General features: G+C 60.2%; 54 protein-coding genes and 2 pseudogenes. 24 read left to right on the top strand and 32 right to left on the bottom strand.

The window, feature by feature from the left end:
• Nucleotides 1–201: 201 nt before the first annotated feature.
• Together ACIPY9_RS12565 and ACIPY9_RS12560 are read right to left on the bottom strand one after the other, a co-directional pair.
• A complete protein-coding gene (locus ACIPY9_RS12565; RefSeq protein WP_400701148.1) occupies nucleotides 202–693 on the bottom strand; it encodes a DUF2269 family protein in 492 nt (163 codons plus the stop codon).
• Nucleotides 694–696: 3 nt separating this feature from the next.
• Nucleotides 697–1,824: a saccharopine dehydrogenase family protein gene (locus tag ACIPY9_RS12560; RefSeq protein ID WP_400701145.1), complete on the bottom strand. Its 1,128-nt coding sequence runs from the start codon at nucleotides 1,822–1,824 to the stop codon at nucleotides 697–699.
• A gap of 407 nt (nucleotides 1,825–2,231) precedes the next feature.
• Here ACIPY9_RS12560 and ACIPY9_RS12555 point away from each other — a divergent pair, with 407 nt between their 5' ends.
• Entirely contained in the window at nucleotides 2,232–2,459 is a 228-nt protein-coding gene (locus ACIPY9_RS12555) for a DUF6124 family protein (protein ID WP_400701142.1), read from the top strand.
• Nucleotides 2,460–2,608: 149 nt separating this feature from the next.
• On the opposite strand, the gene ACIPY9_RS12550 is transcribed toward ACIPY9_RS12555, so the two are convergent.
• Nucleotides 2,609–3,499 (bottom strand): LysR family transcriptional regulator, encoded by an 891-nt coding sequence (locus ACIPY9_RS12550; protein WP_400701139.1) that lies wholly within the window; start codon nucleotides 3,497–3,499, stop codon nucleotides 2,609–2,611.
• A gap of 128 nt (nucleotides 3,500–3,627) precedes the next feature.
• Here ACIPY9_RS12550 and ACIPY9_RS12545 point away from each other — a divergent pair, with 128 nt between their 5' ends.
• Both ACIPY9_RS12545 and ACIPY9_RS12540 read left to right on the top strand, forming a co-directional pair.
• Complete coding sequence (locus ACIPY9_RS12545; protein ID WP_400701136.1) at nucleotides 3,628–4,566, top strand: 2-hydroxyacid dehydrogenase; 939 nt, start codon at nucleotides 3,628–3,630, stop codon at nucleotides 4,564–4,566.
• Nucleotides 4,567–4,623: 57 nt separating this feature from the next.
• The gene (locus ACIPY9_RS12540) at nucleotides 4,624–6,009 is read left to right on the top strand and encodes an MFS transporter (protein ID WP_400701133.1); all 1,386 of its coding nucleotides are present in this window, start codon (nucleotides 4,624–4,626) and stop codon (nucleotides 6,007–6,009) included.
• A gap of 302 nt (nucleotides 6,010–6,311) precedes the next feature.
• Here ACIPY9_RS12540 and ACIPY9_RS12535 read toward each other — a convergent pair whose 3' ends face one another.
• Nucleotides 6,312–7,193, bottom strand: coding sequence for a LysR family transcriptional regulator (locus ACIPY9_RS12535; RefSeq protein WP_400701130.1), 882 nt, complete (start codon nucleotides 7,191–7,193; stop codon nucleotides 6,312–6,314).
• Nucleotides 7,194–7,293: 100 nt separating this feature from the next.
• On the opposite strand from ACIPY9_RS12535, the gene ACIPY9_RS12530 reads away from it, so the two are divergent.
• Both ACIPY9_RS12530 and ACIPY9_RS12525 read left to right on the top strand, forming a co-directional pair.
• Nucleotides 7,294–7,785 (top strand): multidrug/biocide efflux PACE transporter, encoded by a 492-nt coding sequence (locus ACIPY9_RS12530; protein WP_400701127.1) that lies wholly within the window; start codon nucleotides 7,294–7,296, stop codon nucleotides 7,783–7,785.
• 57 nt (nucleotides 7,786–7,842) lie between these two features.
• Nucleotides 7,843–8,676, top strand: a complete 834-nt coding sequence (locus ACIPY9_RS12525; RefSeq protein ID WP_400701124.1) for a PhzF family phenazine biosynthesis protein — start codon at nucleotides 7,843–7,845, stop codon at nucleotides 8,674–8,676.
• Nucleotides 8,677–8,682: 6 nt separating this feature from the next.
• Here the strand turns inward: ACIPY9_RS12525 and ACIPY9_RS12520 are convergent, their stop codons facing one another.
• The gene (locus ACIPY9_RS12520; protein WP_400701121.1) at nucleotides 8,683–9,834 is read right to left on the bottom strand and encodes an MFS transporter; all 1,152 of its coding nucleotides are present in this window, start codon (nucleotides 9,832–9,834) and stop codon (nucleotides 8,683–8,685) included.
• Between the two features lie 201 nt (nucleotides 9,835–10,035).
• On the opposite strand from ACIPY9_RS12520, the gene rarD reads away from it, so the two are divergent.
• Nucleotides 10,036–10,920 carry an EamA family transporter RarD gene (gene rarD, locus ACIPY9_RS12515; RefSeq protein ID WP_400701118.1) on the top strand — a complete coding sequence of 295 codons (885 nt, stop codon included), beginning with the start codon at nucleotides 10,036–10,038 and terminating at the stop codon, nucleotides 10,918–10,920.
• A 12-nt stretch (nucleotides 10,921–10,932) separates the two neighbouring features.
• Here rarD and zapE read toward each other — a convergent pair whose 3' ends face one another.
• Nucleotides 10,933–12,048, bottom strand: a complete 1,116-nt coding sequence (gene zapE, locus ACIPY9_RS12510; protein ID WP_400701576.1) for a cell division protein ZapE — start codon at nucleotides 12,046–12,048, stop codon at nucleotides 10,933–10,935.
• 177 nt (nucleotides 12,049–12,225) lie between these two features.
• Between zapE and ACIPY9_RS12505 the strand changes: the two genes are divergently transcribed.
• The 6 genes from ACIPY9_RS12505 to efeO (ACIPY9_RS12480) all read left to right on the top strand — a co-directional run bounded on the left by ACIPY9_RS12505 (nucleotide 12,226) and on the right by efeO (ACIPY9_RS12480) (nucleotide 19,341).
• On the top strand, nucleotides 12,226–13,668 hold the full coding sequence (locus tag ACIPY9_RS12505) for a SulP family inorganic anion transporter (RefSeq protein ID WP_400701115.1): 1,443 nt from the start codon (nucleotides 12,226–12,228) through the stop codon (nucleotides 13,666–13,668).
• A gap of 103 nt (nucleotides 13,669–13,771) precedes the next feature.
• Complete coding sequence (gene ampC / locus ACIPY9_RS12500) at nucleotides 13,772–14,926, top strand: class C beta-lactamase (protein WP_400701112.1); 1,155 nt, start codon at nucleotides 13,772–13,774, stop codon at nucleotides 14,924–14,926.
• A 168-nt stretch (nucleotides 14,927–15,094) separates the two neighbouring features.
• Nucleotides 15,095–15,937 (top strand): iron uptake transporter permease EfeU, encoded by an 843-nt coding sequence (gene efeU, locus ACIPY9_RS12495; RefSeq protein ID WP_400701109.1) that lies wholly within the window; start codon nucleotides 15,095–15,097, stop codon nucleotides 15,935–15,937.
• A gap of 8 nt (nucleotides 15,938–15,945) precedes the next feature.
• Nucleotides 15,946–17,154: an iron uptake system protein EfeO gene (efeO, locus tag ACIPY9_RS12490; protein WP_400701106.1), complete on the top strand. Its 1,209-nt coding sequence runs from the start codon at nucleotides 15,946–15,948 to the stop codon at nucleotides 17,152–17,154.
• A gap of 22 nt (nucleotides 17,155–17,176) precedes the next feature.
• Nucleotides 17,177–18,487 carry an iron uptake transporter deferrochelatase/peroxidase subunit gene (gene efeB, locus ACIPY9_RS12485; protein ID WP_400701103.1) on the top strand — a complete coding sequence of 437 codons (1,311 nt, stop codon included), beginning with the start codon at nucleotides 17,177–17,179 and terminating at the stop codon, nucleotides 18,485–18,487.
• A 29-nt stretch (nucleotides 18,488–18,516) separates the two neighbouring features.
• The gene (gene efeO, locus ACIPY9_RS12480) at nucleotides 18,517–19,341 is read left to right on the top strand and encodes an iron uptake system protein EfeO (RefSeq protein WP_400701100.1); all 825 of its coding nucleotides are present in this window, start codon (nucleotides 18,517–18,519) and stop codon (nucleotides 19,339–19,341) included.
• Nucleotides 19,342–19,407: 66 nt separating this feature from the next.
• Here efeO (ACIPY9_RS12480) and ACIPY9_RS12475 read toward each other — a convergent pair whose 3' ends face one another.
• Nucleotides 19,408–20,076: a polysaccharide lyase family 7 protein gene (locus ACIPY9_RS12475; RefSeq protein ID WP_400701097.1), complete on the bottom strand. Its 669-nt coding sequence runs from the start codon at nucleotides 20,074–20,076 to the stop codon at nucleotides 19,408–19,410.
• Nucleotides 20,077–20,516: 440 nt separating this feature from the next.
• Nucleotides 20,517–21,863: an HD domain-containing phosphohydrolase gene (locus ACIPY9_RS12470; protein WP_400701094.1), complete on the bottom strand. Its 1,347-nt coding sequence runs from the start codon at nucleotides 21,861–21,863 to the stop codon at nucleotides 20,517–20,519.
• Nucleotides 21,864–22,060: 197 nt separating this feature from the next.
• Between ACIPY9_RS12470 and ACIPY9_RS12465 the strand changes: the two genes are divergently transcribed.
• The 8 genes from ACIPY9_RS12465 to ACIPY9_RS12430 all read left to right on the top strand — a co-directional run bounded on the left by ACIPY9_RS12465 (nucleotide 22,061) and on the right by ACIPY9_RS12430 (nucleotide 30,705).
• Nucleotides 22,061–23,473 carry an ATP-binding protein gene (locus tag ACIPY9_RS12465; protein WP_400701091.1) on the top strand — a complete coding sequence of 471 codons (1,413 nt, stop codon included), beginning with the start codon at nucleotides 22,061–22,063 and terminating at the stop codon, nucleotides 23,471–23,473.
• A gap of 110 nt (nucleotides 23,474–23,583) precedes the next feature.
• Nucleotides 23,584–24,036, top strand: coding sequence for a MarR family winged helix-turn-helix transcriptional regulator (locus ACIPY9_RS12460; RefSeq protein WP_400701089.1), 453 nt, complete (start codon nucleotides 23,584–23,586; stop codon nucleotides 24,034–24,036).
• Nucleotides 24,033–26,120, top strand: coding sequence for an FUSC family protein (locus ACIPY9_RS12455; protein ID WP_400701086.1), 2,088 nt, complete (start codon nucleotides 24,033–24,035; stop codon nucleotides 26,118–26,120). The genes ACIPY9_RS12460 and ACIPY9_RS12455 overlap by 4 nt, the downstream gene beginning before the upstream one ends.
• The gene (locus ACIPY9_RS12450; RefSeq protein ID WP_400701083.1) at nucleotides 26,117–26,326 is read left to right on the top strand and encodes a DUF1656 domain-containing protein; all 210 of its coding nucleotides are present in this window, start codon (nucleotides 26,117–26,119) and stop codon (nucleotides 26,324–26,326) included. The genes ACIPY9_RS12455 and ACIPY9_RS12450 overlap by 4 nt, the downstream gene beginning before the upstream one ends.
• Nucleotides 26,323–27,207: an efflux RND transporter periplasmic adaptor subunit gene (locus ACIPY9_RS12445; protein WP_400701080.1), complete on the top strand. Its 885-nt coding sequence runs from the start codon at nucleotides 26,323–26,325 to the stop codon at nucleotides 27,205–27,207. The genes ACIPY9_RS12450 and ACIPY9_RS12445 overlap by 4 nt, the downstream gene beginning before the upstream one ends.
• Nucleotides 27,204–28,616 (top strand): efflux transporter outer membrane subunit, encoded by a 1,413-nt coding sequence (locus ACIPY9_RS12440; RefSeq protein WP_400701077.1) that lies wholly within the window; start codon nucleotides 27,204–27,206, stop codon nucleotides 28,614–28,616. Before ACIPY9_RS12445 ends, ACIPY9_RS12440 begins: the two co-directional genes overlap by 4 nt.
• Before the next feature lie 153 nt (nucleotides 28,617–28,769).
• Entirely contained in the window at nucleotides 28,770–29,603 is an 834-nt protein-coding gene (locus ACIPY9_RS12435; protein WP_400701074.1) for an ion transporter, read from the top strand.
• Between the two features lie 103 nt (nucleotides 29,604–29,706).
• Complete coding sequence (locus ACIPY9_RS12430) at nucleotides 29,707–30,705, top strand: sulfate ABC transporter substrate-binding protein (RefSeq protein ID WP_400701071.1); 999 nt, start codon at nucleotides 29,707–29,709, stop codon at nucleotides 30,703–30,705.
• Between the two features lie 92 nt (nucleotides 30,706–30,797).
• On the opposite strand, the gene ACIPY9_RS12425 is transcribed toward ACIPY9_RS12430, so the two are convergent.
• The 10 genes from ACIPY9_RS12425 to ccmA are packed head-to-tail and all read right to left on the bottom strand — an operon-like array spanning nucleotide 30,798 to nucleotide 38,202.
• The gene (locus tag ACIPY9_RS12425; RefSeq protein WP_400701068.1) at nucleotides 30,798–31,199 is read right to left on the bottom strand and encodes a hypothetical protein; all 402 of its coding nucleotides are present in this window, start codon (nucleotides 31,197–31,199) and stop codon (nucleotides 30,798–30,800) included.
• Nucleotides 31,200–31,209: 10 nt separating this feature from the next.
• Nucleotides 31,210–32,406 carry a c-type cytochrome biogenesis protein CcmI gene (gene ccmI / locus ACIPY9_RS12420; RefSeq protein WP_400701065.1) on the bottom strand — a complete coding sequence of 399 codons (1,197 nt, stop codon included), beginning with the start codon at nucleotides 32,404–32,406 and terminating at the stop codon, nucleotides 31,210–31,212.
• A complete protein-coding gene (locus tag ACIPY9_RS12415) occupies nucleotides 32,403–32,873 on the bottom strand; it encodes a cytochrome c-type biogenesis protein CcmH (protein WP_400701062.1) in 471 nt (156 codons plus the stop codon). The genes ccmI and ACIPY9_RS12415 overlap by 4 nt, the downstream gene beginning before the upstream one ends.
• Nucleotides 32,870–33,406, bottom strand: a complete 537-nt coding sequence (locus ACIPY9_RS12410) for a DsbE family thiol:disulfide interchange protein (protein WP_400701059.1) — start codon at nucleotides 33,404–33,406, stop codon at nucleotides 32,870–32,872. Before ACIPY9_RS12410 ends, ACIPY9_RS12415 begins: the two co-directional genes overlap by 4 nt.
• Nucleotides 33,403–35,376, bottom strand: coding sequence for a heme lyase CcmF/NrfE family subunit (locus ACIPY9_RS12405; RefSeq protein WP_400701056.1), 1,974 nt, complete (start codon nucleotides 35,374–35,376; stop codon nucleotides 33,403–33,405). Before ACIPY9_RS12405 ends, ACIPY9_RS12410 begins: the two co-directional genes overlap by 4 nt.
• Nucleotides 35,377–35,379: 3 nt before the next feature.
• Nucleotides 35,380–35,847, bottom strand: a complete 468-nt coding sequence (ccmE, locus tag ACIPY9_RS12400) for a cytochrome c maturation protein CcmE (RefSeq protein WP_400701053.1) — start codon at nucleotides 35,845–35,847, stop codon at nucleotides 35,380–35,382.
• Complete coding sequence (ccmD, locus tag ACIPY9_RS12395; protein WP_400701050.1) at nucleotides 35,844–36,020, bottom strand: heme exporter protein CcmD; 177 nt, start codon at nucleotides 36,018–36,020, stop codon at nucleotides 35,844–35,846. Before ccmD ends, ccmE begins: the two co-directional genes overlap by 4 nt.
• Complete coding sequence (locus ACIPY9_RS12390) at nucleotides 36,017–36,835, bottom strand: heme ABC transporter permease (protein ID WP_400701047.1); 819 nt, start codon at nucleotides 36,833–36,835, stop codon at nucleotides 36,017–36,019. Before ACIPY9_RS12390 ends, ccmD begins: the two co-directional genes overlap by 4 nt.
• Before the next feature lie 57 nt (nucleotides 36,836–36,892).
• A complete protein-coding gene (gene ccmB / locus ACIPY9_RS12385) occupies nucleotides 36,893–37,564 on the bottom strand; it encodes a heme exporter protein CcmB (protein ID WP_400701044.1) in 672 nt (223 codons plus the stop codon).
• Nucleotides 37,561–38,202, bottom strand: coding sequence for a cytochrome c biogenesis heme-transporting ATPase CcmA (gene ccmA / locus ACIPY9_RS12380; protein WP_400701041.1), 642 nt, complete (start codon nucleotides 38,200–38,202; stop codon nucleotides 37,561–37,563). The genes ccmB and ccmA overlap by 4 nt, the downstream gene beginning before the upstream one ends.
• A gap of 189 nt (nucleotides 38,203–38,391) precedes the next feature.
• Here ccmA and ACIPY9_RS12375 point away from each other — a divergent pair, with 189 nt between their 5' ends.
• Together ACIPY9_RS12375 and ACIPY9_RS12370 are read left to right on the top strand one after the other, a co-directional pair.
• Nucleotides 38,392–39,975: a flagellar hook-length control protein FliK gene (locus ACIPY9_RS12375; protein WP_400701038.1), complete on the top strand. Its 1,584-nt coding sequence runs from the start codon at nucleotides 38,392–38,394 to the stop codon at nucleotides 39,973–39,975.
• Complete coding sequence (locus tag ACIPY9_RS12370; RefSeq protein WP_400701035.1) at nucleotides 39,975–40,295, top strand: EscU/YscU/HrcU family type III secretion system export apparatus switch protein; 321 nt, start codon at nucleotides 39,975–39,977, stop codon at nucleotides 40,293–40,295. Before ACIPY9_RS12375 ends, ACIPY9_RS12370 begins: the two co-directional genes overlap by 1 nt.
• Nucleotides 40,296–40,400: 105 nt before the next feature.
• Here the strand turns inward: ACIPY9_RS12370 and ACIPY9_RS12365 are convergent, their stop codons facing one another.
• The 14 genes from ACIPY9_RS12365 to flhA form a co-directional block, all read right to left on the bottom strand.
• Entirely contained in the window at nucleotides 40,401–40,805 is a 405-nt protein-coding gene (locus ACIPY9_RS12365; protein ID WP_400701032.1) for a DUF2802 domain-containing protein, read from the bottom strand.
• Nucleotides 40,806–41,285, bottom strand: a complete 480-nt coding sequence (locus ACIPY9_RS12360) for a chemotaxis protein CheW (RefSeq protein WP_122316643.1) — start codon at nucleotides 41,283–41,285, stop codon at nucleotides 40,806–40,808.
• A 57-nt stretch (nucleotides 41,286–41,342) separates the two neighbouring features.
• Nucleotides 41,343–42,230: a CheW domain-containing protein gene (locus tag ACIPY9_RS12355; RefSeq protein WP_400701028.1), complete on the bottom strand. Its 888-nt coding sequence runs from the start codon at nucleotides 42,228–42,230 to the stop codon at nucleotides 41,343–41,345.
• Between the two features lie 102 nt (nucleotides 42,231–42,332).
• A complete protein-coding gene (locus ACIPY9_RS12350) occupies nucleotides 42,333–43,121 on the bottom strand; it encodes a ParA family protein (protein WP_400701025.1) in 789 nt (262 codons plus the stop codon).
• Nucleotides 43,122–43,167: 46 nt separating this feature from the next.
• A complete protein-coding gene (gene motD / locus ACIPY9_RS12345) occupies nucleotides 43,168–44,055 on the bottom strand; it encodes a flagellar motor protein MotD (RefSeq protein WP_400701022.1) in 888 nt (295 codons plus the stop codon).
• 6 nt (nucleotides 44,056–44,061) lie between these two features.
• Nucleotides 44,062–44,802, bottom strand: coding sequence for a flagellar motor protein (locus ACIPY9_RS12340; RefSeq protein WP_400701019.1), 741 nt, complete (start codon nucleotides 44,800–44,802; stop codon nucleotides 44,062–44,064).
• Nucleotides 44,802–45,950: a chemotaxis response regulator protein-glutamate methylesterase gene (locus ACIPY9_RS12335; protein WP_400701016.1), complete on the bottom strand. Its 1,149-nt coding sequence runs from the start codon at nucleotides 45,948–45,950 to the stop codon at nucleotides 44,802–44,804. Before ACIPY9_RS12335 ends, ACIPY9_RS12340 begins: the two co-directional genes overlap by 1 nt.
• Before the next feature lie 51 nt (nucleotides 45,951–46,001).
• Nucleotides 46,002–48,260 carry a chemotaxis protein CheA gene (locus ACIPY9_RS12330; protein ID WP_400701013.1) on the bottom strand — a complete coding sequence of 753 codons (2,259 nt, stop codon included), beginning with the start codon at nucleotides 48,258–48,260 and terminating at the stop codon, nucleotides 46,002–46,004.
• Nucleotides 48,261–48,293: 33 nt separating this feature from the next.
• The gene (locus tag ACIPY9_RS12325; protein ID WP_400701573.1) at nucleotides 48,294–49,079 is read right to left on the bottom strand and encodes a protein phosphatase CheZ; all 786 of its coding nucleotides are present in this window, start codon (nucleotides 49,077–49,079) and stop codon (nucleotides 48,294–48,296) included.
• A 19-nt stretch (nucleotides 49,080–49,098) separates the two neighbouring features.
• On the bottom strand, nucleotides 49,099–49,473 hold the full coding sequence (locus ACIPY9_RS12320) for a chemotaxis response regulator CheY (protein WP_183134005.1): 375 nt from the start codon (nucleotides 49,471–49,473) through the stop codon (nucleotides 49,099–49,101).
• A gap of 259 nt (nucleotides 49,474–49,732) precedes the next feature.
• Nucleotides 49,733–50,473 carry an RNA polymerase sigma factor FliA gene (gene fliA, locus ACIPY9_RS12315; protein ID WP_025260876.1) on the bottom strand — a complete coding sequence of 247 codons (741 nt, stop codon included), beginning with the start codon at nucleotides 50,471–50,473 and terminating at the stop codon, nucleotides 49,733–49,735.
• The gene (gene fleN, locus ACIPY9_RS12310; protein ID WP_025260877.1) at nucleotides 50,470–51,303 is read right to left on the bottom strand and encodes a flagellar synthesis regulator FleN; all 834 of its coding nucleotides are present in this window, start codon (nucleotides 51,301–51,303) and stop codon (nucleotides 50,470–50,472) included. Before fleN ends, fliA begins: the two co-directional genes overlap by 4 nt.
• 115 nt (nucleotides 51,304–51,418) lie before the next feature.
• A complete protein-coding gene (flhF, locus tag ACIPY9_RS12305; protein WP_400701007.1) occupies nucleotides 51,419–52,750 on the bottom strand; it encodes a flagellar biosynthesis protein FlhF in 1,332 nt (443 codons plus the stop codon).
• An 11-nt stretch (nucleotides 52,751–52,761) separates the two neighbouring features.
• Complete coding sequence (flhA, locus tag ACIPY9_RS12300; RefSeq protein WP_400701004.1) at nucleotides 52,762–54,891, bottom strand: flagellar biosynthesis protein FlhA; 2,130 nt, start codon at nucleotides 54,889–54,891, stop codon at nucleotides 52,762–52,764.
• Between the two features lie 695 nt (nucleotides 54,892–55,586).
• On the opposite strand from flhA, the pseudogene ACIPY9_RS12295 reads away from it, so the two are divergent.
• Both ACIPY9_RS12295 and ACIPY9_RS12290 read left to right on the top strand, forming a co-directional pair.
• Nucleotides 55,587–55,988 (top strand): annotated as a pseudogene (locus tag ACIPY9_RS12295) (transposase); the annotation flags it as partial.
• A 62-nt stretch (nucleotides 55,989–56,050) separates the two neighbouring features.
• Nucleotides 56,051–56,223, top strand: a pseudogene (locus tag ACIPY9_RS12290) (IS3 family transposase); the annotation flags it as partial.

Genomic DNA, 56,223 nt, shown 5'->3' with positions numbered 1-56,223 from the left:
GTCTTTCTCGTGCTCTTTTTCGTAAGGCTGGTTTCTACGAACGATCTGATAGATGAACCTTGGAATGATGTGGCTCGATTTCAGAGGTTTTCTTAATGTGCAAAGAGCACATCGTGGTGTACGTTCACTTTTTAACAACATTCATCCCTCAACCGTTACAAACCGAATGCGCAAACCATCAAAGAAAGCCCCTGCCCCAAGTCAGCCGAGCATCCCCATAAACTGCCAAGGCGTCATCTTCATCACCATCATCAACACAATCACAAACATCCCCGAAAACCCGGCCACTCCCATCCAGAACCACTTCCGGTAAACCGCCCGATACGCCTCTCCTAGCATCATCCCCGAGTCAGCCGCCGCCAAGGCCATCCTCTGCATCCGCGTTTGCAAGACCAGCACGGGCAGCCAGAGTGAGCCCACGCACAGGAAAATCACCAGCGAGGTCAGCACCCATTCAGTGGTCAGGGGCAGGCCCATGAGTCGGGTCAGCAGGTAGCCGGTGATGATCTGGATGAATCCAGCGGGAGTGGTGATCCAGGCGTCGAAGCGCACCACCATTCTGGCGACGTGGGCGATGACTTGCGGGTTGGCGGTACGGCTGGCGGCGATGAGGTACAGGTAGGAGCCCATGCCAAAACCGAACAGGAAAATCGCTGCGATGATGTGAAGGTATTTCAGAAAAAGGTAGGTCATGAATCAGCGCGGCTCTTCGGAAAACTGCACTGACAGATGAATATTCGACGGTTCGTTGATAGCCGCCAGGTATTCATCAACCGTGATTTCCCCCACGCAGGCTCGGGCGCCGGGTTCGGGTTGGTAGCCGCGGTTGATCTTTTCCATCAAGGCGACGGCTGCACAGCTTGGGATTTCCGGGCCTTTGTCATTGGAGGCGGTGAGTTGCACGGTCAGCAGCAGCGGCCTGGCATCGTGGTCAAGGCCCCGCACATCGATGAACATCGCGCTTTTGCCGTCGCCAAACCGTTCAAACCAAGTACCCCAGCGATGCAGCCGTGCAGGCCAGGTCGCGACCGAACGAAGCAGCCCGATTCTGACCGCCAGCGCCAGCAGGTAGTTGGCGATACCGCCGAGCTTCAGGCCCGAGCCGGCCTTGAAGCTCAGGTTTCGGGCGCCGTAGCGAGCGGCAAAGATATCCATGTCAGGAACATCGACATTGGCCAGCAGCCGGATGCCCATCATCGGCATCTTGCGCAAGGTCAGACCTTGCCAGCCCGATACAGCATGCACTTGCCCTGCCTTGAACTGGTTGATCGGCTTGCCGGCATACGCCAGCACGCCTTCGATGGTCGATAAGCCCGGCATTTTCGCGGAGGACGAAATACCGTGATCGATCGTGTCGATGCGGGTAAAGCGATGGCGGTGTTGATCGATGATGGCCGAGGACAGCGAAGGCACCGAGCTGCAACCACTGAAAATCGCCACACCTGCCTGCCGGGCTCGTACATCGAGGGCAGCAATGCCGTTGACGAAATGACGGCAGTCAGACAAATCGCAGTAATTGACGCCCACCTCGATGCAAGACTCGGCAATGGCATAGGACTGCCCTTGAAACGGCCCCCCCGTATGAATCACCCACTGAATGCCCATCTGCACAAGCGCAGGCTGCAAATCCGCATCCATGGCATTGCCGCACCAGCTTTCCACAATCGCACCGGACGACTGTCGAAGCGCTTCGACCTTGGCGGATAACTTTTGCGCATCACGACCGGCGATGACCAGCTCGATACCCGGTACGACAACCAGATGTCGGCAGATGATGCTGCCGAAATTTCCGTAGCCACCGATCACCATCACCCTGAGCGCCATGCGCAACATCCTGTCCATTGATTGATGCGGCGGAGCTTCGCTGATCTCCCTCCAGAGGGCAATCTGTATGTCTGCTGGAAATGTATTTGTAGGCTTTATCCCTTTCTATCAGATGACATTTCCGAGAGAATCCCCGCCCTCTTGCGCCTCTCGTTTCGGGCTACTAACGTGCGCCGGTCGCTGCATATCAGTGATCGGGTTTAGTCGCCCAGTTGTGTTAGGCGCATGGCGTCACCTGAGTCCGGTGATTTTTATCATCCGCACTTTTATGGTGGCCGTGCGCAGGGCATCTTCGGATGCGCCGGATCCTAACGCCCGGTCGACTAACCTGCGCATGGCTGCCACCTTCGTTTAGTCGCGACAGCGGGGCAGCGTTATTCAATCAATAGCGTTAGGAGTCATCCAGCATGCTCAATGCCGAACCTGCTTTACCTCTCTCCCCGGCTCAAGACACCACTCTAGAACAGTCCCTCTGCTACGCCTCGGAACTGCTCAGTTGCGCCGCCGCAACCGCCTATGAAAGCAGCGACCGCTTGAGCGGCACGCATCGACATCTGGCACTGTCCGTCGTGCATCTGGTAGAGCTGGCCAAGACCGTGGTGGATCGCTCGCTGAACGGGATTGAAGTGCGCTGAAACCCGCCTGTGGGAGCGAATTTATTCGCGAAGAGCCCAGTCCGCTGTAGCCTAGTCAGAAGCCGTCCAACTTTTGGGGCGCACTTCACCGGCTCTTCGCGAATGAATTCGCTCCTACAGTATTTGAGCCAGGTAGCAGATTTACGACGTCATTCACGGGTCTGGAAATAGTCTTTCGCCATACGCAAGAACGACGGCAGTGCCGGGTTGTCGTTATCGCTTCTGGACACCATGTACACCTCTGCACGCGGCTGGGCATCTTCCAGGGGCAGGAACTGCAAATGCCCCATGTGAAGCTCACGGGCAGCGGCGGGTACGATTGCGACGCCCAGCCCCGCCCGCACCAGCCCCAGAATGGAATGGGTCTGGCCGAGGTAATGCAGGTAGCGCGGGGAAACGCCCGCCATCGCGAACAGGCCGACGATGCAGTCATAGAAATATCGCCCTTCATCCGGCGAATACATCACGAACGGCAGTTGATCCAGATCGGCCACGGCAATGCTCGTGCGCTGCGCCAATGGATGAAGGTTCGACATGACAACCAGCAGCGGCTCGTTGCAAATCAGTTGTGAATCGAAGCCGAGATGAGGGGCTGCCCGCCGTACAAACCCGACATCGATCATGCTCGCGGACAGAGCCTCTGTTTGCGCGCCCGACACCATTTCATGCAGCTCGAAACCGACATCCGGAAGCACCTGGGCTGCATGCCCCAGCAGACCGGGAATCAGGCTGTAACCGCTGACCGCGGTAAACCCCAGCAGCAATTGCCCTGCTTCACCCCGGGCCAGACGTCTGGCCGCGGTGCCAGCCTGTTCGGTGTAAGCCAGGACGTGCCGGGCATCACGCAGGAAGTGCTGCCCGGCCACCGTAAGTTGCACGTTGCGATTGCTGCGCTCCAGCAACGTAACCCCCAGTGAGCGCTCCAGCATCTGGATCTGGCGGCTCAGCGGCGGTTGGGTCATGAACAGGCGTTTGGCTGCACGGCCGAAATGCAACTCTTCGGCAACCATCACGAAACAACGAAGTTGGTGAAGCTCCATGATTCAATTCTTGTATTGAACGATACAGTATCAATGTTAGACCGGCATCGATCGTTTTCCTACCCTTGAACGACACGCAGGTGACTGCCTGTCGCCCGCTTCAATAAGAACAATTCAAGGAACGCGACATGACGATCAATATTCTCCTGACCCAGCCTGTCCCGGCCCCTATCGATGCCCGGCTGCGGGATTCCTATACCGTCCATCGGCTGTACGAAGCCGTGGATCAGGACACTTTCCTCGACCAGGTCGGTCACAGTATCCGGGGCGTCGTGACAGGCGGAGCCAAAGGCCTGTCCAACACCCTCATGAATCGCCTGCCCGCGCTGGAAGTCATCGCCATCAGTGGCATCGGCACCGACGCCGTAGACCTGGCCCATGCGGCTCGACGAGGTATTCAGGTGACCACGACTCCCGGCGTGCTGACCGATGATGTGGCAGACATGGGCATGGGCCTGTTGATCATGGCCTTGCGCGACCTGGGCACCGGCGACCGCATCGTACGCGAAGGCCAGTGGGGCACCGTCATACAGCCTCTGGCGCGCAAGGTGACCGGCATTGAGTTGGGTATCGTCGGCCTGGGCAGGGTTGGACATGCCATTGCCCGTCGGGCCCAGGCCTTCGACATGAAAGTGAGCTACACCGACCTGCACGAACAGCCCCAGAGCGGCTACAGGTTCGTGCCCGATCTGATCGAGCTGGCACGCCGCAGCGATGTGCTGATGCTGGCGGCCTCGGCCGATCAGGGCCGCGCCATCATCACGTCCGAAGTGCTGGAAGCCCTGGGCGCACAGGGTTATCTGATCAATGTTGCGCGGGGCAAGCTGGTGGACGAACCCGCACTGATCGCCGCCTTGAGCAACGGCACCATCGCCGGTGCGGGCCTGGATGTCTTTGCCGACGAACCGCGCGTCCCGGATGCCCTGCGCTCAATGGACAACGTGGTCTTGCAGCCTCATCGCGCCAGCGCCACCGAGCAGACCCGCCTCGCCATGGGCGAAATCGTACTGGCCAATCTAGAGGCTTGCTTCGCCGGTTCTCCGCTGCCGACGGCCGTCGCCTGCTGAGTGACCTACGTGATCTTCCAACAATAAAACTTCCCTCGAAGGAAGCCGGAGAGCGCCATGACCTCCAAGACAGCATCACTTGCAACTTCGCTTGAAAAAGCCCATGTCGGGCGTCGCCGCTTTATCATTCTTGCGCTGATTTTCATCGTCACCGTGCTCAACTACGCCGATCGCGCCACGATGTCCATCGCGGGCACAGGTGTGGTGAAAGACCTGGGGCTCGACCCCATCATGCTCGGCATGATCTTTTCGGCGTTTGCCTGGGCCTACGCACTGGGCCAGATCCCGGGCGGCTGGTTACTGGACAGGTTCGGTGCCAGAAGGGTCTACGGTTGCAGCCTGTTTCTGTGGTCGTTGTTCACCATGCTGCAAGGCACTGTGGGCTGGTTCGGTCTTGTAGGCTCTTCGGCGGCCATCACCCTGTTCGCCATGCGCTTCATGCTCGGCCTTGTCGAATCCCCGGCCTTTCCGGCCAATAACCGCATCGTGTCGTGCTGGTTTCCGACCAGCGAACGGGGCACGGCCTCTGCGCTGTTCAATTCGGCGCAATACATGGCAGTCGTCGTCTTTGCCCCACTCATGGCCTGGCTGACGTTTTCCTGGGGCTGGGAACATGTGTTCATCTGGATGGGCGCGCTCGGGCTGATCGCGACCGTGTTCTGGTTTGCGCTTTATCACGAGCCCCACACAGACCCTCGGCTGACCGAAAACGAGCTGCAATACATGCGTGACGGCGGTGCCCTGGTGGATCTGGAGGTGACGCGTAAAACCACCCGGTCAAAACTGAACATGAAAGAAGTCGTTCAGTTGTTCAATAACCGGACCCTCTGGGCGATCTACCTCGGCCAGTATTGCATCACCGCCCTCACCTACTTCTTCATCACCTGGTTCCCCATCTACCTCATCCAGGGTCGAGGCATGACCATCATGCAGGCCGGCTGGGTGGCGGCCATGCCAGCCATCTGCGGTTTTTCGGGAGGGATTCTGGGCGGCGTGATTTCCGACTACCTGATCCGCCGGGGCGTTCATCCTTCCAGGGCACGCAAGACGCCTTTTGTGATCGGCATGGCGCTGGCTTCCAGTCTGGTCTCCGCGAACTACGTCGACGCCAACTGGATGGTCATTGCCCTCATGGCCCTGGCCTTTTTCGGCAAGGGGCTGGCCGCGGTAGGCTGGGCGGTGCTGTCCGATACGGCCCCCAAGAACATGGTCGGCCTGAGCGGTGGCGTGTTCAACGGCATCGGCAATATCGCGGGGATCATCACCCCTGTGGTCATCGGCTACTTCGTGGCCACTACCGGCTCGTTCAATTCAGCCCTATGGTTCGTGGCGGCCCACGGCCTGATGGGGATCTTCGGGTATGTCGTTCTGGCCGGACGTTTCGAGCGTGTGGTGATCAACGAATCCACGTCCCCCATCAGCCATCACAGAGCCGACGTATAGCCAAAGGCTTACACGAGCTGAAGATAATTCGCTCTTTTTACCTTACGCCAAGGCTCGTAAGATTGGATCCAACAACTGGTGAACAGGGAGTTCGCCAGGATCAAGGATGATCGACCATTGCCTGGGAGGCGGCCAACAGGGAGTTGGATGGTCTTTGGAAAACCCGCTTCGGCGGGTTTTTATTTGCCTGTAGGAAAGTGACGAAGCACTGCCCCCGTAGGAGCGGATTCATCCGCGAAGACTGTCTGTCAGGCAATACATTTCTTGCGGCTTCAACGGCCTTTTCGCGAATGAATTCGCTCCTACTCTCCGGCGGGAACCAGTGTTTCCAGCAGCCAGGCACCTGCCGGCCCCAGGCCGCGCTGGCGTGACCAGATCACATCGACAGCCGAGCTGCGGGGCCAGCCGGGGACCTTGAGCTCCTTCAGGAGCCCGGTGGCATAGCGTGACACCAGCCAGCGTGGCAATGCCGACCAGCCGAAGCCGAACGCCGCCATGTCCATCAACAGCAGGTAATTGGGCGCCGACCAGTTGCGGTGACCGCTGGTGGGCAAGTCGTCGGTCGGGATGCTGTGTTCGATCAATGTATTCAGGCGCAGCGCCCGGTATTCCGACAATTGTTGATAGTTCACGTCCTCCAGCGCAGCCAGCGGGTGTGCGTGAGACACGAACAGGCCGAAATCCGCACGCTCGGCAATGGTCGCGTGGCCGACTTCCGGCGGGTAGCTCGCCTGGGCCGACAATAGCCCCAACGACGCCCTGCCCGACTGGATCAGGTTGATCGCATCGCCGTGCTCGGCAAACACACACTCCAGCTCCAGATCCGGGAAGCGCTGGTCCAGCTCCATGGTGCGCGCCTCGAAATCGGAAAACTGGTTGGCATCGGACAACACGAGCGTCAGACGCGGCTCGGCCCCTGCGGCCAGCCTCCCGGCAGCACGGCGCAATCGGTCCGAGGCACAGAGCACATCCTCGACCCGCCCGAGCATGGCCTTGCCCGCTTCGGTCAGGACGGGTTGTCGGGCAGAACGGTCGAACAGCTCCAGCCCCAGGTCGATTTCCAGGCGAGAAATGGCTTCGCTGATGGTGGACTGGCTCTTGCCCAGACGCCGGGCAGCTGCACTGAACGACCCCAATTCGACAATCTGGGCAAAGGCTTCAAGGGCTTCGGGTGAAAAACTCATGGAGGACCTGCTATCGGTTTTTCCGATGGAAACTATTTTCACTTTAGCGCAATGACCGATGAGAATGCAGCCATCCATCACCACACAGGTCTCATTTGCCATGAAACAGACAAGCCAGAGCGCTGCCGGATCCACGACCGTGCCTGTCAAATCGCTTAAAGAACGCATTCTGCATGCGCTGCTCTTTGAGCTGATTGGTCTGATCATCTGTGCCCCGCTGCTGGCCTGGATCATGGATGAATCGCTGGGCAAGATGGGCGCGCTGACCGTCATGATTTCCACTGCGGCGATGCTCTGGAACATGCTGTTCAACGCCCTCTTCGACCGCATTCGGCGCAAAACAGGCTTTGCCATGACCTTCGGTGCCCGGGTGGTGCATGCCGTGTGTTTCGAGGGCGGCCTGATTCTGGCCGTCGTGCCGCTGGCCGCCTGGTGGTTGTCCATCAGCCTGATGCAGGCCTTCTGGCTGGATATCGGCGTGCTGCTGTTTTTCCTGCCTTACACCATGGCGTTCAACTGGACCTACGACGCCCTGCGCGAGCGCATCGTCCAGCGCCGCCTGTCCAGATGTGAAGCGGCATCGCGGCCTTGAATGCACCGCTGGTTCGGGCACAATCGCCGTTCACAATCACAACAAGGCCTGCCCGACATGAACACGGACATTCTCAAACTGGCTGCATTCAGCGATGGTGACCAAGGAGGCAACCCGGCAGGCGTATGGATCGGGGATGCACTGCCCGATGACAGCACCATGCAGCGCATTGCCGCCGACGTCGGCTTTTCGGAAACCGCTTTCGCCGCCCCCCTCGAGAACGGCTGGCGCGTGCGTTATTTCTCGCCGCTGGCCGAAGTCCCCTTCTGCGGCCACGCCACCATTGCGCTGGGTGCGGCATTGGCGAGCCGTCAGGGCGACGGGCTGTTCAACCTCACCCTCAATCAGGCGCAGATCACGGTCGAAGGCCATGCCCAGGGGGCATTGACCTCGGCGGCCTTGCAGTCGCCCCCCACTCACAGCAAAGCCATCAGCCCGCAATTGCTGGAAGAAGCCCTGACCCTGTTCGGCTATGCACACAGCGATCTGGACCCACGCATTCCGCCTGCGGCCATCAATGGCGGTGCCGGGCATCTGGTGCTGGCACTCAACAGCCGCTCGAAGCTCAAGGCCATGCAGTACGACCAGGAAGCCGGACGTCAGCTGATGGTACGTGAAGGCTGGGCCACCATTCTGTTGCTGTTCGCAGAAACCGAGCAGTTCTTCCATACCCGCAACCCGTTCGCGTTCGGCGGCGTCTATGAAGACCCGGCCACCGGCGCGGCGACGGCAGCGCTGGGCGGTTACCTGCGCGATATCGGCTGGCCCCATGGCGGCGTCATCGACATCCTGCAAGGCGAAGACATGGGCAGCCCGTCACGCCTGCGCGCCGAAATCCCCGAGCAGCCCGGCAGTTCGATCCGGGTCTCGGGGATGGCGCGTACGTTGTAAAAAACCTCAGGTTTTGAGCTGGCTGCCACTGATTGCCACGCCCAACAGCATCACGGCGACGATCATGAAGGCCAGTTCCAGGCTGCTGACATGGGCAATAAAGCCGATGGCCGCCGGCCCGACCAGAATCCCGGCGTAGCCCACGGTGGTAATCGCCGGGATCGCGACACTTTCCGGCATGGTCTTCTGCCGACCGACCGCGCTGTAGCAGACCGGCACGATATTCGAGCAACCGGCACCCACCAGTGCATAGCCCAGCAAGGCCGCCTCCCAGGCCGGTACCAGCGTGGCGATTGCCAGGCCGCTGGCCGCACACAGACCGCCCAGAATGATGATCCGGTTGGAACCCACCCGGCGCACCACAGCATCGCCGAACAGGCGTCCGAGGGTCATGGTCACGGCAAAGACCGCGTACCCCAGGCCCGCATAGGAGGTTTCAACACCTCGCAGCGAACTGAGGAACACCGCGCTCCAGTCGAGCATCGCTCCTTCGGCGAGAAAGACCGTGAAGCACAGCAGACCGATGAACAGCACCACGCCATGGGGAATCGCAAAGGATGGCCCTTCTGACTGACTGCCATAAGGCAACAGATGAGGCGCGGCCTTGGCCAGGGCGGCAAGTGTCAGCACGACCACCACCAGCATGGCGATCACCGGTGAAGCGCCCAGGCTCAGCACGGCGCTGACGCCCGCCGCTCCCACGATACCGCCCAGGCTGAACAGGCCATGAAAGCCCGACATCATGGTCTTGCCGCTGGCCCGCTCGACAATCACGGCCTGGATATTGGCCGTGCAATCCACCCCGCCCATGCTCGCGCCGAACAGAAACAGGGTCGCCACCAGCAACGGCAGGCTGGACACCGTGGCCAGCAAGGGCAGACACAGGCAGATCAATACGGTCGAAATGACCAGCAGGCGGCGACAGCCGTAACGTGAAGCCAGCGCGCCCGCCAGAGGCATGGACAGAATCGAGCCCATCCCCAAGCATAACAGCAATAATCCCAGCGTGCCGTCATCCAGCCCTACCCGGGCCTTGGCATAGGGCACCAGCGGGGCCCAGGAGGCCACACTGAAACCGGCAATGAAAAACGCTATCCGAGTGGAAGACTGCTCCTTCCGGGCCTTGGTGATCTGGGCCTCGTGGCTGAAAGAGGTCATGCATGCTCCTTGAGAACACCAGACAGAATCGTGCTGGCGAGCACGAGAGACTAGCAAAATCAGAAGGCGTTCCACATGTGCGGTGTTCACAAATGGTGCATACCGTCGATTGTGCAGCTATAAAAAGCACAGCTATTTTCAGATCGGCGCACTAGACTACGCGCCCCTTCAGTGCATCCCACATCAAACAAAGAGGCCGCCGTGTATAAAGGTGTAGTCCTGTCGGTCATGGCGTCGGTGCTGTTCGGCGTCATGTATTTCTATACCTCACTGCTGAAGCCTCTGACCGGTGAAGAAATCTTCGGCTGGCGCATGCTGCTGACCGTGCCGTGCGCCACCTTGTTCATGCTCATCAGTGGCGACTGGAAGCTGGTGCGGACACTGGCCGGACGCATCCGGCAGCAGCCGTTGCTGGTGTTCGGCATTCTGCTCTCCTCGCTGCTGCTGGGCGTGCAACTGTTGATCTTCATGTGGGCACCGCTGCACGGGCGCAGCCTGGAAGTGTCGCTGGGCTATTTCCTGTTGCCGTTGAGCATGATCGTCACGGGGCGCATCGTGTACGGTGAACACCTGTCGCACCTGCAAAAGATCGCGGCCACCTTTGCCATGATCGGCGTGGGCCATGAATTGTGGCGGCTGGGCAGCTTCTCCTGGGAAACCCTGCTGGTGGCCCTGGGTTACCCGGTCTACTTCGTGCTGAGGCGCAAACTCAAGACCGATAACCTGGGCGGGCTGTGGTTCGACATGCTGTTCATGCTGCCCGTCGGTCTGTGGTTCATTGCCCATGGCGATCCGCTGGCCATTCAACAATCACCCAGACTCTATTGGCTGATTCCCTTGCTGGGCGTCATCAGTGCCTCGGCGCTGATCAGCTACATCCTGTCCAGCCGCATTCTGCCGTTCAGCCTGTTCGGCCTGCTCAGTTACGTGGAGCCGGTGCTGCTGGTGTGCGTCGCCTTGCTGCTGGGGGAAAGCATCGGTCGGGACGAATGGCTGACCTACCTGCCGATCTGGCTGGCCGTCGTGGTGCTGGTCATCGAAGGCGCGAGGCACATGCTGGCCCAGCGCCGTCGGGATGCCGTGTAACGACCTTGCCGATCAATGCTCGGTAAAGCGCTCCAGTTGCATTTCCTGCAAGCGGCTGAGGGTGCGGCGGAAGGCAAATGACAGATAGCCCTGGGTGTACAGCGCTTCCATGGAGGTCTGCGCCTCGATATAGAGCGGGATACGCCGGTCGTAGCACTCGTCCACCAGGGCAATGAAGCGCCGCACGCCGTCGTCATGGGGCGACAGTTGCGGCAACTCCCGATCCCCCGCAACCACCTGTTCGACGCCGTCTTCAGTGCCGCGGGCAATCTTCGCTTCGCGCTGGGCCGCGCTCAGGGCCGGGACTTCGCTGAGCAGGATCACCGAAAAACGGTCGCACAGAGCAATGAAGTCCATGGCCGCCAAAGGCTGCTCGCACAGGTCGCGATAACGGCACCAGACCGTCGTGTCGGTGTGCTGCACGACATTGATGCTGCGATAGCCGAGCATCACCTGCGAGTCATGGACTGTCTGCCCACCACTCAAGGCCTTGAAAATCTCCCCCAGCGCACCCGGACGCCCTGCCTCGGCAATCCAGTAGCGCTGATGCAACTGGCCGGGATGCAGGCGATGATCTTCCCCGCCATCCACCGTCACCACTTGCATGTACTGCTGGATCGCAGCGATGGCAGGCAGAAAGCGCTCGCGGTTGTGGCCGTGGCTGTACAACTGCTCCGGAGGCTGGTTGGACGTGCAGACCAGCACCACGCCCTCCTCGAACATCACTTGCAACAGGCCGCCGAGGATCACGGCATCGCCGATGTCAGTGACGAACAGTTCATCGAAGCACATCACCCGCACATCGCGCCCCAGCTCCTGAGCGACAACCTTCAAGGGATGGGGCGTGCCGATCAGCTCGAACATGCGTTTGTGGACCCAGCGCATGAAGTGATGAAAATGCTGACGCCGGGCCGGCACGTTCAGGCTCTCGAAAAAGCGGTCCATCAGCCAGGTCTTGCCGCGCCCCACCGGCCCCCACAGATACACGCCTCTGGGCGTCTCGCCGTTCTGCTTCAACGCCAGATAGCACGCCTGCAACTGTCGGGCAGCCTGCAATTGCGCCTCGTCAGGCTGAAAACCACGCTGGATCGCCCGTTCATAGGCATCCAGAGGAGACACGACATCCATCGAGAACGCACCTTCGGCTTCAGGAAAGGCTGCAAGCATATAGAAGCCCGAGGCAGAAGGCAGTCGTACAGGACGACTTTTTGACTGGTCGGCTTACCGGAGATTTCGTAACATCTGCACCCCTCCTCCCTTGTACGCCCACGGCTGTGACGCAGTACGTTCGCTCCCAGGTATTCCATGAAACAACCCCGTATACGCACCGAAGTCCTGGCCGGACTCACCACTTCCTTTGCGCTGGTGCCCGAATGCATCGCCTTTGCCCTGGTGGCTCATCTCAACCCGCTGATGGGCCTGTATGGCGCGTTCATCATCTGCACCCTGACGGCCCTGTTCGGCGGGCGGCCGGGGATGATTTCCGGCGCGGCCGGCTCGATGGCCGTGGTGATCGTTGCCCTTGTGGTGCAGCACGGCGCGCAGTACCTGCTCGCCACCGTCGTGCTGGGCGGGCTGATCATGATCGCCTTCGGCCTGCTGCGCCTGGGCAAACTGGTGCGAATGGTGCCGTATTCGGTCATGCTTGGCTTCGTCAACGGCCTGGCGATTGTCATCGCCCTGGCGCAACTGGAGCATTTCAAGCGCGGTGATACCTGGCTCAGCGGCCAGAGCCTGTACCTGATGCTGGGGCTGGTGGCCCTGACCATGGCCATCGTCTACCTGCTGCCGCGCCTGACCCGCGCTGTACCGCCAGCGCTGGTCGCGATTCTCAGCGTGGGCCTGCTGGTGTACCTGCTGAAACTCCCGACCCACACCCTGGGTGACATGGCACACATCGCCGGTGGCCTGCCGACGCTGGCCTTGCCGGATGTGCCGTGGACACTGGAAACCTTGAAGATCGTGGCCCCCTATGCCGTGCTGATGGCGATGGTCGGCCTGCTGGAAACCCTGCTGACCCTGAACCTCACCGATGAAATCACCGAAACCCGTGGCCATTCCAATCGCGAATGCATGGCCCTGGGTGCCGCCAACATGGTGTCCGGCTTCTGCGGCGGCATGGGCGGTTGCGCGATGATCGGCCAGACCGCCATCAACCTCAGTTCCGGTGGCCGTGGCCGACTGTCCGGCGCCGTGGCGGGTGTGATGATCCTGATGTTCGTGCTGTTTCTGTCACCCCTGATCGAGCAGATCCCGCTGGCGGCGCTGGTCGGTGTGATGTTCGTGGTGTCGCAGCAGACCTTCGCCTGGGCGTCGTTGCGGGTCCTGCACAAGATCCCCATGAACGACGTGCTGGCAATCATTGCAGTGACCATCGTCACCGTGCTGACCGATCTGGCCGCTGCCGTCGTGTTCGGCGTGCTCATCGCGGCGCTCAACTTTGCCTGGCAGCAGGCCCGCGAGTTGTACGCCAACACGCACCTGGAACAGGACGGCAGCAAGATCTACCTGATGCACGGCACGCTGTTCTTCGCCTCGACCACGCCGTTCCTCAACCAGTTCGACCCGACCAACGACCCTCAGAACGTCACCGTGGATTGCCGTCACCTGAATTTCGTCGACTATTCAGCGATAGCCGCACTGAAAACCCTGCGTGAACGCTACACAAACGCGGGTAAACATTTGCGTGTGATCCATCTATCCGAACGCTGCAAGCAATTGCTCAAACGTGCCGGGGCGCATTACTGAACGGTTTGAAACACATGGGTCATATCTTGAGAAAGAACGTTTATTGAGCCTGTTCACTCAAGTGGTAGGGTCGCGCCCTCAATGGAACGCGAGGAGACACCCGATGCGATGGACCCAAACCTGTCTGGCCCCCTTATTACTGCTCATGATCGGCAGCGTTGCCGCAGACGAGACGCCGGACTTCGACCAGACCGTGCAGGACGAAGCCCGAAGCGTCATGCAGCAGTACAATATCGCCGGGATGTCCATTGCCGTCACCGACAATGGACAGCAGCGCTTCTATCACTACGGCGTCGAGTCCCGAGCCACTCAGGCCCCCGTCACCGGCGATACACTGTTCGAGCTGGGTTCGATCAGCAAGCTGTTCACCGCCACCCTCGCCACCTGGGCTCAGGCCAATGGCCAACTGGCTCTTGGCGACACTGTCGACACCTACCTGCCGGCGCTGCACGACAGCCGACTGGGCAAGGTGCCGCTCTTTCATCTGGGTACCCACACTGCCGGGGGCTTTCCGCTTCAGTTTCCCGAAGCGGTACGGGACGACGCGCAGATGATGAGTTACTTCAAGGCCTGGCAGCCCCAGTACCTGCCCGGTACCCACCGAAGCTACGCCAACCCCAGCATTGGCTTGCTGGGCCTGATCACCGCCAAATGCATGAAACTGCCATTCGAGGCCGCCCTGGAGCAGAAACTGTTCCCGGCTCTGGGTATGAGCAACAGTTACATCACAATCCCCGGAAACAAGCTGCCCCACTATGCCCAGGGCTACAACAAGCAGGACGCTGCCGTCAGGCTCAACCCCGGTGTGCTGGCGTCTGAAGCGTATGGCATGAAATCCGGCAGTCGCGACCTGATCCGTTTTGTCGAAGCGAACATGGGCCTGACGCTCCCCTCGCCCAGCCTGCAACAGGCACTGGCAGACACCCGGACCGGCTATTTCACCATCGGTGCAATGACTCAGGGCCTGATCTGGGAACAGTATGAAGCCCCCGTAAAACTGGAGGCGCTGATCGAGGGCAACTCAAGCAAAATGGCGTACGAAACCCAGCCAGCCGTGGCCCTGAACCCGCCACAGGCACCCCGGCAGAACGTCTGGATCAACAAGACCGGCTCGACCAACGGCTTTGGTGGATACGTGGCATTCGTACCGGCCAGAAAACTCGGCATCGTGATCCTGGCCAACAAGAATTACCCCAATGAAGCACGGGTTCGCCTGGCGTATCGCATCCTCAGTGAACGGGGCTGTTGCTCACCATGAAGGGGTGATAAGGCGCACAGGCCTGACCTGAACCTAACCTGAACGGCATGGGCGATACCGGAAAAACAACTGGCCCTCATTCGGGAATGAGTATCATTATGTTACTCATTGTTTCAGCCATACAGCTCGCTGAAACCCCTCACCCCGAAGCCTTTACCCCGGTGAATCATGCTCGTTCCATTCTTGATCATGCTGCGCGAAGGCATTGAAGCCGCGCTTATCGTTGGCATCATCGCCAGTTACCTGAAACAGACCGGCCGTGGCGAGTGGATGCCTGCGGTGTGGATCGGTGTTTTTCTCGCCGCTGCGCTGGCCCTGTTCGTCGGTGGCGGTCTGGAACTGATGAGCGCCGAATTTCCGCAGAAACAGCAGGAGTTGTTCGAGGGCATTGTCGGCCTGGTGGCCGTTGGCATTCTCAGCTCCATGGTGTTCTGGATGCGCAAGGTGGCCCGCTCGATCAAGCACGCCCTGCATGCCTCGCTGGACGCCGCCCTCACCGGCTCGAAAAACCAGACATATGCCCTGATCGCCATGGTGTTCTTCGCCGTGGCCCGCGAAGGGCTGGAAACCGTCTTTTTCCTGCTGGCCGTCTTCCAGCAAAGCGAAGGTTCCGGCGCACCGATTGGCGCCCTGCTCGGACTGCTGCTGGCCGTCGGTTTTGGCGTGGCGATCTACAGCGGCAGCATGCGCCTGAACCTGAGCCTGTTCTTCCGCTGGACCGGCCTGTTCATCCTGGTGGTGGCGGCCGGGATTCTGTCCAATTCCGTGCAGGCACTGCATGAAGCCGGGGTGTGGAATCACTGGCAGGAAGTGGTGATCGATTTCAGCGCTACCCTGCCGATGGATGGCCCGCTCGGTTCCGTGCTGGCCGGCATGTTCGGTTATCAGGACGCGCCGACCGTCAGCACCCTGAGCGCTTACCTGATCTACCTGATCGGCGCGCTGGTGCTGTTCTTTCTGCCCCATGCACCGGCCGCACAACCACCCCAGACTTCCGTCACGAACGAATAAGGGCATACATGTCTAACCCGACCTCTGAGCTTTCCGGGAAAGCCAGGCCTCCCCGCGCCTTGCGACTGGCCGTCGCCGGTTCCGTGATCCTGATGATCGCGGCCGGTGGGCTGTTCTACTACGCCTCGCAGGTGGCCTCGAAAAAACGGGCCGCCAACAGCGGCAACGAAACCGTGGTCACCATTCACGCCCACAACTGCGAGCCCAACGCACTGACTGTCCCGGCAGGCCAGAATGCCTTCCGCATCGTCAACCGCTCCGAGCGGGCCGTCGAATGGGAAATTCTCGATGGCGTGCTGGTGGTCGAAGAGCGGGAAAATATCGCACCGGGCCTGAGCCAGATCATCAACGCCAACCTGCAACCCGGCGACTACGCTATCACCTGCGGCCTGCTGAGCAACCCGCGCGGCACCCTGCATGTGACCCCGACAGCCGAGTCAGAAGCCAAGGCCAGGGCGCGGCCGTCCATGGTCGCGTTCATCGGCCCGCTGTCCGAATACCGCGTTTACCTGAGCCAGCAAGGCTCGGCGCTGATCAAGGCTGTCACCGCCCTGCAACAGGCCATCGAGTCTGGCGATCTGAGCGCTGCACAGGCGGCCTACACGCCAGCCCGCACGATCTACCAGCGCATCGCACCGGCCGCGCAACGCCTGGCCGAGCTGGACAACGCCATCAATGCCCGCGCCGACTACTACGAAAAACGCGAGCAGGACCCGGGCTTCAGCGGCTTCCATCGCATCGAGTACGCCCTGTTCGAGCAGCGCAGCCTCGAAGGTCTGGCCCCGGTAGCGCAACGCCTGCAAACCGATGTCGCCAGCCTCAAACAGCAACTGCTGGCGCAAAACCTGGCGCCGGAACAACTGGCGAGCATCGTGACGCGCTCCATGCGCAGCCTGGCCGAAGTACGCAGTAACGGCGAAGAAGAACGCTACAGCCACAGCGACCTGAACGGTTTTGCCGCCAATCTGGAAGGCACCCGCAAGGTCATCGACCTGCTGCGTCCGCTGCTGGCCAAGAGTGCTGCCGCGCAGTTGCAGAGCCTCGACAGCGCATCGGCCGCTCTGGACGACCAGCTCAAGGCACTGAAAACCGCAGACGGCTATCGCCCTTACGATCAGGTCGATGCCGCACAACGCCAGTTGATCGCAGACAAGGCCAAGGCCCTGGCCGACGCACTCGACGGAATCGATCCGGCACTTGGCCTTTCCGGCCTCTGATTGATGAGCAGAAGTGAGCATGATGAAAAATCCAGAATCCGATAACGCCCCCCACTCTCTTCAGCGCCGTCGCGTTCTGCTGGGGCTGGGTGCTGCCGGTGCCGCACTGGCCGGCAGCAGCCTGAGCGGCAACGCCCTGGCCGCCGCGCCCGCCCAGGTCACCGAAGCGCCGAACAGTGACAAGACCCAGGATCACAATGCGTTTCACGGCATCCATCAGAACGGCATCGTCAACCCGCGCCCGGCAGCAGGCATGCTGGTGGCCTTCGACGTGCTGGCGGCCGACCGGGACGATCTGGAGCGTCTGTTCCGCACCTTGAACGAGCGTATCGCGTTCCTGATGACCGGCGGCCCGGTGCAGAACATCGACCCGAAACTGCCACCACTGGACTCCGGCATCCTCGGCCCTGTAGTCACGCCGGACAACCTGACCATTACGGTGTCGGTGGGTGATTCCCTGTTCGATGAGCGCTTCGGTCTGACATCGGTCAAACCCAAGCGCCTGAGCCGCATGGTGGGTTTCCCCAACGATGCACTGGAAGCCAGCAGTTGCCATGGCGACCTGAGCCTCCAGTTCTGCTCAAACACCCCGGACACCAACATTCACGCCCTGCGCGATATCGTCAAGAACCTGCCCGACCTGCTGCTGGTGCGCTGGAAGCAGGAAGGCACCGTTCCGGCACAGGCTCCCAAAAAGCCGGGCCAGCCAGCGGAAAGCGCCCGTAACTTCCTGGGCTTCCGTGACGGCTCGGCCAACCCGGATTCCAACAACCAGAAAACCATGAACGAACTGGTCTGGGTCCAGCCCGGCAGCGACGAACCCGCCTGGGCCGCCAACGGCAGCTATCAGGCCGTGCGCATCATTCGCAACTTCGTGGAGCGCTGGGACCGCACGCCCTTGCAGGAACAGGAATCCATCTTTGGCCGCACCAAAAGCACTGGCGCGCCCATGGACGGTAAGGTGGAAAGCGACGTGCCCAACTACGCGGCTGACCCTCACGGCAAGAAGACCCGCCTGGATTCGCACATCCGCCTGGCCAACCCGCGCACCCCGGAAACCCAGCGCAACCTGATCCTGCGCCGCCCGTTCAACTACTCCAACGGCGTCAACAAGAACGGCCAGCTCGACATGGGCCTGCTGTTCATCTGTTACCAGAGTGACCTGGAAAAAGGCTTCATCACTGTGCAGACGCGCCTGAACGGTGAACCGCTGGAGGAATACCTCAAGCCTGTAGGCGGCGGCTATTTCTTCACCCTGCCCGGCGTGACCGACGACAAGGATTTCATTGGTCGTTCGCTCCTGGCAGCTTCCTCAACCACCCGAACCGCATGACCTCCAACCCCCTCACCCGGAAGAGAACCATGAAAAAGACGCCTCTGGCTTTGCTGCTTACCCTTGGCCTGCTTCAGACCCCGCTGGCCGTGTTCGCTGCCACCGCACCGCTGGACCTGGTCGGCCCGGTTTCGGACTACAAGATCTACGTCACCGAAAACATCGACGAACTGGTCAGCCATACCCGGCAATTCACCGAAGCCGTGAAGAAAGGCGACATCGCCACCGCCAAGAAGCTGTATGCACCCACACGTGTCTACTACGAATCCGTAGAGCCGATCGCTGAGCTGTTCAGTGATCTGGATGCGTCCATCGACTCCCGTGTGGACGACCACGAACAAGGCGTTGAAGCCGAAGACTTCACTGGTTTCCATCGACTGGAATATGCCCTGTTCTCGCAGAACACCACCAAAGACCAGGGCCCGATCGCCGACAAGCTGATGGCGGACGTGAACGACCTGCAAACCCGTGTGGCCGAACTGACCTTCCCGCCGGAAAAAGTCGTCGGCGGTGCGGCTGCGCTGCTCGAAGAAGTCGCCGCCACCAAGATCTCCGGCGAAGAAGACCGCTACAGCCATACCGACCTGTATGACTTCCAGGGCAACATCGACGGTGCCAAGAAAATCGTCGACCTGTTCCGTCCGCAGATCGAGAAACAGGACAAGGCCTTCGCCGCCAAGGTCGACAAGAACTTCGCCACCGTGGACAAGATCCTGGCCCGGTACAAGACCAAGGACGGTGGTTTCGAGACCTATGACAAGGTCAAGGAAAACGACCGCAAGGCGCTGGTCGGCCCGGTCAACACCCTGGCCGAAGACCTCTCGACCTTGCGGGGCAAACTGGGGTTGAACTGACACTCATCCGGTAGGAGCGAATTCATTCGCGAAACCATTCGCGAATGAATTCGCTCCTACAGGGGTTCAGGCCTTCTTGTCGTGTGCGATGGTCAGCTTGTAGAAGGTGGCCGCGCCGCCTTCGGTCGTATAGCCGGTGTTGTCCTGGGTATAGACCCCCGCCTTGAAGTACAGCAGCTTGGTGCTCCAGGCACTGTCCAGGCTTGCATACCAGACATGGTCATAGGCATTCACCGTCAGGTTGCCCGCCGGCGTCAGGTGAATGCTGTAGCTGAAACGCTCATTGAGTGGAACGCCCTGGGCCACGATGATGACTTCAATCTCCGCGTCCGGGCTGCGCCGGAATTTGGCGACGATGTTGCCGGTCTGCAATTTCTCCTTGTACTGATACTCGACCTTGAGCAGCGGCTCGTTGCTGCCATAGCAATGGATCTGGCCGATCACGATCTTGCCGGTCGAGGGCACCTGATTGACCGTCAATGCCGCCCGCAGGAAATTATCCGCCTGGGAGTAGGACCAGTTGTTGGCCCGGCCATCAGCGGTGGTCTCCCGAAGCTCGGTGCGGGGGTACTTGGCATTCTCCGTCGTGGAACCTGTGACCGGTGCCCAGAAGAACAACGTGTTCCCTGAGCGGAAATAACCATCCTGATAGCCGCTGACCAGTTCAGGGGTATCGATGGTAATGGCAGGTGTCCCGACAGGTACGGACAAATTCCAGGTGGCGAGGTCGATCATGGGGTTGCTCGCAAGGTGCGCCATGCGCACCGGCAGGATGGCTCTGGAACGGGCGTTGGCACCCGCTGGATTCGTCCTGACTATCGGCTGAATCGTTTCTTTTTTAAACACCGACCAACGGTAAATTGGCGTCAAAATAAAGTCGACACACCCCCAAAGCCATTACTTTGATGCCATTTGTATCCAATATTTGACAAATGGTTTTTTTGCTCTAGGTGGCTGCTGATCGAGAAATGGATCCACATGGATCGCGTCATTTTTTTGAATGGCGATTGCCGAAATGGCCCTTTTTTTGGAAAAAATGCCGACAGACGGTAGTAATTATTTTCATAAAGACGGGCACTTTTCACATTTGAAACGGTCCTCACGACCGCTTGTCGGTATTTTTTACGCAGCCGAACAGCCCCATGGCTCATGTCGAGCCATGGGGTCGGGTGATTTCAAGCCAGGGAAAGGTCGGGTTCGGGCAGGCGGATGAAGATGGTGTAGGCAGCGCCTTCCATGGCCTCGAAGGAAATGAGCTTGTCCACCAGAGGCTCGCTGAGCACCTTGCCAGCATTGAGCAACAGCATGCCGTTATCGGCGTTGAGGTTACGGGCCAGGACCATTCCGGCACTCAGTTCACGGGACTTCACGGCCTTGACCAGCGGGTCGCCCAGGGTAATGTCCGCGCGGTAGGCCGCGCAGGCCTTGATGAAGCCTTCCAGCAGACCGGGGTCATACCAGCGACCGGTGTACTGGCGGATGAACACCAGCGCTTCGTCACTGTTCATCCGCCGGGCAATGATCAACCCGTGCTGCAACTCAATGAAATCCACGGCCAGCTTGAGCAGGCGCGAGCCAAAAGGAATGGCAGCGCCCCGAAGGCGATCGGGGAACCCCGTACCGTCCCAGTGTTCCTGATGATGCAGGATCAGGCGGGCCGCATCGTGCATGGGGTCCAGCGTCATGAGCAACGACTCACTCTGCTTCGGATAGCCCCGATAGCGTTCGCGCTCGACGTGGGACAACTGATCGGCAGGCGTTCCGATCAACCCATCGCTCCAGCCGAGCTTGCCGATATTGTGCAGGGCCGCCGCCATGCCCAGGTCACGCTGGGTGACCTCATCGACGCCGTGAACCCGGCAGTAGGTGCGGACCAGGTCGATGACCTGCCGGTTGGTCTGCTTGTCTGTCGGCAGACGCTGATTGACCAGCAGCGAGAACACTTCGGTCATCGTGGCATAGCTGTGCTTGAGCTCGTCGTACGCCAGATCGAGCATGTCGGCCGTCTGCTGCAACTCGGCAGTACGCGCCTGGACACGCTTCTCCAGCGAAGCATTCAGTGCCTGCAAGGCTTCGTTCTGATCGTGGGTCAGTTGCTCGAGGCGCTGCCGTTCACGATCCGCATGCTGATGGGCCAGGGACTGGCGCAGGGTCAGCAACATGTCGTCATCGTTCCAGGGCTTGCTGATATAGCGGTAAATCCCGCCCTCATTGATCGCCTTGACGATCACGTCCAGGTCCGCATACCCCGTCAGCAGCAGACGCACGGTTTCGGGATACTGAACCTGGATACGCGCCAGAAGCGTTGCGCCATCCATGTGCGGCATGCGGGCATCGCTCATCACCAGGTCGACGGGATGCTGCGCCATGATTTCCAGGGCCTCTTCGCCGCTGGTGGCGCAATGGAGGGTGTAGCCTTGCGTACGAAGCAGACGACGCAGGCTGCTGAGAATCAGCTCCTCGTCGTCGACCAGCAACACGCTTGGCTTGAATGCACTGACTGAAACCGTCTTGTCGTCCATCGCAAGGACCTCGCTCGGCGGTAGTGGCACATTGTTTTATACCTTGTCAGATTATCGACCTTGTCATGAGAATAGTTGAGCCCGAAAAATAGTGGCACTTTGAAACCATTTTTCGATGAGCGAACGACCTCAGCGCTATGCTCAAGGCAACCGGAGACGAGATCTGTCCTCCATTCGACTGGTGCAACAGGTGAGCCATGAAAATCCTGTCCAACCGCCGCATCCTGCTGATCGACAGCACCCCCGCCACTCACGAGGACTTCCGCAAGGCACTGGTCCCGGACAGCAGTGACAACCCGGACCTTTATCTCATCGAAGCAGCCCTGTTCGGCAATGACATGCCGATCGTCCCCAGCCATTACCAGCTCGACTGCGTCTATGACAGCGAAGACGGTCTGCTCAAGGCCCAGCAGGCGCTGGACGAAGACCAGCCCTATGCCCTGGTCTTCGTCGACATGCACCTGGCGGAAGATGTCCGGGTCGTCGAAAAGCTCTGGCAGATCGACCCACGCCTGCAAGTGGTGATCTGTGCCGCGCAGTCCGACTATTCATGGGAAACCCTGATCGACCGTCTGCAAGGCCATGACCGCCTGCTGACCCGGAAAAAGCCCTTCAACGACATTGAAGTCCAGCAACTGGCCCAGGTGCTCACCACCAAATGGGAAATGACCGAGCTGGCCTCGGTGCAGATGGACCGCCTCGAACAACTGGTTGCCCAGCGAACGGAAGAACTGACCCGGACCAGCGAAAAGCTGCAGCATGAAATCGACGAGCGCAAGAACCTGGAAAGCCAGCTGGTGCAGTCCGAAAAGCTGGCTTCGCTCGGGCAACTGGCGGCCGGGGTCGCCCATGAAATCAATAACCCCATCGGCTTCATCTCCTCCAACCTCGGCACCCTGGAAAACTATTTCGCCCAGGTCACGGAAATGCTGCTGGCTTACCGCAATGCCGACAAAGTCCTTCCCGCCAGCCCGGAACGGGATCGGCTGGCCGACCTGCATGAACGTATCGAGCTGGATTACCTGATCGAAGACATTCCGCTCCTGATCCGGGAGTCCAAGGAAGGCATCGACCGGGCCGGCAAGATCGTCAAAGACCTCAAGGCCTTCTCCCGGGCCGACAGCAGCGAGCAATGGCAATGGGCAGACCTGCATCAAGGCATCGACTCGACCCTGAACATCGCGGCCAACGAACTCAAGTACAAGGCTGACGTGATCAAGCGCTATGGCGACCTGCCCCAGGTCGAATGCCTGTCATCGCAGATCAACCAGGTGGTCATGAACCTGCTGGTCAATGCAGCCCAGGCCATCGGCAGTGAACGCGGGCAAATCATCATCAGCACAGGGCAGGAAGGCGAGAATGTCTGGCTGGAAGTGACCGACAACGGCTCAGGCATCGAGCCGCAGATCCTGCAACGCATCTTCGACCCCTTCTTCACCACCAAGCCCGTGGGCAAAGGCACCGGCCTGGGCCTGTCGCTTTCATACGGCATCGTCAAAAAGCATGGCGGGAGCATTTCCGTCAAAAGCGAAATCGGGGTCGGCTCTTCATTCAAGGTCATGCTGCCGATTCATCAGTCCTCAGGACTGGGCACCGCCAGACCGTCCTGACCGCCGGGCGAATTTCAGTTGACGGAAAGACTTTGTTACAGGATATTAGTTAGCAAGCTATTAATATCCTCGCTAACAATATCGTTCCTAACTAAATTCCCGGTTCCTTCATGTCACTCGATTCACTTCACAGAGCCATCAGCAGCGGTCTGGTTGCAGCCTCTCGCCACTGGCGACGCATCTGCCAGACCACGCTGTCCACCTATGGCATCTCCGAAGCCTGTGCAGGGCCGCTCCTGGCCATTGCCCGCCTGGGCGACGGCGTACACCAGGTCAAGGTTGCCCAGGCGGCCGGCATGGAAAGCCCGACACTGGTGCGCCTGCTGGATCAACTCTGCTCGGCCGGAATCGTCTGCCGGACCGAAGACCCGAGCGACCGTCGCGCCAAGTCCCTGAGTCTGACCGACGATGGTCGCACCCTGGCCGGCTCCATCGAAAAGGAACTGGTCCGTCTGCGGGCCAACGTACTCAAGGACATCGCCCCCGCTGACCTTGAAGCCACGTTGCGTGTACTCAACGCCTTCGCAGATGCCGCTCAACACGATCACGCAGGGCAACCATGAACGGTTTCTTCGCAGGTTTTCCGCCCGCCCGCGACTGGTTCTACGGGGTGCGCACGTTCGCCGCTTCCATGCTGGCGCTGTATATCGCCCTGCTCATGGAAATGCCGCGCCCTTACTGGGCCATGGCGACGGTCTACATCGTCTCCAGCCCCTTTGTCGGCCCCACCAGTTCCAAGGCCCTGTACCGGGCCGTCGGCACGCTGGCCGGAGCCGCCGCATCGGTCTTGCTGGTGCCGCTGTTCGTCCAGACACCCTTGCTCCTGGCGGTGGTCATCGGCCTGTGGACCGGTACGCTGCTGTTCCTTTCCCTGCACCTGCGTACCGCCAACAGCTACGCGCTGATGCTCGCGGGTTACACCATGCCGCTGATCTCTCTGCCGGTGATGGACAATCCGCAGGCGGTTTTCGAGATTGCGGTCTCGCGTACCGAAGAAATTTTCCTGGGTATCCTCTGTGCCGCCGTGGTGGGTGCCATGTTCTGGCCGCGCCGCTTGAAGCCGGTGTTCCTGACCACCACCCGGAAATGGTTCAGTGATGCCAGCGCCTACAGTGAACGCTTCCTGGGGCGTAGTGTTCAGGCCGCAGAAGTCGGCGCGCTGCGCAATGCGATGGTAGCCAGTTTCAATTCGCTGGAACTGATCATCAGCCAGTTGAGCCATGAAGGCGCACGCAAGCAGACCGTACGCAACGCCCGGGAATTGCGCGGCCGAATGATTCACCTGCTGCCGGTGATCGATGCTCTGGACGACGCGCTCTGGGCACTGGAGCGGCGCACGCCAGAGCGGCTGGCGAGCCTGTCGCCGTTGCTGGTGGAAACCCGTAACTGGCTGGACAACACCGCCAGAGGGCCGCAACCGGAGCAATGGCAGTTATTGCACCGCGAACTGGAAGGCCTGCAACCCGACTCGGCCCAACTGGATGACCGCGAATACCTGCTGCTCTCCAACGCCCTCTATCGCCTGGGTGAATGGATCGATCTGTGGCAGGACTGCCGCAGCCTGCAACACGCCATCGAGACCGATGATCAGTCCCCCTGGCGGGCGGTCTATCGTCACTGGCGTCTGGGTCGACTCACGCCCTTTCTGGATCGAGGCCTGATGCTGTATTCGGTGGTATCGACGGTGCTGGCGATCATCGTCGCCTCGGTGTTGTGGATTCTGCTGGGCTGGAAAGACGGTGCCGGAGCCGTGGCCCTGGCGGCGGTGTCCTGCAGCTTCTTCGCGGCGATGGACGACCCGGCGCCGCAGATCTACCGGTTCTTCTTCTGGACCTTGCTGTCGGTAGTATTCGCCAGCCTGTACCTGTTCGTGGTGCTGCCCAACCTGCATGATTTCCCGATGCTGGTGTTGGCCTTCGCCGTGCCGTTCATCTGCGTGGGGACGCTGACCGTGCAGCCGCGCTTCTTCCTGGGCACGCTGCTGACCATCGTCAACACGTCGTCGTTCATCAGCATCCAGAGCGCCTACGACGCCGACTTCCTGAACTTCCTCAACTCCAATCTGGCCGGGCCTGCCGGCCTGCTGTTCGCCTTTATCTGGACCCTGGTGTTCCGCCCGTTCGGTGTCGAGCTGGCGCTCAAACGCCTGACCCGCTTCAGCTGGCGCGACATTGTGAGCCTGAGCGAACCCGCCTCGCTGGCCGAACACCGGAAAATGGGCGTGCAAATGCTCGACCGCCTGATGCAGCAGTTACCGCGCCTGACCCTGACGGCTCAGGACACCGGCAGCGCTCTGCGGGAGTTGCGCGTGGCCCTCAACATGCTCGACCTGCTGGCCTACACGCCGCGGGCACCGCTGGTGTCTCAGGCATTGCTGAAAACCGTGATCGATGACGTCGGCCGCTACTTCAAGGACTGCCTCAAGGCCGGTGAGCGTGTACCGACGCCCAAGGGCCTGCTGATGACCATGGACCGGGCGCGCCGCTCGCTGACCGATCAATGGATGGGCCAGGACCCGGCGCGGGTTCACCTGCTGCATGCCCTGAGCGGCTTGCGTCTGGCGCTGTTGCCGGGCGTGGAGATCGTCAGCGTCGCCGGGGAAATGATCGAACAACCGCCCTATGGCATCGATGGAGCACCGTCATGATTGGTGATCTGGATATCAGCGGGATCTTCGTGCCCACCTTCCTGGCGCTGATGGGCATCGCTTACCTGCTGTTTCTCGGGCTGCACGCCGTATTGTCGCGCGCCCACTTCTACCGCCTGGTGTGGCACCGGGCTTTGTTCAACGTAGGTCTATACGCTTTGCTGCTCGGCGCCGTGGATACTCTCAGTCGATACCTGATGACATGAAAAAACCATTACTGACTCTGGGCCGCGTGGTCCTGACCCTGCTCGTTGTGCTGTTCGCCGCCATCGTCGTCTGGCGCATGGTGATGTATTACATGTATGCCCCCTGGACCCGTGACGGCCATATCCGCGCCGACATCATCCAGATCGCACCGGATGTGTCCGGCCTGATCCAGAAGGTCGAGGTCACCGACAACCAGCCGGTCAGCAAGGGCCAGGTGCTGTTCACCATCGACCAGGACCGCTTCCAGCTGGTCTTGCGCCAGGCACAGGCAACCGTTGCCGAACGCCAGGAAACCTGGGAGCAGGCCCGTCGCGAGAACAAGCGCAACCGGGGCCTGGGCAATCTGGTGGCCCGCGAGCAACTGGAAGAAAGCCAGTCCCGCGAAGCCCGCGCCCTGTCGGCCCTCAATGAAGCCAAAGTGGCCGTGGACGCTGCGCAACTGAACCTGGATCGCTCGGTCATCCGCAGCCCCGTGGACGGTTACCTCAACGACCGCGCTCCTCGCCCCCACGAGTTCGTGACCGCAGGCCGCGCCGTACTGTCGGTGGTCGATACCGCCTCATTCCACATCGATGGCTACTTCGAGGAAACCAAGCTGGACGGCATTCATATCGGCCAGCGCGTGGACATTCGCGTGATCGGCGACAACGCCCGCCTGACCGGCCATGTGGTGAGCATCGTCGCTGCCATCGAAGACCGCGACCGTACTAGCGGCTCGAACCTGCTGCCCAACGTCAACCCCGCCTTCAGCTGGGTACGCCTGGCACAACGCATCCCGGTGCGCATTGCCTTTGACGAGGTGCCGGCGGACTTCCGCATGATCGCCGGGCGGACGGCCACGGTGTCGATCATCGACGACCGTCAGGGAGCGGCACAATGAAACACGCCACACACTTGGCCACACTGAGCCTGGGCCTGTTGCTGTCGGCCTGCCAGATGGTCGGCCCGGACTATAAGCTCCCCACAGACAGCGCCATCAATCGCCCGGATCTGCAAGGTGAGCTGGCGGGTCGGTCGGTCAATACCGTCTCGGCTCCGGTGCCCGAACACTGGTGGCGTCTGTACCAGGACCCACGTCTGGATACGCTGGTGCAACAGGCCATGGCCTCCAACGCCGATCTGCGGATTGCCGCCGCCAACCTGCAACGCGCCCGCTACCAGACCGCCGAAGCCCAGGCCGCCGGTGGCTTTACCAACCGCGCAACCGTCGGTGCCCAGCGCCTTCAAGAGTCAGGCGAAGCCTTTCTGCTGGCGGACAAGGTGCCCGTGGCCAATGTCGGTGACGTCGGGATCACCACGTCCTATCAATTCGACCTGTTCGGCACCTTGCAGCGCGGCATCGAAGCGGCCCAGGCCAATGTCGATGCCAGCCAGGCCGCAGCCGATACGGCACGCATTACCCTGGTCGCCGATGTGGTGCGGGCCTATACGCAGATCTGCGCCGCCAATGAAGAGCTGCACATCGCTCAGGAATCGCTGGACCTGCAACAACAGAGCGTGACCCTCAACCAGCGCCTGCGTGATGCCGGGCGTGGCGATGAAACCCAGGTCACCCGCTCGCAGACCCAGTTCAAATCCCTGCGTGCCGAACTGCCACGCTACGAAGCCCTGCGTCAGGCCGGACTGTTCCGCCTGTCGATGCTGCTGGCCAGGCCTGTGGAGCAACTGCCGGCCGGCGTCAGCACCTGTAACGAACTGCCCCATATCGCGCAAGTCATGCCGGTCGGCGATGGTGCCGCCCTGCTCAAGCGCCGCCCCGATGTCAGGCAGGCCGAACGTCACCTGGCCATGGCCACCGCACAGATCGGCGTAGCCACCGGCGAGCTGTACCCGGATATCAGCATCGGCGCGACCATCGGCAGCATCGGCATGCTGGAAAACCTCGGCAAACCGGCCGCCAACCGCTGGGGCTTCGGCCCGTTGCTGAACTGGACCGTACCGTCCAACGGCTCACGCGCCCGCATCCACCAGGCCGAAGCCGCCACCCAGGCTGCACTGGCGCGCTTCGACGGCGTGGTACTCAACGCCATCCGCGAAACCCAGACCGGCCTGGCCCAATACACAGCCCTGCTGGACCGCCGCGATGCGTTGAAAGAAGCCGAGCAATCGGCCCGGGAAGCCGCCGACCAGACCCACCGTTTCTACAAGGCAGGCAGGGCATCGTTCCTGGCGGATCTGCAGGCCACTCGCACCTATACCGACGTCCGCGCCCAGATGGCGGCGGCCAATACACAGGTGGCCATGGGGCAGATCGATCTGTTTCTGGCGCTGGGCGGGGGTTGGCAGTAAGAGCGAATTCATTCGCGAATGTATCCAGACGCAGAAATGCGCCGGATGTACTGGCCTCTTTGCGAATGAATTCGCTCCTGCGCGATTGTGCAAACCTTGCGCTGAAGCGCCCATTCCTCCTAGGCTTGCCCGATCTTTAACCCGGGAAGCACCATGGACACCACCCTCAGCCGCCGCGAGCGGCTGCACCGCATCATTTTCGAGACAGACACCCCTGCCGGACGCCGCTTCGACAAGATCCTGCTGATCGTCATCCTGCTCAGCCTGCTGGTGACCATGGTCGACAGCATAGAGGAGATCCATCGCGACTACTCCACGCTGTTCGCCTATATCGAATGGGGCTTCACGCTGGTGTTCGCCGTCGAGTACATCCTGCGCCTTTACTGCTCGCCAAGGCCGCTGAAGTACGCGTTCAGCTTCTACGGTCTGGTGGACCTGCTGGCCATCGTGCCCGGTGTATTGGCGATCTACTACAGCGATGCCCAGTACCTGCTGATCGTGCGGATCATCCGCATGATGCGTATCTTCCGGGTGCTCAAGCTCAGCCCTTATCTGAAGCAGGCCCACTATCTGGTGGAAGCACTGCGCGGCAGCAAGCAGAAGATCATCGTGTTTCTGGTCAGCGTCTCGACGCTAGTGACAGTGTTCGGCACCCTGATGTATGTGATCGAAGGCCCGCAACATGGCTTCACCAGCATTCCCAAGGGCATTTACTGGGCTATCGTGACCCTGACCACCGTGGGCTTTGGCGATATCGTGCCCAAGACGCCGCTGGGACAGATGGTGTCATCGATCGTCATGATCATCGGTTACTCGATCATTGCCGTACCCACCGGTATATTCACCGCCGAACTGGCCAATGCCATGCGTGGCGAACAGTTGAAACACGACTGCCCGGTCTGCGCGAAAAAGCTCCATGAGCATGGTGCAGCCTTCTGCTCACGGTGCGGCAATCCGCTGTTTCCCAAGGTGGAAAATCCGGCATAAGCAAATACGTTTTTAATCTTTATGAGGCCGATGTTCAGCGGCTATAGTCGCGGCATTACGCCATCAGCCCCATAACAATGACTATCAACTCAAGGAATGCGCAGTGAACAAACTCTTTGCCGCCTCGCTACTGGCCGCGGGCCTGGCCTTCGCCAGCGCCGCACAGGCCGCCCCGACCCTGCTCAACGTTTCCTACGACGTAATGCGTGACTTCTACAAGGACTACAACAGTGCCTTCCAGAAGCACTGGAAAGCCGAGCACAAGGAAGACGTCGCGGTACAGATGTCCTTTGGCGGGTCGAGCAAGCAAGCGCGTTCCGTGATCGATGGCCTGCCGGCCGATGTCATCACCATGAACATGGCCACCGACATCAATGCCCTGGCCGACAATGGCGAACTGGTTCCCAAGGACTGGGTCAGCCGCCTGCCGAACAACAGCGCGCCATTCACCTCCGCCACAGTGTTCATCGTGCGCAAGGGCAACCCCAAAGCCCTGAAAGACTGGCCGGACCTGATCAAGGATGGCGTGGAAGTCATCGTGCCGAACCCGAAAACCTCGGGCAACGGCCGCTACACCTACCTGTCCGCCTGGGGCTACACCCTGAAGAACGGTGGCGATGAAGCCGCCGCCAAAAAATTCGTCGGCCAGTTGTTCAAGCACGTACCGGTGCTCGATACCGGCGGTCGCGGTGCAACCACTACCTTCATGACCAACCAGATCGGCGACGTGCTGGTGACCTTCGAGAACGAAGCGGAAATGATCGCCCGCGAATTCGGCCGCGACCAGTTTGAAGTGGTCTACCCGAGCGTATCCGCCGAAGCCGAGCCACCGGTGAGCGTGGTCGACAAGGTCGTGGACAAGAAGAATTCCCGCGCCCTGGCCGAAGGCTACCTGAAATACCTGTGGTCCCCTGAAGCCCAGGAAATCGCCGCCAACAACTACCTGCGCCCACGCGACCCGGCCGTGCTGGCCAAGTACAAGGATCGCTTCCCGAAAGTCGATTTCCTGTCGGTGGAAAAAACCTTCGGTGACTGGCGCACCGTGCAGAAGACCCACTTCATCGACGGTGGCGTGTTCGATCAGGTCTACTCAGGCAAGTAACACCACACTCCTGCAGGAGCGAATTTATTCGCGAAAGCGGTCTTGAACGGACCTCTTCGCGAATGAGTTCGCTCCTACGCGCGTTCCTTCGATCAGTTACCGAACTGCCGCCCCAGCCCCGCCGGTACGCCACTGGTATCGGTAGCCTGCCATGGCCCGTTCGGGCTGGTGGACCAGCTCCAGCCGTTGTTCCATTGGTAATAGGTGCGCTGGCGGTAGAAGGTGTTGGTCTGGTCTTCCATCACATACACACCCATGCGCGCATCCCAGTGGCTGTTGCCGCCCGGTGGCGGGGCGAAGCTGGCGGAGGTTTTCGGCGCGGGTGCCGGGGCCTTGGGTGGCGTTTTCTGGGGGGTGGACCGTGGGCTGCCGGGTTGCTGGCTTCCGGGCAGTGACTGGATGGGTTCCTGGCCGTGGGGTTCGGGTGGTTTGACCGCACAGGCACTCAAACCCAGGACCAGACCCAATAAGGTAATGCGTGCCGTGCGGTACATAAGCGATTCTCTATTTATCTGGACTGTCGATGGTTAACGCCTGCTGCGCCGTATTGCTACTGGCCAGTGGCTGACTGCGGCCAACCCACTCACCCGTGGTCGGCTGCCCGGCACGGGACACCCGTGCAACCAGTTGGACTTGCGCAAAGTTCGACAGTTTCAGTTGCGGCATCATTGCGTCGGAATCGCCCAGCTCAACCTGCGCGGGCAAGTCGGCCACGGTGATGCGTTTGACCGCCAGTGGTGCCGGCGGACCGCTCACCGCACGGGCGAAAATGAACACGCTGTCGGTCGGCTGCACATTGGCCTTGAGCGCGGGCGCCAGATCGACACGCACCTTCAGGCGCGCCGCTTCGGCAGGCGCGGCAACCGGCTGGGTCGCGCGCCCTCCCAGGTTGTCCCGGGCACGGGCTATGCCGCCTTCCAGTGCCGATCGGGACGGGTCCTGCTCAGGCAATACCGCCAGCAGGCGAGTCCAGTAATCCACGGCCATCTGGTAGCGTTCGCTTTCAAACGCGGCGATACCCAGCAGCCCGAGGCTGGTGACCTCTTTCGGGTCGGCCTTGAGTGCTTCGTCCGTCAGGGCCTGGACCTGAGGCGTGAATTGTTTGTCGCTGCCGAAATACAGGGCCTGCGCCCATTGCCCCAGCAGTTCGGGCTGGCGTCCGGCCAGCGCCACGGCGCGCTCGAACATCTTCGCAGCATCCCCCGGACGCTCCTGAGCCATGTAGCTGCGCGCCAGAAAGTAAAAACCTTCGGCCGAGTCCGGCTGGGCCTGTACGGTACGCTCCAGACGCTGAGTCATGTCCGCCAGCGAGGTGGGCGGTCTTGCAAACTCACGGGCCAGCTCGACCTTGTCGCTGGCTCCGTAATGCAGGTACAGCCCCATGCCCAGCACCGGCACCAGGACCGCTGCCAGTATCGGCAGGGTCTTGCCCAGACGCGAGTGACGCACCGGCCCGGCACCCTCGGTATCGGCCAACAGCTCCCGCGCCGCTTCGGCACGCCCGCTCTGCATCTGCTCGGCGGAGAGCATGCCCTCCTCCTGCTGGCCTTGCAGTTCAGCCACACGCTCCTGATACAACGCGACGTTGAGGGCAGTGCGATCCTCTTCCTGCTGTGCGTGACGCTCGCGCAGGACCGGGATCAACAAGAAACTCAGGGCCGCCAGCAACAGCAGGCCGGTTGCCATCCAGAAATCGATCATTCTCGGTTTTTATCCAACAGATGGGCGAGGCGCTCACGCTCCTCGTCGGAAAGAACATCAGCCTCTGAACGACGCTCACCGCGACGACGACCGACAATCACACCAATCACTACCAGCCCACCGATCAACAGCACAGCCGGGCCGAACCAGAGCAGCCAGGTACGCGAACTCAGTTGCGGGTTGTAACGCACGAACTCGCCATAACGGTCGACCATGAAGTCGATGATCTGCTGATTGCTCTGGCCTTCGCCGAGCATGCGGTAGATTTCCTTGCGCAGGTCGGCGGCAATCGGGGCATTGGAGTCCGCGAGGTCCTGGTTCTGGCATTTGGGGCAGCGCAGTTCCTTGGTCAGTTCGCTGTAACGGGCACGCTCGGCCTCGTCACGAAACTGATAGGCATCGATGGCCGCCTGGGCAAAACCGGCCAGACCAAGGCTCAGGACTGCGGCAGTCAACCAGCGCTTCATGGCCTGGCCTCGTCAACCAGTGCCTGATACAGGCCAGCCAGTTTTTCCCGCCAGACGGTTTCGTCGATCACGCCGACATACTTGTGGCGAATGATGCCCTTGCTGTCGATCAGGAAGGTTTCCGGCGCGCCGTAGACGCCCAGGTTCATGCCCAGGGAGCCGGCTTCATCGCGAATGTTCAACTGGTAGGGGTCGTGAAAGTCCTTGAGCCACTTGATGGCATCGGCGTTCACATCCTTGTAGTTGATGCCGTAAATCACCACGCCCTGCTGCATCAACTTGTTGAGCACCGGATGCTCCACGCGACAGGCCACACACCAGGTACCCCACACATTCACCAGCGCCGGTTTGCCCAGCAGGTCGGCGCGGGTCAGGACCTTGTCGCTCTCGACCTGTGGCAGGGAGAACTCCGGAAACGGCTTGTCGATCAGGGCCGATGGCAGTTCGGCCGGGTCCAGGTACAGGCCGCGGTAGAGAAACACTGCGACCACCAGAAAGATTGCCAGTGGCAGAACCATGATCCAACGCTTCATACCGCCGCTCCCGCCATGCCCAATGCTTCACTCACCTTACCCTTGACCTTGAGCCGGTAACGCCGGTCCATGGCCGCCAGCACGCCACCCAACCCGGTCAGCAGACCACCGAACCAGATCCAGCGCACGAACGGCTTGACATGCACCCGCACCGCCCAGGCACCATTGCCCAGCGGCTCGCCCAGGGCGACATACAGGTCACGGGTTACACCCGCGTCGATACCGGCTTCGGTCATCATCGATTGCTGCACGCTGTAGAGGCGTTTTTCCGGGTGCAGTACGGAGATGACCTTGCCGTCGAGCATCACCCGGACAGTGCCGCGATCCGAGGTGAAGTTCGGACCTTCATAGTGGCGGGCTCCCTCGAAAACGAACTGATAGCCACCCAGCTCGGTGGATTCGCCGGGGGCCAGACGCAGGTCGCGCTCGGCGCTGTTCTGGCTCGACAGCACAACGCCCAGGGCACAGACCGCAATGCCGACGTGCGCCAGCTGCATGCCCCAGTAGCTGCGGCTCAGACCGCGAGCGCCCTTGAGCAGGCCCTTGTGGCGCGTCTTGTCCAGCAGGTCGCGAACACCGGCCAGCAGCACCCAGGCCGCCAGCGCGCAGGTGGCCAGCACGGCCCAGTGGAAATCATCCAGTGCAAGACCGGCGATGACGGCCAGTACCGCACTGCCAATCAGCACCGGGGTCAGCATGCCCAACAGCCATTTGAAGGGGGTGTCCTTCCAGCGCACCAGTACACCGACCGCCATCACCACCATCAGCAACCCCATCAAGGGCACGAACAGCGCATTGAAATACGGCGGGCCGACCGACATCTTCGCGCCGCTCACGGCATCGAGCACCAGAGGATACAAAGTGCCGAGCAGGATCATGGACGCAGCAACGACCAGCACCAGGTTATTGCCCAGCAGCAGAGTCTCCCGCGACCACAGGCCGAAGCCCACATGGCTTTTCACCACCGGCGCACGGATGGCGAACAGTGTCAGCGAACCGCCTACCACCGCCAGCAGGAACATCAGGATGAACACGCCGCGAGCCGGGTCGGACGCAAAGGCATGCACGGAGGTCAATACGCCGGAGCGCACCAGGAAGGTTCCCAGCAGGCTCAGGGAAAACGCCGCAATGGCCAGCAGCACGGTCCAGCTCTTGAAGACTCCGCGCTTTTCTGTAACGGCCAGCGAATGCAGCAACGCCGTGCCCACCAGCCAAGGCATGAAGGAGGCGTTCTCGACCGGGTCCCAGAACCACCAGCCGCCCCAGCCCAGTTCGTAGTAGGCCCACCAGGACCCCAGGGTGATGCCGATCCCCAGAAACGACCAGGCCACGATGGTCCAGGGCCGCGACCAGCGCGCCCAGGCCGCATCCAGACGTCCACCGAGCAAGGCAGCGATGGCAAAGGCGAAGGCCACCGAAAACCCGACATACCCCATGTAGAGCATCGGCGGATGCACGATCAGGCCAATGTCCTGCAACAGCGGGTTGAGGTCGCGACCATTGGCCGGGATTTGCGGCAGGATGCGCGTGAAGGGGTTGGAGGTCAGGATCAGGAACGACAGAAAGCCGACGCTGATCATGCCCATCACGGACAGCACACGCGCCAGCATGACCTGCGGCAACTGGCGGGAGAACACCGAAACGGCAAAGGTCCAGCCTCCCAGAATCAAGGCCCAGAGCAGCAACGAGCCTTCATGGGCGCCCCACACCGCGCTGAACTTGTAATACCAGGGCAAGGCGCTGTTGGAGTTCTGCGCAACGTATTCGACCGAGAAGTCATCGGTCATGAAGGCATAGGTCAGGCAACCGAACGCAAAAGCCAGGAAGCTGAATTGCCCCCAGGCCGCCGGACGCGCCAGGCCCATCCAGAGCCGGTCGCCTCGCCAGGCCCCCATCAGCGGCACGACGGCCTGCACGATGGCCAGGCATAGCGCCAGAATCATGGCCAGATGGCCGAGTTCAGGAATCATGGATCAACCCTGTTTCGATGGTGTGGAAGACGGAGCCGGAGCGGCCTGACCGCTCTCCTTGAGGGCCTTGGTGACTTCAGGCGGCATGTACTTCTCGTCATGCTTGGCCAGCACCTCATCGGCCACCACCACGCCGTCGGCGTTGAGCTTGCCCAGTGCGACAATGCCCTGCCCTTCACGGAACAGGTCCGGCAGGATGCCACGATAGGTGATGGTCACGGACTTGCTGAAATCGGTGACCACGAACCGGACATCCAGAGAGTCGGCCGAACGTTGCAGGGAGCCTTGCGCGACCATGCCGCCCGCCCGGATACGGGTATCCAGCGGCGCTTCGCCGTTGGCGATCTGGGTCGGGGTGTAGAACAGGTTGATGTTTTCCTTCAGGGCGCTCAGGGCCAGGGCCAGGGCAATGCCGACTCCGGCCAGTATCCCCAGGATGATCAACAGACGCTTCTTGCGCAGCGGATTCACTTCTTGCTCTCCCAGCGCAGACGACGCGCCTCTTGTTGCAGGTAACGCCGGCGGGCCAGCAATGGCAGCGCCACATTGATCATCAGCACGAACAGGCAGATCGCGTAAGCCGACCAGACGAACAGGCCATGACGGCCCATGGCCAGAAAATCACTGAATGACTCGAAACTCACTGTGCGCCTCCACGGTTCGAAGATGAGCGGTCTGCCGGTGGCTGGCCGAGACTGTCGAGGATTTCGGCCTTGACCCAGCTGGTACGCGATTCGCGCTTGAGCACTTCAAGTCGCATGCGCAACAACAGGACCGCACCGAAGAAGCAGTAGAACCCCAGGGCCGAGAACAGCAGTGGCAGCCACATTTCGGCGGGCATGGCCGGTTTTTCCGTCAGGCTGAAGGTCGCCCCTTGATGCAGGGTGTTCCACCACTCCACCGAATATTTGATGATCGGGATATTCACGACCCCGACAATCGCCAGTACGGCACAAGCCTTGGCAGCGCTGTCGCGATTGGTGATGGCGTTGCCCAGGGCAATCAGGCCCAGGTACAGGAACAGCAGGATCAACATGGAGGTCAGGCGCGCATCCCACACCCACCAGGAACCCCAGGTCGGCTTGCCCCAGATGGCTCCGGTCACCAGCGCCACGGCCGTCATCCAGGCCCCGATGGGGGCTGCGCTTTGCAGTGCGACATCGGCCAGTTTCATCTTCCAGACCAGACCGACCACACCGCACACGGCCAGCATCACATAGCAGGACTGCGCCAGCATGGCAGCCGGCACATGGATATAAATGATGCGGAAGCTATTGCCCTGCTGGTAATCCGGTGGCGCGAACGCCAGCCCCCAGACCAGGCCTATGCCGATCAGCAGCACCGCGGCGATGCTTAACCAGGGCAACAGGCGCCCACTGATGCCATAGAACCATTTCGGGGAGCCAAGCTTGTGGAACCAGGCCCAACTGATGCTGCTTTTCATCACGCTGCTTTTCATCACGGTGCATCCCGGGTTTTTACTGATGACCGACAGTGGCCGGCCTCAGAACCTCAATTATTCGCCGACGCTGATCTTCAGGCCAGCCGCTATTGCAAAGGGTGTCAGGGTTACAGCCAGAGCGGTCAGACTGCCCAGCCAGAGCAGGTAACCGGTGGCGGGCATGCCTTGCAGGGCCGCATCGAGTGCGCCGCTGCCCAGAATCAGTACGGGGATATACAGCGGCAGAATCAGCAGGGCCAATAACAGGCCGCCACGCTTCAAACCCACTGTCAGTGCGGCACCGACAGCGCCCAGCAGACTCAATACGGGTGTTCCCAACAACAGGGAAAACAGCAGGACCGGCAGGCACTGTGCAGGCAGACCGAGCATGAGCGCCAGCAACGGTGCCAACAATACCAGCGCCAGCCCGGAAAACATCCAGTGTGCCAGTACCTTGGCGAGGACAAGAAGCGCCAGAGGATGTGGCGAAAGGACCCACTGCTCCAGCGAGCCGTCCTCGAAATCGCTGCGGAACAGGCCGTCCAGCGAGAGCAGGACCGACAGGAGAGCGGCGACCCAGACCAGCCCTGGCGACAAGGTTTGCAACAATTGAGTCTGCGGGCCGACCGCCAGGGGGAACAATGCAATCACGATAGCGAAAAAAACCAGTGGATTGAGCAACTCCGCCGGACGGCGCACCAGCAGACGCGCTTCGCGGGCGAGCAACAGGGTAAAGACATTGCTCATACCGACCACTGCCCCAGATCAATGTCCCGATACCCCGTCGGTATGTGGCTCAAGGTGTGATGGGTGGTCATGACGATCATTCCGCCTTGCTCACAATGTCCGGCCAGATGGTTTTCCAGTTGTGCGACACCCTGCTTGTCCAGTGCGGTGAACGGCTCGTCGAGAATCCAGATCGGCGGAGCAGGCAGATACAGACGGGCCAGGGCCACGCGACGCTGCTGTCCGGCGGACAGGGTATGACACGGCACATCCTCGAAGCCCTGCAAACCGACGGCCTCCAACGCTGCCCAGATGTCCGCGGCCTGTACCGGTTGATGCAGGGCACAGAGCCAGGCCAGGTTTTCTGCCGGGGTCAGCAGATCCTTGATGCCCGCGGCATGCCCGATCCACAGCAGGTTGCGCGCCAGTTCGGCGCGTTGCGTCTCAAGGGGCTGACCATTGAGGCGGACCTCACCCGCAGTGGGCTGCATCAATCCGGACAGCAGCCTCAACAGGCTGGTCTTGCCACTGCCATTGGGCCCGCTGATCTGCACCATATCGCCCGCCTCGAGGCGCAGGTCGAAATGCTCGAACAGCATCCGCCAGTCACGCTCGCAAGAGAGACTGAGGGTTTCCAGAAGAGGAGTCACAGGGGTCATCGATGGCTTCCAGCACAGCATTGACGTCTCGAGAGACAACACACAGGGCACAAACAGAGAACGTGAGGGTTCAAGTCGTCATTGAAACGGCCGTTACATTGGTGCAACTTCAATACCGGGCCGCATGAGGCCGGCATTATACATGTGTGTCCTGATACCAAGAGGGCAACTTCCACAGGTCGAGACTCAATGACAGGTGATATCACCAGCGTTCCTGCCGCCACACCTCCTACAGCCCTGTTGAAGGCGGGAATTACTCAGGCACAAGTCCTGACCCTGCTGCAGGCGGCAGACAATCTGGTGCCCGAAGGCGAAACCGCCGAAGCCCAGGTGCTGACCCTCAAACAGGTCAACCAGCAATTCCAGTTGCTTGTCAGGCTGATGCTCAGCAATGGCAGCCAGACCAACCTGCCCGTCAGCAGCAGCCTGCCCTTCACGCCCGGTACCACCCTGCAAGTGGCACAAGCTTCGCCCAATGAACTGACGCTAACCTTGCAGCAGATCAACAATGCGTTGAAAAACTCGCAAACCAGCCTCGATCTTAAACAATTACCGGTAGGTACCTTGTTACAAGGCAAGGTCATGACCAGCCAGCTGGCTGGCCAGGCGCTCGCAGGCGCGCAGCAGAATTTCCGCTCCATCGTCATGCTGCTCAATACAGCCCAGGCGGGCACCAGCCTGACGATTGACAGCCCTCAGCCCTTGACGGTGGGCAGCCTGCTCAGCGCTCAGGTGCAGGGTAACCAGTCCCTGAGCTTCGTCCCCCTCCCCGGCCGCCTCGATCAACTGGCCGTGGCGCAGCAACTGGCCACCCAGCAGAATCGCCAGGGCTCGCTGGAGAACCTGATTGCCGCCCTGCAGAACCTGCCACGCTCAAACCCTGCGATGTCAGCGCCCTTGCAGGCCAGTATCAATCAGTTGCTGGCCAGCATTCCCGATATCGAGCAGATGACGCAGCCGGGCAATGTCTCCCAGGCCCTCAATGCCAGCGGCATGTTCATGGAAGCCAAATTGTTGGCGGGCCTGAGTCCGATGCAGTTGCCGGACATGAAAGCTAACCTGATGCGCCTGATTGCACAGATATTGCCCCAACTGCCCAACACGGCGTCCTACAATGCCGCCGCCGCGTCCAACATGCTGACGCAGGTCATTCCCAGCACCATTCGCAATGCCCTGGGCACCCTTGGTCTGGTGGCGCCGCGTCCGCAGCCGAGCAGCTTTCCTCTGCCGTCCCGCGATGTCAGTGGCGGCGAGAAAGACGACCTGGAAATCCTTCTCAAGCTTGCGGCAGCGGCCGTTTCCCGCCTGCAAAGCCATCAACTGGGTGGCCTGGAACAGACCCGCACCACGGCAGACGGCACCCAGGTCACCACCTGGCAGATGGAAGTGCCCATGCGCAATGCCCATGACATCGTCCCTTTGCAGGTCAAGATCCAGCGGGAAGACAAGCCGGAGCATGACAACACTGACGACCCGCAAGACGTCGAACCCAAGAGCCCTCGGGAAAAACTCTGGAAAATCGACCTGGCCTTCGACCTGGAACCCCTGGGGCCGCTGCAAGTCCACGCGCAATTGATTCGCGGCACACTGTCCAGCCACCTCTGGGCCGAACGCCCCGGCAGCGCCACCCTGATCAGTCAGGAGCTGGGCTATCTGCGCGAACGCCTGATTGCATGCGGCCTGGCCGTGGGCGAACTGGCCTGCAGCCATGGAGCGCCCCCCCAGGGCCCGCGCACTTCACTGGAACAACGCTGGATCGACGAGAACGCCTGATGACTCAACCCGACCACACGCCTCGTCAGGCCATCGCCCTGACCTACGACGGCCAGAAAGCCCCGACCCTGAGCGCCAAGGGCGACGATCAACTGGCCGAAGCCATTCTGGCGCTGGCCAGAGAGCACGAAGTGCCGATCTATGAAAACGCCGAGCTGGTCAAGTTACTGGCGCGCATGGAACTGGGCGACAGCATTCCCGAGCCGCTGTATCGCACCATTGCGGAAATCATCGCGTTTGCCTGGCACCTGAGGGGCAAGTTCCCGGCAGGTCAGGACCCGAACGCGCCGCCGATCGAGCGGGATATCACACCCAGATAAAAGCAACCGCAGGAGCGAATTCATTCGCGAAGCAGTCATTCCAGCCCATAAATCCTTACTGGCTGGAATATCGTTTTCGCGAATGAATTCGCTCCTGCGGGGCGGTTATTGATCTGCGGAGTTGCGGTGCAACTTGCTCATCAATTGCGCTTCAGCCTGGGTCAGGCCGCAGGATTGAGTCAGCTCATCGACGCTTGCCCCCATGCCGACCAGACGTGCAGCCTGGGCGAAGGAGAGCGTGGAGGGATCGCGCTGTTCAAGCGCCGTGAGCCGGTCAGGCATGGGTGAAACGAGCGCACGCAACTCGTGCAGGTCTTCCCCCATGCGGACCGTGCCATTCTGAAAGGTGTCCACGCGCCTGGCCAACTCTCGAATCTTCTGGTCCCGCAAGGCACTGGCCTCGTCGCGGGCAGCATCCAGAGCACGCTGCCGCTTGGTATGAGCCAGGAACATTCCCAGGGTCACGACCCAGAGAATGCCCAGGAAGACGACGGCTACCTCAAGAATCAATCAGATGTTCTCCAGCTCGGACCACTCTTCTTCGGACATCATCTTGTCCAGCTCGACCAGAATCAGCAGCTCGCCGTTCTTGTTGCAGACGCCCTGAATGAACTTGGCCGTTTCGTCGTTGCCGACGTTCGGTGCGGTCTCGACTTCGGACTGACGCAGGTAAACCACTTCAGCCACGCTGTCGACCAGGATGCCGACGACCTGTTTATCGGCCTCGATGATCACGATACGGGTATTGTCGCTGACTTCGACCGGAGCCAGACCGAAGCGCTGGCGGGTGTCGATGACGGTCACGACATTACCGCGCAGGTTGATGATGCCCAGCACATAGCTTGGCGCACCCGGCACAGGAGCGATTTCCGTGTAGCGCAAGACTTCCTGAACCTGCATGACGTTGATGCCATACGACTCATTGTCCAGGCGGAAGGTCACCCACTGCAGGATAGGATCTTCGGAACCTTGTGCAGACGACTTATTCATACCCCTAACCCCTCACGTGTGTACTCTGCAGGCGACGCCTCTGGCGCCGACCCATGATTATTTCGATTTGTTCAACTGCTTGACCGCGCCACTGGCTATCAACTCGGCCAACTCTGCAACATCCAGCAACGCGCACATATGCTCAATCACCGTCCCCGCCAGCCATGGGCGCTGCCCACGATGGGTCCGCCACTTGATTTCCCCAGGATCAAGGCGCAATGAACGACTGACCTGATGCACTGCCAGCCCCCATTCATAACCTTGAACCGAGATCACGTACTGCAATCCCTGGCGAAAATCGTCGCGGTAGCGATCAGGCATGATCCAACGCGCGGTATCCAATACTTTCAGGTTGCCGGCCTGGCTGGGCAATATCCCCAGGAACCAGTCGGGCTGACCGAACAAGGGGGTCAACTCCTGCCCCGCCAGGCTGTAGATCGAACCCAGGCAGACCAGAGGCACGGCCAGTGTCAGACCGGCCACATCGAACAGCAGGCACTCGAATGGCTCGTCCGCCCATGCCGGACGTCCGTCCTGTGCAGGCGGCGGAGTGGGCGTGCGCTGCGCGGCAGCAGTATTCAACTGCACCAGCGGTTCAGCCACTTCCACCGTCGGCACGGCCACTTCAGCCACCACGGCCTCGGCAACCACCTCAGGCACCACTTCAACCGGTACCACCACGGGCGTCACGACCGGTGCAACCACCGGCGCAGCGACCGCTACCTGTACAGCCACCGGAGCAGGTGCGGCCACGGCCACTGCAACGGGTTTGACCTGCAATTGCATCCGCGCATCGTGGGCCTGCTCTTCGAGCACGGCAGCCCGGAACTCATCGATCGTACTCGAGGGCTCTTCCAGCTCTTCAGTGGCATCCTGAAGCAACGCATCCAGATAAGACTGCAATGCCAGTTTTGGTCGTGTAGCAACTTCTACAGGGCGGTTCATACCGGGGCCCAACGATAAATGGAGCGAGTGCCGCCTGAAAGGGTTATCGGCCGCATTGAGGCCTGACTTGAGCGGGCAGCACAGAAAGAATAAGGGCGCACGTCAAGCCACCTGCGTTGTCAGTTGCTCGGCAAGCATGTGCTTGAGCAGCGCCCGATACGCCATGACACCGCGACTCTTGCCGTCGTTCTGCGAAGGTGTGACACCTGCCCGGCTCGCATCGCGCAGGCGAGTATCGACAGGCACATAGGCTTTCCAGACATGATCGGGGAAACTGTCGCGCAACAGCTTGAGCGTGCCCATCGACGCCTGGGTCCGGCGGTCGAACAGCGTGGGAACGATGGTGTACGGCAAGGGTGTCTTGCGCGAACGGTTGATCATTGCCAGGGTATTGACCATCCGCTCCAGGCCTTTGACGGCCAGGAACTCGGTCTGCACCGGAATGGCCAACTGTTGACTGGCTGCCAGGGCATTGACCATCAATACCCCCAGCAAGGGCGGGCTGTCGATCAGCGCATAGTCAAAATCCTGCCACAACTGGGCAAGACTCTTGGCGATGACCAGTCCCAGGCCGCTCTGGCCGGGCGACTGGCGCTCCAGCGTAGCCAGGGCCGTGCTGGAAGGCAGCAGAGAAATCCGCTCATCGCTGGTCGGCAGCAACAGCTGGCCGGGCAAGCCTTCGGGCACCGCCCCCTTGTGCAGGAACAGGTCGAAGACACTGTGTTCGAGTTCGTCGGGGTTGTGTCCGAAATAGCTGGTCATGGAGCCATGGGGGTCCAGATCGACCACGACGACGCGCTTGCCCGCATCAGCCAGCAGGCCGGCCAGGGCAATGGTCGTGGTGGTCTTGCCGACTCCACCTTTTTGATTGGCTACTGCCCAGACTCTCATGAATGTTTTTCCTTCCGCACAACGACGACCATATCGATAACGACTGCTACAGGGCGGGTGACGGAGAATTGACGGCGTTCGCGCGTACCGGCGGCTTTGCTGGCACTGGTGCAGTTTGTGTGCCAGCACGCCTCAAGGCCGCATCCGGTTGAGCATTGGCCGTTCCGGTACTGGTCAGACTGCGACGCACATCCAGGTTACGCGAAATGACCAGTACCACGCGACGGTTCTGCGCACGACCGGCTGCCGTGCCATTGGAGGCAATGGGCTGGAACTCGCCATAGCCTACCGAAGCCAGCCGGGCGGGATTGACCCCTTCCATGGCCAGCATGCGCACGATACTCGCGGAACGCGCCGACGACAGTTCCCAGTTGGTCGGGTACTGAGCCGTGCTGATCGGCTGATCGTCGGTAAAACCTTCCACATGGATGGGGTTATCGAAGCGTTTGACGATACCGGCGACCTTTTCGATGATCGAGAACGCCTTGTCGCTGGGCATTGCATCGCCACTGCCGAACAACAGACTCGAATTGAGTTCGATCTCGATCCACAGCTCGTTACCGCGAACGGTCATCTGGTCCGACTTGATCAGATCGCCGAAGGCATCGCGCACATCGGTGGCGATGCTCTGCAACGGGTCGTCCGACTTCTGCCCGATACCGGCGTCCGTCAGTTCGCTGTCCTTGAGCAAAGGTTCGGCAGGCTTCATGGTCTGCGGCCGCTGCTCACCGATGGGAATGGGCTGCATGGTGCGATCAGCTTCGTTGAACACGCCGATCAGTGCCTGGGACAGAATCTTGTATTTGCCTTCGTTGATCGACGAAATCGAATACATCACCACAAAAAAGGCAAACAGCAGCGTGATGAAGTCGGCATAGGACACCAGCCAGCGTTCGTGATTCTCGTGCTCTTCAGGCGGACGACGTCGAGCCATGAGGCGTTACTCCATGAAGCCTTGCAGCTTGAGTTCGATGGAGCGCGGGTTTTCACCCTCGGCAATGGACAACAGCCCTTCAAGCAACATTTCCCGATAGCGGGCCTGACGGTGTGCGATGGCCTTGAGCTTGTTGGCAATGGGCAGAAGGATCAGGTTGGCTGTTGCGACACCATAAATGGTTGCCACGAATGCCACTGCGATACCGCCTCCCAACTGGCTTGGATCGGCCAGATTGCCCATCACGTGGATCAGGCCCATGACCGCACCGATGATCCCGATGGTGGGCGCATAGCCGCCCATGCTTTCAAATACCTTGGCCGCCGAGATGTCACGGGTTTCCTGGGTGATGAAATCCACCTCCAGGATGCTGCGAATCGCTTCAGGTTCGGCACCGTCCACCAGCAACTGCAACCCTTTGCGGGCATAGTTGTCAGGCTCGGTATCGGCAACCGACTCCAGGCCCAGAAGCCCTTCCTTGCGAGCGGTCAGGCTCCAGGCAATCACGCGGTCGATACCGCCGGCCAGATCGATACGGGGCGGGAACAGAATCCAGACCACGATCTGCATGGCACGCTTGAAGGCACTCATGGGCGATTGCAGCAACGAAGCGCCCAGCGTACCACCCAGCACAATCAGGGCTGCCGGTCCGTTGATCAGGGCACCCAGGTGCCCGCCTTCGAGAAAGTTACCGCCGATAATCGCAACGAACGCCAGGATCAGACCGATAAGACTCAATACATCCATCAGATACAGGCCTCAACCAGATGCCTGCCGATATCGTCCAGGCTGTAGATCGCATCCGCCAGATCGGCTTTTACAATCGCCATCGGCATACCATAGATCACGCAGCTTGCTTCGTCCTGCGCCCAGACGCTGCTGCCGCCCTGCTTGAGCAAGCGAGCGCCTTCGCGACCGTCAGCCCCCATGCCGGTCAGCACCACGGCCAGCACTTTGTCCCCATAGGACTTGGCAGCCGAACCGAAGGTGATGTCCACACAGGGCTTGTAATTGAGGCGTTCGTCGCCCGGCAGGATTTTCACCGTGCCACGACCGTCCACCATCATCTGCTTGCCTCCGGGGGCCAGCAATGCCAGGCCCGGCCTCAGGACGTCACCATCCTCGGCTTCCTTGACACTGATGTTGCACAGCTTGTCCAGGCGCTCGGCAAAAGCCTTGGTAAAGGCTGCCGGCATGTGCTGGATCAGAACGATGGGTGCCGGAAAACTGGCGGGCAGTTGGGTCAGAACCCGCTGAAGGGCAACCGGACCACCAGTGGATGTACCGATGGCCACCAGCTTGTAAGCCTTACGCTTGGGCGCTGCCGAATGGGCTGGCGCATGCGTCGCATGGGCAGGTGCATGAGTCACGGGCGCTGGCGCGGTACGGGTCGGGGCCGTGCGGGCCGGCGGCGGAGTACGGGCCGGTGCCGCTGTCGGGGCAGGCGCTGCGGGAGCAGGAGCCGCGGCATGGCCACCCATGGCACTGAAACGACGGTTGCTGCGCGCGATACTGTTGATCTTCTCGCACAGCAGTTGTTTGACCTTCGTCGGGTTACGCGAAATGTCTTCGAAATTCTTGGGCAGGAAGTCCACTGCACCGGCGTCCAGTGCATCCAGCGTGACGCGGGCACCTTCATGCGTCAGCGAAGAGAACATCAGGACAGGAGTCGGAATGCGCTGCATGATGTGCCGGACCGACGTAATGCCATCCATCATCGGCATTTCGTAGTCCATGGTGATCACATCCGGCTTTAGCGCCAGAGCTTGTTCGATTGCTTCCTTGCCATTTGTCGCCGTGCCGACGACCTGGATGTTGGGGTCCGAAGAAAGAATTTCCGATACGCGGCGGCGGAAGAAACCGGAATCATCCACCACCAGGACCTTGACTGCCATAAACACTCCAATAGGTTCAGCAGGCAGCTTGCGCTGCCCGCATCACCAGAATCAAATACGCCGTGCGGCGTAACGCTTGAGCATGCTCGGTACATCCAGAATCAAGGCGATGCGACCGTCACCGGTAATGGTGGCACCCGACATGCCAGGCGTACCTTGCAACATCTTGCCCAGCGGTTTGATGACCACCTCTTCCTGACCGACCAGTTGATCGACCACGAAGCCGATGCGCTGGGTGCCGACCGAAAGGATCACCACATGCCCTTCATGCTGTTCTTCATAAGCGGCAGAGCTGATCAGCCAGCGCTTGAGGTAGAACAACGGCAAGGCCTTGTCACGCACGATCACGACTTCCTGACCATCGACGACATTGGTGGTCGACAGGTCCAGGTGGAAGATCTCGTTGACGTTGACCAGCGGGAAGGCAAATGCCTGATTCCCCAGCATGACCATCAGCGTCGGCATGATTGCCAGAGTCAGAGGCACCTTGATGACAATCTTGGAGCCCTGGCCCTTGGTGGAGTAGATGTTGATCGTACCGTTGAGCTGGGCGATCTTGGTTTTCACCACGTCCATACCCACGCCACGCCCGGAGATGTCCGAGATCTCGGATTTGGTCGAGAAGCCCGGAGCAAAGATCAGGTTGTAGCAGTCGGTATCGCTCAGACGATCGGCCGCATCCTTGTCCATCACGCCACGCTTCACGGCGATGGCACGCAGGACGTTAGGGTCCATGCCCTTGCCGTCATCGGAAATCGACAGCAGGATATGGTCGCCTTCCTGTTCCGCCGAAAGAATCACTCGGCCACCGCGTGACTTGCCTGCCGCTTCGCGCTCTTCAGGCATTTCGATACCGTGGTCGACCGCGTTGCGCACCAAGTGGACCAGCGGGTCGGCAAGGGCCTCGACGAGGTTCTTGTCCAGGTCGGTCTCTTCACCGACCAGCTCCAGGTTGATTTCCTTCTTGAGCTGACGCGCCAGATCGCGAACCAGTCGCGGGAAGCGACCGAAGACTTTCTTGATCGGCTGCATGCGGGTTTTCATCACCGCCGTCTGCAGGTCGGCCGTCACCACATCCAGGTTCGACACGGCCTTGGACATGGCTTCATCGCCGCTGTTCAGGCCCAGACGTACCAGACGGTTACGCACCAGCACCAGTTCGCCGACCATGTTCATGATCTCGTCCAGGCGCGCTGTATCGACACGTACAGTGGTTTCGGCTTCCGATGCCACAGGCTTTTCACCACCGGCAGCAGCAGGCGCGCGGGCCGGAGCCGCCGCAGGAGCGGCCTTGGCAGGTTCCGGCTTCGCAGCAGGCGCCGGTGCAGGCTTGGCTGCCGCGACAGGTGCCGGAGGCGGAGGTGGCGGTGTTGCTGCCGCCGCATTACCGGCTACAGCCTGAGGCTCGAACTTGCCCTTGCCATGCAACTCATCCAGCAGGCTCTCGAACTCGTGATCGGTAATTTCATCGGAAGCCGCAGCCGCCGGTGCCTTGGCAGCGGCGGCCTGTGCAACGACCGGAGCCGCCGCGATACCGCCGTCGAACGAACCCTTGCCATGCAACTGATCGAGCAGTGCCTCGAATTCATCATCGGTGATTTCATCGCTGGCAGGTGCCGCCGCCCCTTCGCTCTGGGCAGCTGCCACAGGCGCAGGTGCAGCCAGGGCATCCGGCGCAAACTGGCCCTTGCCATGCAACTGATCAAGCAACGACTCGAATTCCTGGTCGGTGATTTCATCATCACCAGCCGCTGCCGCCGCTGGAGCCGGGGCTGCCTCGGCTTTCGCCGCACTCATGGTATCGAGCAGGTGCTCGAATTCGGCATCGGTGATTTCATCGCTCGGGGCTGGCTCGACAGGAGCCGCCTCTACGACAGGAGGTGGTGGTGGCGGAGCAGCGACCTCAGCCTGCTGGGCAGACTCAGGTTCGGCCAGACGCGACAGCGCAGCCAGAAGCTCGGGAGTCGCAGGCGTCAGGTCGGTACGTTCACGCACCTGACCGAACATGCTGTTGACTGTATCCAGTGCTTCAAGGACCACGTCCATCAACTCGGCGTCAACGCGGCGCTCCCCCTTGCGAAGGATGTCGAACACGTTTTCGGCGATGTGGCAGCACTCCACCAGCTCATGGAGCTGGAGGAAGCCGGCGCCCCCTTTTACAGTGTGAAAACCGCGAAAAATTGCGTTGAGCAGGTCCGCATCATCCGGTCGGCTTTCCAGCTCGACCAACTGTTCAGACAACTGCTCCAGAATTTCGCCGGCCTCTACCAGAAAATCCTGAAGGATCTCTTCATCGGCGCCGAAGCTCATTGGGGTGCTCCCTAAAATTAACCGTCAACAGACCTAGAAGCCAAGGCTCGATAGCAGATCGTCTACATCATCCTGTCCGGATACGACGTCTTCACGTTTATCGGCATGAATCTGCGGACCTTCACCCTGCGTGATATGTTTTTTAGGATCTTTTTCAGCAAGGATCGCTTTTTGATCGTGTTCGATACCCGCAAACCGATCGACATGACTGGCCATGAGCACCAGTTTGAGCAAATTGCTTTCAACTTCGGTGACCAATTGAGTGACACGCTTGATCACCTGACCGGTCAGGTCCTGATAATCCTGAGCCAGCAGAATGTCATTGAGATTGGCTGCCACGGTATGAGATTCCGACCCGGTGCGAGACAGAAAACCGTCAACACGTTTGGCCAGATCGCGGAACTCTTCAGCTCCGATCTCACGACGCATGAAACGTCCCCAGTCAGCGCTCAACGCCTTGGCGTCGTCGCTCAACCCGTTCATGATCGGAGTGCTTTGCTCGACCAGATCCATCGTGCGGTTGGCCGCATTCTCGGTCAGTCTCACAACATACGACAGACGATCGGCCGCATCAGTGATCTGGGACACTTCTTCGGCTTGCGGCATGTTCGGGTCAATATGAAAATTGACGATCGCACTATGCAGCTCACGAGTCAGCTTGCCGACTTCCTGATACAGACCGCGATCCCGAGCCTGGTTAAGCTCGTGGATCAGTTGCACCGCATCGCCAAACCGGCCTTTTTCCAGACTGGCCACAAGCTCATGCGCATGTTTCTTCAGGGTTGACTCAAAGTCACCCAACGAATCGTTGTTCTCCATAGCGCCCTCGCGGCATGCATCAGCTGTTGACGCGTTCAAAGATCTTTTCGATCTTCTCTTGCAGCACCTGGGCTGTGAACGGCTTGACGACGTAACCATTTACGCCGGCCTGGGCAGCTTCGATAATCTGCTCACGCTTGGCTTCGGCGGTCACCATCAGTACCGGCAGGCTTTTGAGACGCTCATCCTGACGCACCTGACGCAACAGATCGATCCCGGTCATGCCAGGCATGTTCCAGTCAGTCACCAAGAAGTCAAAGGAACCGCTTTGAAGCATCGGCAAGGCAGTGATGCCATCGTCCGCTTCAGATGTGTTGGTGAACCCCAGGTCACGCAACAGGTTTTTAATGATCCGCCGCATCGTTGAGAAGTCATCAACGATGAGGATTTTCATGTTCTTGTCCAATTCGACCTCCAAGCAGTCTTTAACGCATTCAGCACCTGAACACGCTGTTCACTCAATACTGGCACAGCACACCCCCGGCTGTACGAAAACGACGACGGGCTTGGTAAAACAACAGACTCGAGACCTCAAGCTGCAGGCCTGAAGCTCTGTCTGACAGGCTCCTGCCTTGTCTATCCGGTTACCACGCAACGCTTTGCACAGCCGGCATGCAGACAACATATAACCACTACAAGTCACATATTGCCTGTCAACGCGCTCGCCATTCCCCCAAACGCCCTCGCAAACGAGCTGCGCACTGGCTGTGTAACTGGCTGACTCGTGACTCGCTGACCCCAAGCACCTCACCGATTTCCTTGAGGTTCAGCTCCTCGTCATAGTACAGCGCCAAGACCAGACGCTCACGCTCCGGCAAATTGGCAATCGCATCGGCTAATGCGGCCTGGAAACGCTCGTCTTCCAGATCGCGGGACGGTTCAAGCGAGCCGCTTGCGCCGTCCTCGTGCAGCCCTTCGTGGTCGCCGTCCTGCAAGAGGTCGTCGAAACTGAAAAGCCGACTGCCCAAGGTATCATTCAAAATCCCGTAGTAATCATCGAGACTTAACTGGAGTTCGGCCGCAACTTCATGATCTTTAGCGTCACGGCCAGTTTTTGCTTCAATTGCGCGAATTGCATCACTGACCATGCGCGTATTGCGGTGAACCGAGCGCGGTGCCCAGTCTCCCTTGCGGACTTCATCGAGCATTGCGCCACGAATACGGATCCCGGCATAGGTCTCGAAACTCGCGCCCTTGGTGGAGTCGTACTTGGTAGACACTTCCAGCAGGCCGATCATGCCGGCCTGGATCAGATCTTCCACCTGCACACTGGCTGGCAGACGCGCCAGCAAGTGGTAGGCGATGCGCTTGACCAACGGAGCATAACGCTCGATCAGTTCGTATTGCGAATTCCTGGAAGCCTTGCTGTACATTTGAAAGCCGCTCGCTGTCATTGAACAGGCCCCGCACTGGTCTGGTGAACAAGTCGTTCGACGAAGAACTCCAGATGACCGCGTGGATTGGCTGGCAATGGCCAGGTGTCGACCTTCTGGGCAATGGCCTTGAAAGCCAGAGCACATTTGGAGCGAGGGAATGCTTCATAGACAGCGCGCTGCTTCTGCACGGCCTTGCGCACACACTCATCGTAAGGTACGGCACCCACATATTGCAGAGCCACATCAAGGAAGCGATCCGTCACTTTCGTCAGTTTGGCGAACAGGTTGCGCCCTTCCTGTGGGCTCTGGGCCATATTGGCCAGAACGCGAAAACGGTTCATGCCGTAGTCGCGGTTAAGCAGTTTGATCAGTGCGTAGGCGTCGGTAATCGACGTCGGCTCATCGCAGACCACCAGCAACACTTCCTGGGCCGCCCGCACGAAGCTGACAACCGACTCGCCGATACCTGCCGCCGTGTCGATCACCAACACATCGAGGTTGTCGCCAATCTCGCTGAAGGCCTGGATCAGACCGGCATGCTGCGCCGGAGACAGATGGACCATGCTCTGGGTGCCGGAAGCCGCAGGCACGATGCGAACACCGCCCGGCCCCTGCAACAGGACATCGCGCAGATCACAACGGCCCTCGATGACGTCAGCCAGCGTCCGCTTGGGCGTCAGCCCCAGCAGAACATCGACATTGGCCAGACCAAGGTCGGCATCCAGCAGCATGACACGACGGCCGAGTTCGGCCAGCGCCAGTGAGAGGTTCACCGACACATTAGTCTTGCCGACGCCACCCTTGCCGCCAGTCACTGCGATTACCTGTACGGGATGCATGCTGCCCATGTTATTTCTTTACCTTGTCTTGCGTAGACCGAAGCCACATTACGGGCTGCATGTTCGTTGACGAACAATGCCTGGCAGACCATTGATGCAGGGACATTCCAGTAATATCCATCACTCACCCCACTCTCTTGCCGGGTGTGTGATAAAGATCGGCAAACATATCGGCCATCGCTTCCTCGCTCGGCTCATCCTGCATTTGCACACTCACTGCGCGGCTCACCAACTGGTGGCGACGCGGCAGGTGCAGATCGTCAGGAATACGTGGTCCATCAGTCAGGTAGGCCACCGGTAACTCATGGCCGATCGCAAGGCTCAATACCTCCCCGAGACTTGCGGTTTCATCAAGCTTGGTCAGGATGCAACCTGCCAGGCCACAACGCTTGTAACTGTGATAGGCCGCCGTCAGCACCTGCTTCTGGCTGGTCGTGGCCAGTACCAGATAGTTGCGGGCGCGGATACCGCGACCAGCCAGACTTTCCAGCTGCATGCGCAAGGCCGGATCACTGGCCTGCAGGCCAGCGGTGTCGATCAACACCACACGCTTGCGCAGCAGCGGATCCAGCGCCTGGGCCAGAGACTGCCCCGGATCGACGTGGGTTACCGGCACATTCAGAATGCGACCAAGGGTCTTGAGCTGTTCCTGGGCACCGATACGGAAACTGTCCATGCTCACCAGGGCGATGTTCTGCGGGCCGTACTTCAGGACGTAACGGGCCGCCAGCTTGGCGAGGGTCGTGGTCTTGCCCATGCCGGCCGGACCGACCATGGCAATCACGCCCCCCTCTTCGAGCGGCTCGACATCAGGAACGGAAATCATCCGTGCCAGGTGAGCCAGCAGCATGCGCCAGGCCTGACGCGGCTCATCGATTTCAGGAATCATTTCCAGCAGATCACGCGACAGAGGGCCAGACAGGCCGACACGCTGCAGACGACGCCACAGGCTGGCCTGCTGCGGGCGACTGCCTTGCAACTGGTTCCAGGCCAGCGAGCCGAGCTGGACTTCAAGCAACTCGCGCAGGCCATTCAATTCCTGGCGCATGGAGTCATAGACACGCTGCCCGGCAGCCGGCTCGGCGGCGGCAGATGCCTGAGGCTGGACGAACGGACGCGGCGGCTCTTCGAGCGTCGGCTCGATATGCTTGTCGAGAGCATCGAACGGCATGCCGGAGAACAGTTGACGATTGTTCGACGCATCGCTGTCGCTGCGATTGGTCAGTTCAGCCTGAGCGGAAACGATACGCGACTGAGTCTTGCGCAGCTCGTCCTCAAGCTCCATGTTCGGCACCCGTGGCGCCAATGCGGAAAGCTTGTAGTCCAGAGCAGCTGTCAGCTCGACGCCACCGGCAATACGACGGTTGCCGATGATGGCCGCCTCTGCGCCCAGCTCATCGCGAACCAGTTTCATGGCTTGACGCATATCGGCGGCGAAAAATCGCTTAACTTGCATGACTCACTACCTCAGCCGTTAGGCCCGACAGTCGCTACGATGGTGACTTGCTTATTGTCAGGAATTTCCTGATACGCCAGAACATGCATGTTCGGTACAGCCAATCGTCCAAATCGTGACAGCATGGCCCGAACCGGACCCGCTACCAGGAGAATTACCGGCATCCCTTGCATCTCCTGACGCTGGGCGGCCTCAATCAACGAACGCTGGAGCTTTTCAGCCATGCTTGGCTCAAGAAGAACGCCTTCTTCCTGACCCTGACCAGCCTTCTGCAAACTATTGAGCAATATTTGTTCCAACCTTGGCTCCAGCGTGATGACAGGCAGCTCCGGCTCAATCCCCACAATGCTTTGCACGATTGCACGGCTCAGACCAACCCGCACGGCAGCCACCAAAGCGGCGGTATCTTGACTCTTTCCGGCATTGTTAGCGATGGCTTCTGCAATGCTGCGGATATCACGCACCGGCACATGCTCGGCCAGCAGAGCCTGCAACACATTGAGCAGCGCCGACAGCGAAAGAACACCCGGCACCAGCTCCTCAGCGAGCTTGGGCGAGCTCTTGGCCAGCAATTGCATCAGTTGCTGGACTTCTTCATGCCCGATCAGCTCATGGGAATGCTTGTAGAGAATCTGGTTCAAGTGCGTCGCGACCACGGTACTGGCATCCACCACCGTGTAACCCAGCGACTGAGCCTGGCTGCGCTGACTGATTTCGATCCAGACAGCCTCAAGACCGAACGCCGGATCTCTGGCAGTAATACCGTTGAGCGTGCCGAACACCTGACCCGGGTTAATCGCCAACTCACGGTCGGGATAGATCTCGGCTTCGGCCAGAATCACCCCCATCAGCGTCAAACGATAGGCGCTGGGTGCCAGGTCGAGGTTGTCGCGAATGTGAACTGTCGGCATCAGGAAGCCAAGCTCCTGGGACAGCTTCTTGCGCACACCCTTGATCCGCGCCAGCAACTGACCACCCTGGTTGCGATCCACCAGAGGAATCAGGCGGTAGCCCACTTCCAGACCGATGATGTCGATAGGCGTTACGTCGTCCCAGCCCAGCTCCTTGGAGTCCTGGACACGGGTCGGAGACGGCAGCAGCTCCTGCTGACGCTGGACTTCGGCCAATGCTTCAACCTTGGCCATATTCTGTTTCTTCCAGAGCAGGTAAGCAGCCCCTCCTGCCACCAACCCCAGGCTGATGAAAGCGAAGTGCGGCATACCCGGCACCAAACCCATCACAATCATGATCGCTGCCGATACGGCCAGTGCCTTGTGAGAAGTGAACATCTGGCGGTTGATCATCCGGCCCATCTCTTCCGAACCGGAAGCACGGGTCACCATGATCGCCGCAGCTGTGGACAACAGCAGTGATGGCAATTGCGCCACCAAACCGTCACCAATGGTCAGCAACGTATAAACGCGGCCAGCATCGGCGAAGGTCATGTTGTGTTGCAATATGCCAACCAGCATACCGCCGATGAGGTTGATGAACAGAATCAACAGCCCCGCAATCGCATCACCACGAACGAATTTACTGGCACCGTCCATGGAACCGTAGAACTCGGCCTCCTGGGCCACTTCAGCACGACGGCGTTTTGCTTCTGCCTGATCGATCAGACCTGCGTTGAGGTCGGCGTCGATCGCCATCTGCTTGCCCGGCATCGCATCGAGGGTGAATCGCGCGCTGACCTCGGAAATACGGCCGGCACCTTTGGTGATTACCACGAAGTTGATGATCATCAGGATCGCGAACACCACGATACCGACCACGTAGTTACCGCCGATCACCACTTCACCGAAGGCCTGGATCACCTTGCCCGCCGCCGCATGGCCGTCCTGACCGTGAAGCATGACCACCCGGGTCGACGCCACGTTCAAGGCCAGACGCAATAGCGTCGCCACCAGCAGGATGGTCGGGAACACCGAGAAGTCCAGCGGTCGCAAGGCATAGACGCAGACCAGCAAGACGACAATCGACAGTGCGATGTTGAACGTGAAGAACACGTCCAGCAGGAAAGGCGGTATGGGCAACATCATCATTGCCATCATGACCAGCAACAACAGCGGGACACCCAGCTGACCGCGACCCAAACCGGCGAGGTTGCTGCGTGCGCTACTGATAATCTGAGAGCGATCCACTGTTCTTTACCTGCGCACTAAATCAAAACTTTGACGCCCAAGGCGACCTGAATCGACCTATTGCAAAAAGCCGTCCAACTTTAGCAGCGACTTGCCAGCACAAAGCCACAAGCTGATGACAACTTGTTTCGTTGCTTGGCGTATCGCGCTCTAGCGGCAGAAGCTTTCTTTCGAGGCAGGAGCCGAGCAAGCGCCGCCAGGCCAGGGATGACCCATCGGCGCGGCACCATGGAACAACGCCGGAACGAAGGGGCCCGCCGTAAAGGCGGACCCCGTAGGAGCGGATTTATCCGCGAAAAAGCTCCGTCCAATCAGGATATGTTCACTGGTGAGGAACGTGTTTATTTCTGAATGGGGCGTTCGGCTTTATGCCGCCTTGCGCCTTTACGGCGCCCTACTTTGTTTTCGGACAAAGTAGGCAAAGCCACTGCTCCGGGTTCAGCCCTGCCTGACGGCAGGGTTCCTTCGCTCCGGCGCTGATCCGGCGTCTGTGATATCTCCACAAGAAGCTTTTCTCGCTTTTGCTTTTCAAACACAAAAAGCCCGGACACCACCGGCTGCGACGTTGGTGAAGGCCGAGTGGAGGTGTTGTGGAGTGGGGTGCGAGGCAGGAGCCGAGCAAGCGCCGCCAGGTGTGCTGGTTTAATGGCTCCGGACACCTCAATAGGGGAAACTACACCTACTGAGGAGTCTGTATGAGCAAGAAGAACAGAAGCTTTGATCCCAGCTTCAAGCTGGAAGTCGCCAAGATGGTCAAGGATCAGGGCATGAGCGTCAGCCAGGTCTGTCGTGATCTGAACATAGGCGATACCGCAGTACGCCGATGGGTTCAGCAATACGAATCAGAGCAACTGGGTGGTGCCGGGATTGGCAAGCCGTTGACCGCCGAGCAGCAGCGTATCCGTGAGCTTGAGCAGCAAGTGCGCGAGTTGAAGATGGACAAAGACATCCTAAAAAAGGCTACAGCCTTCTTTGCCCGCGAGTTGAAGTGATCCACAAGGCGGTTCACCAATTACAAGGTAAGGCCTACCCGGTGGCACGTGTCTGCCGGTTATTGCGGATCAGCCGTTCCGGTTACTACGAGGCGGCTCAACGTGGATTGGGAAAGGTGGCGGTCGACGCAACTGAGATCAAGCTCAAAGCGCTGTTTTACCGCCATGAGTGCTGCTTTGGCAGTCGACGGTTGCTCAAGGCGTTGCAGGCTGAAGGTGTCCGTATGGGGCTCTTCAAAATCCGCAAAATCATGAAGAAACAGGGACTGGTAGCGACCTGGAAACGTAAGTTCACGCATACCACTAACAGCAAACATGATCTGCCTATAGCCCCAAACCT

The sequence above is a fragment of the Pseudomonas sp. NPDC089734 genome, from assembly GCF_044748865.1.
Classification (GTDB): domain Bacteria; phylum Pseudomonadota; class Gammaproteobacteria; order Pseudomonadales; family Pseudomonadaceae; genus Aquipseudomonas.
The sequence above is the reverse complement of the archived record's forward strand: the minus strand, read 5'-3'. Positions and strand labels throughout refer to the sequence as shown.

Excerpts from the sequence above, each read along its gene's own strand:
- ACIPY9_RS12565 (WP_400701148.1), bottom strand. The coding sequence starts at position 693 with ATGACCTACCTTTTTCTGAAATACCTTCACATCATCGCAGCGATTTTC.
- ACIPY9_RS12560 (WP_400701145.1), bottom strand. The coding sequence starts at position 1,824 with ATGGCGCTCAGGGTGATGGTGATCGGTGGCTACGGAAATTTCGGCAGC.
- ACIPY9_RS12555 (WP_400701142.1), top strand. The coding sequence starts at position 2,232 with ATGCTCAATGCCGAACCTGCTTTACCTCTCTCCCCGGCTCAAGACACC.
- ACIPY9_RS12550 (WP_400701139.1), bottom strand. The coding sequence starts at position 3,499 with ATGGAGCTTCACCAACTTCGTTGTTTCGTGATGGTTGCCGAAGAGTTG.
- ACIPY9_RS12545 (WP_400701136.1), top strand. The coding sequence starts at position 3,628 with ATGACGATCAATATTCTCCTGACCCAGCCTGTCCCGGCCCCTATCGAT.
- ACIPY9_RS12540 (WP_400701133.1), top strand. The coding sequence starts at position 4,624 with ATGACCTCCAAGACAGCATCACTTGCAACTTCGCTTGAAAAAGCCCAT.
- ACIPY9_RS12535 (WP_400701130.1), bottom strand. The coding sequence starts at position 7,193 with ATGAGTTTTTCACCCGAAGCCCTTGAAGCCTTTGCCCAGATTGTCGAA.
- ACIPY9_RS12530 (WP_400701127.1), top strand. The coding sequence starts at position 7,294 with ATGAAACAGACAAGCCAGAGCGCTGCCGGATCCACGACCGTGCCTGTC.
- ACIPY9_RS12525 (WP_400701124.1), top strand. The coding sequence starts at position 7,843 with ATGAACACGGACATTCTCAAACTGGCTGCATTCAGCGATGGTGACCAA.
- ACIPY9_RS12520 (WP_400701121.1), bottom strand. The coding sequence starts at position 9,834 with ATGACCTCTTTCAGCCACGAGGCCCAGATCACCAAGGCCCGGAAGGAG.
- zapE (WP_400701576.1), bottom strand. The coding sequence starts at position 12,048 with ATGGATGTCGTGTCTCCTCTGGATGCCTATGAACGGGCGATCCAGCGT.
- ACIPY9_RS12505 (WP_400701115.1), top strand. The coding sequence starts at position 12,226 with ATGAAACAACCCCGTATACGCACCGAAGTCCTGGCCGGACTCACCACT.
- ampC (WP_400701112.1), top strand. The coding sequence starts at position 13,772 with ATGCGATGGACCCAAACCTGTCTGGCCCCCTTATTACTGCTCATGATC.
- efeU (WP_400701109.1), top strand. The coding sequence starts at position 15,095 with ATGCTCGTTCCATTCTTGATCATGCTGCGCGAAGGCATTGAAGCCGCG.
- efeO (WP_400701106.1), top strand. The coding sequence starts at position 15,946 with ATGTCTAACCCGACCTCTGAGCTTTCCGGGAAAGCCAGGCCTCCCCGC.
- efeB (WP_400701103.1), top strand. The coding sequence starts at position 17,177 with ATGAAAAATCCAGAATCCGATAACGCCCCCCACTCTCTTCAGCGCCGT.
- efeO (WP_400701100.1), top strand. The coding sequence starts at position 18,517 with ATGAAAAAGACGCCTCTGGCTTTGCTGCTTACCCTTGGCCTGCTTCAG.
- ACIPY9_RS12475 (WP_400701097.1), bottom strand. The coding sequence starts at position 20,076 with ATGATCGACCTCGCCACCTGGAATTTGTCCGTACCTGTCGGGACACCT.
- ACIPY9_RS12470 (WP_400701094.1), bottom strand. The coding sequence starts at position 21,863 with ATGGACGACAAGACGGTTTCAGTCAGTGCATTCAAGCCAAGCGTGTTG.
- ACIPY9_RS12465 (WP_400701091.1), top strand. The coding sequence starts at position 22,061 with ATGAAAATCCTGTCCAACCGCCGCATCCTGCTGATCGACAGCACCCCC.
- ACIPY9_RS12460 (WP_400701089.1), top strand. The coding sequence starts at position 23,584 with ATGTCACTCGATTCACTTCACAGAGCCATCAGCAGCGGTCTGGTTGCA.
- ACIPY9_RS12455 (WP_400701086.1), top strand. The coding sequence starts at position 24,033 with ATGAACGGTTTCTTCGCAGGTTTTCCGCCCGCCCGCGACTGGTTCTAC.
- ACIPY9_RS12450 (WP_400701083.1), top strand. The coding sequence starts at position 26,117 with ATGATTGGTGATCTGGATATCAGCGGGATCTTCGTGCCCACCTTCCTG.
- ACIPY9_RS12445 (WP_400701080.1), top strand. The coding sequence starts at position 26,323 with ATGAAAAAACCATTACTGACTCTGGGCCGCGTGGTCCTGACCCTGCTC.
- ACIPY9_RS12440 (WP_400701077.1), top strand. The coding sequence starts at position 27,204 with ATGAAACACGCCACACACTTGGCCACACTGAGCCTGGGCCTGTTGCTG.
- ACIPY9_RS12435 (WP_400701074.1), top strand. The coding sequence starts at position 28,770 with ATGGACACCACCCTCAGCCGCCGCGAGCGGCTGCACCGCATCATTTTC.
- ACIPY9_RS12425 (WP_400701068.1), bottom strand. The coding sequence starts at position 31,199 with ATGTACCGCACGGCACGCATTACCTTATTGGGTCTGGTCCTGGGTTTG.
- ccmI (WP_400701065.1), bottom strand. The coding sequence starts at position 32,406 with ATGATCGATTTCTGGATGGCAACCGGCCTGCTGTTGCTGGCGGCCCTG.
- ACIPY9_RS12415 (WP_400701062.1), bottom strand. The coding sequence starts at position 32,873 with ATGAAGCGCTGGTTGACTGCCGCAGTCCTGAGCCTTGGTCTGGCCGGT.
- ACIPY9_RS12410 (WP_400701059.1), bottom strand. The coding sequence starts at position 33,406 with ATGAAGCGTTGGATCATGGTTCTGCCACTGGCAATCTTTCTGGTGGTC.
- ACIPY9_RS12405 (WP_400701056.1), bottom strand. The coding sequence starts at position 35,376 with ATGATTCCTGAACTCGGCCATCTGGCCATGATTCTGGCGCTATGCCTG.
- ACIPY9_RS12390 (WP_400701047.1), bottom strand. The coding sequence starts at position 36,835 with ATGAAAAGCAGCGTGATGAAAAGCAGCATCAGTTGGGCCTGGTTCCAC.
- ccmB (WP_400701044.1), bottom strand. The coding sequence starts at position 37,564 with ATGAGCAATGTCTTTACCCTGTTGCTCGCCCGCGAAGCGCGTCTGCTG.
- ccmA (WP_400701041.1), bottom strand. The coding sequence starts at position 38,202 with ATGACCCCTGTGACTCCTCTTCTGGAAACCCTCAGTCTCTCTTGCGAG.
- ACIPY9_RS12375 (WP_400701038.1), top strand. The coding sequence starts at position 38,392 with ATGACAGGTGATATCACCAGCGTTCCTGCCGCCACACCTCCTACAGCC.
- ACIPY9_RS12370 (WP_400701035.1), top strand. The coding sequence starts at position 39,975 with ATGACTCAACCCGACCACACGCCTCGTCAGGCCATCGCCCTGACCTAC.
- ACIPY9_RS12360 (WP_122316643.1), bottom strand. The coding sequence starts at position 41,285 with ATGAATAAGTCGTCTGCACAAGGTTCCGAAGATCCTATCCTGCAGTGG.
- ACIPY9_RS12355 (WP_400701028.1), bottom strand. The coding sequence starts at position 42,230 with ATGAACCGCCCTGTAGAAGTTGCTACACGACCAAAACTGGCATTGCAG.
- ACIPY9_RS12350 (WP_400701025.1), bottom strand. The coding sequence starts at position 43,121 with ATGAGAGTCTGGGCAGTAGCCAATCAAAAAGGTGGAGTCGGCAAGACC.
- motD (WP_400701022.1), bottom strand. The coding sequence starts at position 44,055 with ATGGCTCGACGTCGTCCGCCTGAAGAGCACGAGAATCACGAACGCTGG.
- ACIPY9_RS12340 (WP_400701019.1), bottom strand. The coding sequence starts at position 44,802 with ATGGATGTATTGAGTCTTATCGGTCTGATCCTGGCGTTCGTTGCGATT.
- ACIPY9_RS12335 (WP_400701016.1), bottom strand. The coding sequence starts at position 45,950 with ATGGCAGTCAAGGTCCTGGTGGTGGATGATTCCGGTTTCTTCCGCCGC.
- ACIPY9_RS12330 (WP_400701013.1), bottom strand. The coding sequence starts at position 48,260 with ATGAGCTTCGGCGCCGATGAAGAGATCCTTCAGGATTTTCTGGTAGAG.
- ACIPY9_RS12325 (WP_400701573.1), bottom strand. The coding sequence starts at position 49,079 with ATGGAGAACAACGATTCGTTGGGTGACTTTGAGTCAACCCTGAAGAAA.
- ACIPY9_RS12320 (WP_183134005.1), bottom strand. The coding sequence starts at position 49,473 with ATGAAAATCCTCATCGTTGATGACTTCTCAACGATGCGGCGGATCATT.
- fliA (WP_025260876.1), bottom strand. The coding sequence starts at position 50,473 with ATGACAGCGAGCGGCTTTCAAATGTACAGCAAGGCTTCCAGGAATTCG.
- fleN (WP_025260877.1), bottom strand. The coding sequence starts at position 51,303 with ATGGGCAGCATGCATCCCGTACAGGTAATCGCAGTGACTGGCGGCAAG.
- flhF (WP_400701007.1), bottom strand. The coding sequence starts at position 52,750 with ATGCAAGTTAAGCGATTTTTCGCCGCCGATATGCGTCAAGCCATGAAA.